The sequence below is a fragment of the Burkholderia sp. S171 genome (assembly GCF_009766085.1).
Lineage (GTDB): Bacteria > Pseudomonadota > Gammaproteobacteria > Burkholderiales > Burkholderiaceae > Caballeronia.
Genome location: NZ_LMUF01000006.1, coordinates 1 through 56443, shown reverse-complemented (window position 1 = coordinate 56443; position 56443 = coordinate 1). Strand labels below are relative to the sequence as shown.

Sequence of the window (56443 nt, the reverse complement as noted above, 5' to 3'; positions counted from 1 at the left end):
CTCGCGATGGGACTCTATGTCGGCGGCACGGCAATCGGCGGAATGGCCGGGCGAGTGATCAGCGGGATTCTCGCGGACTTCTTCTCGTGGCGCGTGGCTATCGGCGGGATCGGGGTGCTTGGGCTGCTCGCCACGCTGGCGTTTCGTGCGCTCCTGCCACCGTCGCAGCGTTTCGTGCCACGCATCGGGATGGGATTTGGCCATCATCGGACGGCGTTGGCCGGGCATCTGAAAAATCGCGGCCTGCGATGCGTGATCCTGATGGGCTTCGTGCTCATGGGCAGTTTCGTGACGCTTTATAACTACGTTGGGTATCGGTTGATCGCGGCGCCGTTCAACCTGAGCCAGACGGAAATTGGTGCAATCTTCGTGGTGTATTTGACGGGCGTGGTGGCATCGCCCTGGTCCGGAAAAATGGCCGATATATTCGGCCGTGGCCGCGTCCTGATTGCCGCGCTCCTGCTCATGATCTTTGGCGTGGCGTTGACGTTGTCGAGTTCGCTACCCGTGGTGATTGCCGGGATTGCGTGCATGACGTTTGGATTTTTCGCCGGCCATTCGGTCGCAAGCGGCTGGATCGGCTTGTTGGCAAAAGGCCCGAAAGGTCAGGCGGCCGCGCTTTATCTACTGGCGTATTACATCGGCTCCAGCGTGCTGGGTTCGTGGGGCGGGCACTTCTGGACGGTTGCCGGCTGGCCGGGCGTCAGTGGCTTCGTATTTGTGCTGTTGTTAATCGGCTTGGGCGGCGCGGAATACTTGCGTCGAAGAGAACGGCATATGAACGTTTGATCGTTTAGATGCACGCGCGAACGTAATGAAAGTTAATCGTAAATTCCGGTGAACAAGGGTTTTTCCGTATCCGCTTAAAACATCTGGCCCGAAAGTCCCGTCCCGTAAGGCGTTTCGTTAATTGTTCGCTAACGTTTGCGGAAAGCGGCACAAATAAAGCTCAAACAACGGCCTATACTCAAATCGACAGTGCGACGTCTCACGCAGCCAGGTGGACGCTGAGCACGAATGATGGGAGACGTTTATGACCACCTACTTCACGATCGGTGACTTCATCCTGATTATCCCGATGGCGCTTGCAGGCATTCTGTTCCTAGGCGCCGTCCCGTGCGCCACGCAATTCCGCAAAAACACACTACGCGTATTTGGCGCGCTGCTGGGCGTGCTGATTGCGTTCTTGTTGGTGGAAGGATTGCCGGCGCTGGTTTAGCAGTCCGATGGGCTGATTGGCGCGGCGGTTAATAAGTAAAGTCGAGGCTTCGGCTTTTACGCTCACGCCTGATGATCGGGAACAGGGCGTCGAAAGACGCACCGTTCCTGCGTTCCCGTTTATCGGCGGGAATATCTTATGCTCGCGTTCGTTCTGAACGTCGACGCTTGTTTTGCTTCCACACTCGCTTGGTTACTCGCCTCGGCGCATCCGCCGGCGGACAACGTGCGTAATTACTCCAAGTCGTAGTTGCAATCGCTCTCCAGTCGATGCCATCTATATCTAACGAACAAAAAATCGACATCGAGGACTTTATGCCGCCGCTCACCGTTGCCGTTATTGCTTTTATCGCGCTCATCGTTGTTTTCACCGCGGTTTGGGCGTGGCAGCTTAAATCGAAGAATGCCGGGATGGTCGATCCGATCTGGGCAATGTCGCTCGGCGTGGTCGCCGTGCTGGTCGCCGTACTCGCCGAGGGTGATCTGCACACGCGGGTTGTCGTTGGAATAGGCGGGTTCGTCTGGGGCATTCGCCTGGGTTTGCATTTGTGGAAGCGCAATGCCGGTCACGCCGAAGATCCGCGTTACCACAAGTTCCGCGAGCAATGGGGCGCCGACGCGAACAAGAAAATGTTCTGGTTCTTCCAGATGCAAGTCGTGATTTCGATGCTGCTCTCGCTCGCGTTTTTCATACCGGCCTATCGCGCAACGCCACCGGGCGCTGCCTGGGTCGCGCTGGCGGCGGTGATCTGGATAATCTCGATTGCGGGCGAAGCGCTCGCCGACCATCAATTGCACGTATTCAAAGCGGACCCGTCGAATCACGGCAATGTATGCCGCGCGGGATTGTGGCGTTATTCACGACACCCGAATTACTTCTTCGAGTGCGTGCATTGGGTCGCGTACATCCCGCTCGCAATCGGCGTTGGCGCGTGGATTTTCGCGATGCTGTTGCCGCCCGTGCTGATGGCGTGGCTGCTGATGAAAGTCTCGGGCGTACCCATGATTGAAGCGGAATCGGCTAAAAAGCGCGCGGGATATGCCGACTATATGCGTACGACCAGTGCACTGATTCCATGGCCGCCGCGTCATCCTTAAATAATAATAGCGAGGAGTTTCCACATGAGCGACCTGCCAGCGCGAGCGGTTATGTCACAACCACAAGAAAAAGAAGTGCCGTCGGAGGGCTGGCTGATCGATTGGTGCGAGCGCGGCCGGCTTCCGGATTCGTTCGTGCGCCTGGGAATGCGCCGCCTGATGAAACAGCGCCTGCGCGATGAAGGCATCGACGATGGCGAAGCGCGTTCGAAGCGTTTTAATCGCTTGGTCGATGAACTGCGTGCAAGCCCCATCGCGATCGAAACGCAAGCCGCGAACACGCAGCATTACGAGGTGCCGGCGGCGTTTTTCCATGGCCATTTGGGCGAGCACTTGAAGTACTCGTGCTGCTTGTATCGGACGGGGAAGGAAACGCTCGATCAAGCCGAGCGCGCGATGCTCGAAGAATATGCCGTCCGTGCGCAACTCACCGACGGCCAGCGCATCCTCGATCTCGGTTGCGGCTGGGGTTCGCTCTCGTTGTGGCTGGCGGAAACTTATCCGCGCTCGCAGATCGTGGCGTTATCGAATTCGCAGGGGCAGCGCGAGTTTATCGAGGGCGAAGCGGCCGAGCGCGGCATAACCAACCTGAGCGTGGTGACGGGGAATATTGTCGATCATCAGTTCGATCCGGCATTACTCGTCGATGGCTTCGACCGCGTTTTATCGATCGAAATGTTCGAGCACATGAAGAATTATCGACTGCTGTTGAACAAGATCTCTGGCTGGATGCGCGAGGACGGCAAGCTTTTTGTGCATGTGTTCGCGCATCGCACGCTGGCTTATCACTTCGAGGTGAAAGACGGCAGCGACTGGATGTCGAAGTATTTTTTCACGGGCGGGACCATGCCGTCCGAGGCGCTGCTGCTGCATTTCCAGGACGATCTCACCATTGACCGTCAATGGTGGGTGAGCGGCGCGCATTATGAAAAGACAGCCAATCATTGGCTCGCGAATCTGGACGCGGCGCGCAGCGAGTTGATGCCACTCATGGTCCAGACGTATGGCGAGGCTAACGCCGGTATCTGGTTTCAGCGCTGGCGCATGTTTTATATGGCGGTGGCCGAGTTGTTCGGATACGCCGGCGGCAACGAATGGGGCGTCGCGCATTACCGCTTTTCCAAGCGCTCAGGCTAGATGTTCATCGCTTGGGTCGGGCAAACCCAAGCGTTCACCTCGCCGTCATCAACGCTGGGCGGCGCGCGAACCATGGTCTCGCTGCCTCTAGCTGCGCCGCAAGCCGGAACAACGTGGCATCGTCGTTGATTCGTCCCGCGAACTGCACGCCAATCGGCATGCCGCGCGCATTCCAGTAGAGCGGCACGGACATGGCTGGCTGACCGGTAAAGTTGAAAAGCTCCGTGCAACCGGCCCAGTCAAACGCCTTCTTCGCCGACACTGACAACATCCGCTGCAACAACGGTTCAATAGGAACCGCCGAGAGCACGTGCATCTGGAAACGCTCGAATTGGCTCGGCTGCTTGGCGCCGATCTTGAACGGCGCGGCAGCCAGCGTGGGCGTCAACAACACGTCATATCGCGTCATCAACGTGGCCATCTTCGCCTTGAACTGACGTTGAGTTTCCAGCGCCGCCGGCAGATCGCGCTCGCCAATCTTCCGGCCGATATGCGCCATCGCCCACGATGCAATTTCGAAATCAGCGCGCTTCGGCTTCTGACCGCTGATGCGGTCGGCGTGCAGCACGATCTCTTTGGCCAGCACCGACCACATCACCAGAAAGCCATACGCGAGGTCGCGGAAGTCGAGCCCGAAAGACGCCGGCTCCACATGATGACCCAGCGATTCAGCGAGCCGGGCGGCATCGTCGAGCGCGGCTTTTACATCCGCCGATAACGCCCCCGCCAGCTGCGGCTCTTCCATATAGCCGATGCGCAACGGCCCGCACGGCTCGCCCATGGCCCGGAAGAAAGCGCCGGATTGCCCAGACGATGTGAGATCGAGCAGCAGGGCGCTGTCGCGGACACTGCGCGACACAGCGTGATCTACCGCTAAATCGCCGGGTGCGGGCAGCGGTTGCGGCTGGACCTCGTTCGATGGCTTGAAGCCGAACAGTCCGCAGCACGACGCCGGGATGCGGATCGACCCGCCGCCATCCGCAGCGTGCGCGAGCGGAACGACGCCGCCCGCGACCGCTGCTGCTGCGCCTCCGCTTGAACCGCCCGTGGTGTAGTCGAGTCCCCACGGGTTGCGCGCCGGGCCGAACAACTCGGGTTCGGTGTACGGCATCTGGCCGATTTCCGGCGTGTTGGTCTTGCCGAAAATGTTGAGCCCCGCCTGCCGTGAGCGCGCAACGATCGGCGAGTCTTCAGTGGGGATGAAATGCTGGAAATGGCGGCAGCCCATCGACATCCGCAAACCCGCGACCGGCGCACCCAGGTCCTTGATGAGGTAGGGAACACCCGCGAGCGGACCTTGGCCCAAGGTGCCGGCGCCGTCGTGTCCGCCACGGCTCGCGCGGTTGCGAGCCGCCTGATAATCCTTCAGGACGATAGCGTTAAGCGCCGGATTGACGGCTTCGGCGCGCGTGATTGCCGTATCGATTAATTCCCGCGCGCTGACCTGGCCGCTGCGCACGAGCTCGGCCAAGCCGATCGCGTCATAGTCGAGATACTCGGACTGCACGCTTCCCCCTACTTGAATGCGGTTGTGTACCGTCTTCTCAGGCGGCCAACCGTGCAGTCCGCGGAAGCAGTCCGCCGAGTCAGGAATGCTCGCCGAGGAACGTGAGTGTGCGGCCGTGCGCCAGTGCCGACGCCGCTTGATTGTACGATGCGCGGTCCGTGCAATTGAAGCCGTGATCGGCGCCTGGGTATACGTGGACTTGCGCGTCCTTGCCCGCGAAGCGCTGCTTCACCGAGTCGACCGCGTCGGACGGGATGTGGGCGTCGAGTGCGCCGTAGTGGAATTGCATCGGCACCTTGACCTTGTCGGCCTGGTCGAGCTCGTTCTGGATGCCGCCGCCGTAGTAGGCCACGGCGATATCGAACGCACCTTGCGCCGCCGACAAATACGCCAGCCGGCCGCCAAGGCAATAACCGACAGCCGCGACCTTGCCCGTGACTTCCGGCAGTGCGCGCAGCGCGGCGGCGGTGGCGGTGACATCGGCGACTGCATGCGCCACGTCGAGCTTGCCGTAGATTTCCATTGCCTTCTCGCGATCTGCGCCGTCATAGCCGAGTTCCACGCGCGGCTGGACGCGCCAGAAAATGTCCGGTGCGAGCGCGACGTAACCATCGGCCGCGTACTGGTCGGCCACGGCACGGATATGCGAATTCACGCCGAATATTTCCTGGATGATGACGACGCCCGGGCCTTTGCCACCTTTGGGCAACGCAAGATAGCCCTGGAATGTGTCGCCGTTTGCAGGAATGTCGATCCAGCGGGATGTTACGGTCATGATGAAGCTCCTGGCTGACGCCTGAATTAAGTGAGGCGAAATGAGTGGGGACGATAGGGGTCGAACCGCAACCGGGAAGTGTGCCACCATTCGATGCGCCTTGCTGGCAAGGGCGCGGGCTGTAAAGCGGCTGCAGGCGTTGCACGCGGCGGCACGTTTTTATCGATGCTTCTGCAACTTTCCGTTGTTGTTATCGAGCGCGATGTGAGGCTTTAAGCGGCGACTAGTTAATAGTGCTAACCCCAATGTGTATCTCAGTTCTCAACCGAGTTCTTATCCCGTGCAATTGACCTGCGCAATTGACCTGAAACAAGCGGACCGGATAATAACGGCGTGGCTGGATAAAACTAAAGCGTTACCTCTAGAATGCCGTGAACGCTCACTCGGGAAAACCTGACAATCTGCTGAAGAACCGCATGAACAGGACCTTTCCGCACTGCACCAGCACACTTTCAACAGCTTCTCAACACATCTCTTATTAGTAGTCGCACCACTATCCTAAAAAACTTCCCCAAATTAATTTGACAACCCTACACTTGCGCGCAGTACGGATGCTGGTTGTCATAAACGGCCTGCGGAAGTACAAGCCAAGTGCATGACGATGCATCCGGCGTGGTCGTCCACGGGGCTGAGCAAAACGTGACGAAGACGGAGCACAGGGCGACACCGTTGTTTTTGGGACCGAAACTGGAGACTTACATGAACACCAAGCTTCACAAATTGTTGCCTATCAGCGCTGCAGCGCTAATGTTCGCCTCGATGGCAACAACCGCTACGGCCGACGAGGTCGTCAAGATCGGTCACGTTGCACCGTTGACCGGCGGTATTGCCCACTTGGGCAAGGACAACGAAAACGGCGCGCGCCTCGCAGTTGAAGAAATCAATGCCAAGGGTCTGACGATCGGCGGCCAGAAGATCACGCTTCAACTCGATCCGCAAGATGACGCAGCTGACCCGCGTACGGCTACTCAAGTGGCGCAGAAGCTCGTCGACGATAAGGTCGTCGCCGTGGTCGGTCACTTGAATTCGGGCACCTCGATCCCGGCTTCGAAGATCTACAGCGATGCAGGCATCGTGCAGATTTCGCCGTCGGCAACGAACCCGGTGTACACGCAGCAAGGCTTCAAGACGACGTATCGCGTTGTGGCAACCGATGCACAACAAGGTCCGGCACTCGCAAACTATGCCTCCAAGGACTTGAAGCTGAAGAGCGTCGCGATTGTCGACGACTCGACCGCTTACGGCCAGGGTCTCGCGAACGAGTTCGAAAAGACTGCCAAGTCGCTCGGCATGAACGTGATGTCGCATGACGCGACCAACGACAAGGCTGTCGACTTCCGCGCAATTCTGACGAAGATCAAGGGCGAAAATCCTGACGCTGTGATGTTCGGCGGCATGGACGCAACCGGCGGCCCGTTCGCCAAGCAAGCCAAGCAACTTGGCCTGCGCGCCAAGGTATTGGCAGGCGACGGTGTGTGTACCGACCAGTTGTCGACCCTGGCTGGCGATGCAACCGACAACATCGTTTGCTCGGAAGCCGGTATGGCGCTTGAGAAGATGGCTGGCGGTGCAGAATTCGCAGCCAAGTTCCAGAAGCGTTTCGGCGCGCCGATCCAGATCTACGCTCCGTTCACGTATGACGCGGTGTACATCATTGTCGATGCTATGAAGCGCGCCAATTCCACCGATCCGGCGAAGATCCTGGCAGCAATGCCGAATACGGATTACAAGGGTGTGATCGGCGAAACGACCTTCGACTCGAAGGGCGACCTGAAGCACGGCGTGATCTCGCTGTACGACTACAAGGGCGGCAAGAAGACGCTGCTGGACGTGGTCAAGATGTAATTATCGCGGGCGGTCAGGGGCTTGATGTTTCGACCCGGACCGCCTTCGACGATTTTCATTTTTAAAAAAACGCGCTGATTTCGGTCAGCGCGTTTTTTTTGCTTGGTGGCTTGGCTAATATTGGCCAATGCAGATGACACGGTTGGCGCTCGTGGCTGATTAGCGTTTTGCAGTCCGGCTAACGCGACGGTGTGCGTTCACAGCTTTAACTGCTTCATGATCCTCGGTCCCACAAGCGCAATCAGCGCTGCGCACGCCGCGACCACCGACAATCCGATCGGCAACGTGCTGAACTGCGCCACACCGCCTATCAGCACCGGCCCGAACAGCAAGCCGAAGTAAGCCAGCCCCGCGACCTGCGCCAGTCCTTCCGCCGGACTCACGCCCTCCACACGCGCCGCCGCGGCGAACAGCACCGGCATCATGTTCGCGAGTCCGAGCCCCATCAGCGTGAAGCCTGCAAGCGTGACGACGGCGTCAGGCACCAGCAGCGCCGCCACCATGCCGATAAACGCCAGCGCCGCGCTCGCGAAGATGAGTTGAGGCGCGCCGAAGCGGGCACGCACAGCGTCGCCGCCGAAACGTCCTGCCGCCATGCCGCCGGTGAAGGCTGCGTACGCTGCACTGGACAGGGCAGGCGTGGCAAGCACCACGTCGCGCATGTAGACCGTTGCCCAGTCGTACATGGCGCCTTCGGCGATCAATGCGACCAACGCCATGCCGCCGAGCGCCCACAAGGCCCTGGAGCGCCATCGATTCGACGATGACTGCCCGCCATGCACATGGTCTGCGTGGGGGACGTGCGGCAGCACGGCGGGCATGGACACCAGCAGCACGATCAAGCTCACAACCGACGCGAGCGCCAGATGCGCGGCCGGCGGCATGCCGTGCGCGAGCAACGCGCCGCCGGCGGCCGCGCCGGCCATCCCGCCGACGCTGAACATGCCGTGCAGCGACGACATGATGGGCCGCTCCAGCGCTTCTTCAACGGCGCTGGCTTCCGCGTTCATCGCGACGTCGAGGGTGGCCATGCTGAAGCCGAATAGCGCCAGCACGACCAGCAGCAGCCAGTAGAACGGTGCGACCAGGATCAGCGCCCCGCAAATCGACATGCCGATACCGCCGGCAAGGCACGCGCGGCGAGTGCCGACGCGCGCGATCCACGGCGCATTGGTGAGCATTGCGACAATCGAGCCGACGGCCACCGCCAGGAGCGCAATGGACAGCGATCCGGCGCTCAGGTGAAATTTGTCGCGCACCGTAGGTACGTGCACGCCCCAGGAGGCGTACAGCATTCCGGCGATAAAAAACACGGCCATGGTCGCGTAGCGCGCACGCTCGCGTTTTGCCGCGGGCAACCGCCGATGCACGGCGTTCGGGGTGTCGTGCCCGACGGCACGGGCACTTGATACAGATTCGGACACGGGAATTGCTCTCTTTGCTTTCTTGTTTTTAACAGCCGGCCCTTGGGTTGGCCTGCGAACCTTTCAATTCTATCGGGTTGCGGACGTACCTGGTTTTAGTGCTTTAAGATCGCAAAGGCCGCTCGCTCATCATATTTAGTTCGCTTGCATGGCCGTTGGTGAGTTCTTTCGTGAGGTCCCGCTTTGAATATCCCGTTGCATGCTCCGTTGCATCTGTTGCATCAAGTGCCGCACGGCACGCTTGCGACGCATTCACGCGAACCGCGCGGTTTTCCCTACCCGACCGCATTACCGTTCGCGCCGACTTCCCGTCACGTGCCCATGGTGCTGATTAGCCATCTGGCCGAACACACGCGCAATCTGCAACTGGACGCGCGTGCGGGTTTCCTGATTACCCAAACGGCTAGCGATGCCATTCTCGAAGGCCAGCGTCTTACCATGCTCGGTTCGTTTTCTCCGGCGCCGCCTGAATCCGTCGATGAACTGGCGCGCCGTTATCTCAGATATCACCCGGATGCCGCACGTTATCTCGAATTAGGCGACTTCACGTTCTGGATCATGTCGCTCGAACGTATGAGGTATATAGGCGGCTTTGGCGCAATGGGCTGGCTGGATGCAACGGCGCTGGATCCACTCGAACCGTTATCCGAGCAGAATGAACTTCGGCTTCTGGAATTATTTGCCGATTCTCCTGAGCGGCCGGCAGAACTCGAACTAATGGGTATCGACAAATATGGTTGCGATTTGCGAACTCCCCGAGCGCGCAATCGTTTCACCTTCGATAAACCGAAACAAACTCGCGCAGAACTGAATGCTGCGTTGATCGATTGTATTGAACGGCATAGGTGATTGTCTGAACTTGTGATCGGCCGATACGTGTCCTTATGTCGCTAAATTACGAGATGGTGTTACGGCGATGAGAGGATTTGAGCAAACTCGCACGAGATGGAAGGTTTAGCCGATATGTATCGGGTTATTTTCATTTGATGAAAGACTTTGTGGGTTAATTTAACGATGTAAGTAAGATGAATGCGTAGTTTCGGTAGTGTTAACCGGATATCACAAATTGTTACGGACGCTCGTTCGACTGAATCGATTTAAATCGACAGCGTAGAAACGCGCGCAGAATCCTAGTTGTGTTAATCTGCGATTCATTGAGAGGCTTAACGTTATAACCGGAACGAGCGACGACTCGTACACTGCAAACCACAAGGAACAGATCATGCCGTCTTACAAGGAACTTCTCGCGCAGCGCGAAAATCTCGAGCGACAGATTGAAGAAGCGAAGTCGCGGGAATATGCCGAAGTTCTCAATGAAATCAAGCAGAAAATGGCTGACTATGGGATCACGCTTGCTGAATTGGCAGGTGGCCGTGGTGGCAAGAATTTGAAAAACGCCGCACGTCCGCGTGCGGGCGTTGCGCCGAAGTATCGCGATCCGGACAGCGGCAGCACGTGGTCGGGCCGCGGCAAGCCGCCAAAGTGGATAGCAGGTCAGGAGCGCGACAACTTCCTGATCCAGAAGTAAGACGTGGATTGTTTAAAAAGCCGCACCGTTAAAAGGTGCGGCTTTTTTTTTGCGCCTGCAAGGAGGGCTGCCGATAGACGAGACGGTTGAAATCGACCGACTGCCCGGAATTGCGACGAAATACGAGGTACGACTGAGAACACGTCGCGTTTAACATAAATAGATGATTTTTATAGGGTTTTCCAATTTTTAAGCGAATGCATCGAAGCGCGGCTTGGTAAAATTCGTCAAACGATAACTTCGAGTGATGACATGTCGCAATCAACCGCGCGCGCCGCAGAAAAACAGGACGTAGCCCGCAAAACGACCTTCGCGAGTATCGCGGTGAATTCCGTGCTGATGGTGGCGCAGATTGTCGTAGGCGTGTTTGCGCATTCCCAAGCCTTGATTGCCGACGGTATTCATTCACTGTCCGACCTGGTGTCGGACTTCATCGTGCTCCTGGCAAATCGGCATAGCACCGCTGCTCCTGACGACGATCACAATTACGGCCACAATCGTTATGAAACAGTTGCTTCATTATTTCTCGGCGCGCTTTTAATTGCTGTCGGCGTGGGGATGTTATGGCGAGCAGGTGAGCGTATTACCAATCTTGACGCTATCCCGGAGGTTCACGCAAGCGCACTGATTGTCGCGGTGATCGTTCTGATTTCTAAGGAGTTATTGTTCCGCTATATGCTGCGCGCGGCCGAACGCGTCAGATCCGCACTCCTGATCGCCAATGCGTGGCACGCTCGTTCGGATGCGGCGTCGTCGCTGGTTGTTGCTATAGGCATTATTGGGAGTATGGCCGGATGGCGTTTGCTCGATCCAATCGCGGCCGCAATCGTCGGTTTTATGGTTGCTCGGATGGGATGGACTTTTGGATGGGACGCTCTGCAGGATTTGTCTGATCGCGCGCTCAATCACGCTGAAACCGAGAAGTTACGCATGTTGCTCCGCAGCACACCGGGTGTTCGCGGGGTGCATGAATTGCGCACGCGAAAAATGGGCGATCTCGCGATTGTCGATGCGCATATTCTCGTTGATCCCCTCATTTCAGTTTCAGAGGGGCACTACATTGCAGAATTGGCGCGAGCGCGTTTGCTGACGAATACTTACATTTTGGATGCATTGATTCACGTCGATCCGGAAAATGATGAAATCAATCCGCTGCCGGGCAGAATGCCGACGCGTTCGGCCGTCAGCGATGCCATAAGTGCTGAATTGAGAGCTCATGGTGCTGCCTACAGCGCGCTAAACCTGCATTATCTGAGTAGCGGCTTCGATATCGATGTGACGCTTCCCGCAGATCTAAACGACGATCATTTGGCGAGCCTGGAGACCAGCGATTTTGACGCGCTCAAGCGAAAACTGGGCGCACGCGAGATTCGGTTTACCCGAACTGTAAGAAATACGCCGGGCGTTGTCATTATTGAATCTAATGCCGTTTCACGCCCTGATTAGAGCGTCGGCATTGATGTAATCGAAAGATATCTTAAAGCGGCAATTGTGTATCAAATTTGATTTCCCGCAGGACTACGCTGGTCCGGACTTGCGCGACGGCCGGAATCTTGAAGATGCGGTCGTGGAGAAAAGCGTCGTACGACTTGATATCCGGCGCGACAATTTTCAGAATATAGTCGGCCTCGCCCGTGGTGCTGTAGCACTCGGTGACTTCCGGGCACGTGGTGATCTCACGTTCGAATTGCTCTACACCGCCTTCGGTGTGACGTGTGAGATGGATATGAGCGAGCGCGCAGACATGCAAGCCCAGCTTTTCGCGATCGAGCAACGCGGTGTACCGCTGGATTACCCCCGATTGCTCCATGTCCTTGATACGCCGCCAGCACGGCGTGCTCGAAAGCCCGACCTGGTCGGATATCTCCTGAACCGAACGACGAGCATCCAGCTGCAGAAGTCGCAGGATTTTTTGTGAAAACGTGTCGAGAGTCAACTGCGCCTCCTGTCGGTCGCTACCAAGTCCAATAGTAGAGGCGGCAGAAAGGAAGCGCAATGTCAAACGCCCAACCTGAGCAATATTGCCTAACTCAACGCCCAGACTGCGCGTTTTGTCCTTCGATATCAGTGTCGTCTGGCGTTTCGCCTGTCGCTTTCAGCGACGCCAGCAGCGTCCGTTGAGTCCGCAACTCGGCGAGCATGTTGCAGAAAAGAGCGCCTTGTTCAACGGCGTCATCCAGCGCGACGTGAGTGTGCGGGAGTTCATCGAACCAATGTTTCGGCAAACGCGGTTTGATCGCCTTCCGATATGGCAGATCGGTCAGCGCGAACGCTAGGGTCTTGATGTCGAGCGCGGACCATGAGAACGGACAGCGTTCAGCGAAACGCATCATGTACCAGAACATATAGGTGAAGTCGAAACCCGCCGGATACGCAACGAACACCGGCTTGCCGGGCAACGCCTCGACCCATTCCACATAGGCCCGCAATGCAGTGAGCGGTTGCTGCAGGTCGGTCCGGCAGGCGGCCCATGCCTCGGGCTGGGTTTTCCACCAAGCGGCTTGAACCGGGTGAGGCGCTGCGCCCTCCAGCGTTTCGAGATTCGCCGAAAACGTGCCGATCAGCTCCTTGTGTTCCGTGTAGGCCGCGGACGCGAAACTCAACATGGAGTGCGGTCCGGGGATGGGGCCATCAGCTTCGACGTCCGTACTGACGTAGATTTCAGGAATAGCGGTGCTCATGCGGTCATCCGGTCGGCGACAAACGGGTTGGTGAGGCGTTCATGCCCAAACGTGGACGTGGGACCGTGCCCCGGTACGAACGTGACGTCATCGCCCAATGGCCAAAGCTTTTCCCGCACGGAGCGAACCAGGTCCGAATGGTCGCCACGCGGAAAATCCGTACGGCCGATTGAGCCCGCGAACAGCACGTCGCCGACCAACGCCACGCGATTCACGCGGCTGAAGAAGATCACATGGCCCGGCGTATGTCCGGGGCAGTGATAGACCTCCATGGTTTCGTCGCCAAACTGAACCGAGTCACCATCTTGCAGCCACCGGTCAGGCGTGAAGGCCTGCGCGTCGCCGAAGCCGAAGCGTTTGCTTTGCGCCGGCAACTGTTCGATCCAGAAAGCGTCTTCGGTGTGCGGTCCATGGATCTCTACGCCGTAGTGATCCGCGATCGCCCTTGCTCCGCCGCAGTGATCCAGATGCCCGTGCGTGAGCAGCACCTTGTCGACGGTCACATCGAGTTGTCCGACTGCGCTAATGATCTGATCGACGTCGCCGCCTGGATCGACGACGACCGCACGGCCCGTTGTCTCGCACACAACGATCGAACAATTTTGCTGAAACGGTGTCACGGGAATAAGGGTGACCTTCATGGTGGGCGACTGGGACGTGTAAAAACGTCCATTGTAACGGGCGAAAACCAGCGTTGCCGCCGTGCGCCCGGCGTTAGCCAAACGGTCGACCTGTGCTCAAAAAACAGGCAAAAGTCGCAATTTTTACACCGGTAGAGAAAATGAGTAACATTTTGTTCTTCTCCGGGCGGTCCGACTCGGTGTTTGGGTATAATCCGGCCAGTTGTGCATGGTATGACCATGCCATCAATGGGCATTGAGAAACACGAGTAGCGCGTTTTTACAATTGTCATCAAGTACGCAATTCGGAGCGAAAACGCTTCGCAATCGCAATCAAGCATCGGTTTCAACCGATGTACACGTCTTGTCCAGCCAGGTGCGATGCACCTGCCAACGGCCTTAGCTGCCGTTACGTTGGATGGGGCCTACGCCGCCGTTCCTGCGCAGTTGAGCGCGCAAGAATGTGTGATCCACGTTCGATGGCGGCATGTGGGGTCTGGTCAGGCTGCCGGGGACAGGTTGCGCCAGACGTGAAAACTAACCGGGCATTTGCGGCGAGGTACGCCGCTCCCGAGCACTGGCTCGTCGTTCGATTATCGAGCGGCGCGCACTTTTGCGCGGAAAAAAGCCTTGAGCTGCCTGCGCACGTCCGCGTTTTGTCGGATGGTTAGGCGGCTCTAACCGTTGATTACACGTCTATGAATGTACGACTAACCCGACGTCTCGGGAGTCTTTTGGTCTTTGCAATCCTCACGGGTTGCGCCATGCCGCCAAGCGGCAGCGATCAGGCCAGCGCGCTGAAAACCGGCTCGCAGCTGACCACCGCAAGCAGCGTTGCGAACTCGGGCCGAGGTACGGCGCCGCTCGCCTATGACTCCCGGCTGAACACGTTGCCTCCGTCAGCCAGCAATTCGTCTGATACTTCCTCGCTCGCCAACGCAAAGCCCATTACTGCCGGACCCGATGTCAGCGATTTCGAGCAGCAGGGTCGCGCCTCCTGGTATGGCCGCGGTTTCCACGGTCGCAAGACGGCCAGCGGCGAACGTTACGACATGCACGCGCTTACGGCAGCGCATCGTACGTTACCGCTCGCGTCGTGGGTTCGTGTGACCAATGAGGCGAATCAGAAAACAGTGGTCGTCAAGATTAACGACCGCGGTCCGTATGCGCGTGGCCGCGTGATTGATCTGTCCTATGCGGCCGCTGCGGTACTGGGCATGCGTGGCGCGGGTGTTGGAAAGGTGAAGATCGAAGGCCTGACGCAGCAGGAAGCGCGGGCGGCAGCACGAGATCAATCGCTGGCATCACTCAACCCAACCGACTGATCATCGTCAACTTGTTGCGTAAAAAAACGGGCCGTTTCGACGGCCCGTTTTTTATTGCCCAGCGAGATTTACCCGCCTTATTCCCGCTCGTCATTCCTGCTCGGTTTCGCCCTGTTCTCCGCGTGCCTTATCCATTGCCAGCGCCCTCGTGTAAAGCGCGTTGCGCGATGCGCCCGTCAGCGTTGCCGCCAGTCGTGCAGCGCTACTTACCGATAACTCCGCCAGCAAAGTCGCGAGCAATGCATCGTGAGCGTCGTCCGCGGCGTCCTTTTGCGGCGCGCCTTCTACTACGAGAACGAACTCGCCGCGTTGCCGGTTTGCATCGCCGGAAAGCCACGTTGGCCCTTCGGCCAGGGTGCATCGATGGATGCTCTCATGTAACTTGGTCAGCTCACGAGCAATCAGCAATTGCCGATCGCCACCGAACGCGCGCTCGAGCGCCTGCACCGTTTCCACAATCCGGTGCGGTGCTTCGTAGAACACGAGTGCCGGCGTGTGCGTGAGCAGCGACTGCAATTGCGTGTCGCGCTGCTTCGGTTTGGTGGCAAGAAAGCCGATGAACGAAAACGTGTGAACCCATGCGCCGGCTACGCTGAGCGCGGTGGTGAGGGCGCTTGCGCCCGGCAAAGGAATAACGGGAAAGCCAGCTTCGCGCACGGCATCGACCAGTCGCGCGCCGGGGTCGGAAATACCCGGGGTGCCCGCGTCGGACACGCACGCAATGCGCTCGCCATTGCGCAGATGTGCGATCACGTTCTCGGCAGCGCTGCGCTCGTTGTGCTCGTGTACGGCGATGGTCGGCTTCGAAATGCCGTAGCGCGACAGCAGTTGCGACGTGTTCCGTGTGTCCTCGGCAGCCACACGGTCGACGAGTCCTAGCACATGCAGCGCGCGCACCGTGATGTCCGCGACATTGCCGATCGGCGTCGCGACTATATAGAGCGCGCCAGCCGGAAACTGCTGGCCGTTGGCAAGTTCGGAGAGTGGAGTCATGAGGGCGGGTGGCATACGGAGGACGTCATTGTGCCATGCGGTGAGGGACAACTTTTTGGGGAACGGGGTGTCGAAAACAATCGGAAGCGCGTTCGAGCAACGCGCGCTTGAATATCTGCAGCGGCAGCGCCTGCGTTTTGTCGCCCGCAATTTCGCCTGTCGCGGCGGCGAAATCGATCTCGTGATGCGTGAGATCGGCAGCCAGCGTGCACTCGTATTCGTGGAGGTACGCGCGCGCCGCAGCCGACAGTTCGCGGCAGCGGCGGTGAGTATCGGCGCGCATAAGCAGCGGCGGCTGGTGCTCGCGGCGCAGCATTACCTGATGACGTGGCGCGGTGCGTTGCCCGTGTGCCGCTTTGACGTGATCGCGTTCGATGCAGGCCGTATCGTGTGGTTACGCGATGCTTTTCGCGCCGATACGTCGTGAAAACGGCCTTATCTTAAGTGATGCGGACAGCGAGTGCGGTAAACTGCGCGGAGCCTGCGCGCCGGGTTGATCCGGGTCTTATGGTCTTATGGTTTTATGTTGAACCGCTGCGCGAGAGCGCGTTGCAAAGAACCATGGATCGCGCGGCGCCGGCGCTTAAGTATTGAAGTGGGTGAAGCATCGGCTTCGGAGACCTTGGCAGCAAGCCGTCGAAGCCAGCCGTTGAAGCAACTCATCGAAGCAGTCCGTCAATGAACTACCGCGCATGGCGCGGCCGATAACCGAGAGTCGATGTCCGTCGAACGTATCCAGCAACATTTCCGCGAAAACGCGGCAGTCCATCGTGAAGCACTCGACACGCTTGCTTTCCCCATCGCCGCAGCCATCGACGTGCTGTTCGGCGCGCTCGCCAACGGCTCGCGAATCCTCACGTGCGGCAACGGCGGATCGGCAGCTAACTCACAGAGGCTTGCGTCTGCGCTGGTGGGGCACTTCGAGCGCGAGCGGCCTGGCTTGCCGGCCATTGCGCTGGACGCGAATGCCCTGACGCTCACGGGCATTGGCAACAACTCGGCGTTCGAAGAGATCTATTCGAAGCAGATCCGCTCACTCGGGCAGGCCGGCGACGTGTTGGTCGTCATCTCAACGTCGGGCAACTCGGTCAACCTGCTCTCCGCGATCCAGGCCGCGCATGAGCGCGAAATGTTCGTGATCGCGATGACCGGTGCGGGCGGCGGCGTGATCAGCGAAGTGCTCGCCGATACCGACATCCATATCTGCGTGCCGTCCGAACGGCCGGCACGAATCCAGGAAGTCCATCTGCTAACCATTCACTGTCTGTGCGATGGCATCGACGCGATGCTGCTGGGCGACGAATGATTCTTAAGGGGAACGAGTTGATGAAAAAGACACGCGTCAGGTCGACGCTAGCCAGAGCCACGATGCTGGCGAGCCTGTTGTCAGGCGTTGTGCTGACGCTGCAAGGCTGCCCGCTTGTGGTTATCGGTGCAATGGGTGGTGCGGTGGGCGGCGGTACGCTCGTGGCCACGGACCGGCGCACGCTCGGCGCGCAGACCGAGGACCGCGAGATCCAGGTGAAAGCCAAGTCGCGTATCGGTGAAAGCCTGCCTGATCAGGCGCACGTCAGCGTGACCGTGTTTAACCGGCGTGTGCTGTTGACCGGCGAAGTACCGAGTGATCAATGGAAACAAAAGGCCGAAGAGGTGGTGCGCGGCATCAACAATGTGAACAGCATTGTGAATGAGCTCGCTATCCAGGGCGCGAGTTCGCTGTCATCGCGTACAAACGACGCCTATCTCGAGAGCCGCGTGAAGGGTGCGATGGTCGGTGAGAAAGATATGCGGGCGAACTTCTACAAGGTGGTGTGCGAGCGCGACACGGTGTACCTGATGGGCCTCGTCACGCGTGACGAAGGCACCGCCGGCGCGAATGTGGCGGCGCAGGTCCCGGGTGTTGCGCAGGTGGTCAAGGTGTTCCAGTACATCAAGCCGGAAGATGCTCAGGCGTTGTCGGCCGCGGCTGCATCGGGCGCGAGTGCGCCGGTGGTAACGCCTATCGACAGCGATAATCCGACCGTCGGTGCAGTACCGGATTCCTCGGTCAGTTCAAAGCCGCTCGATGGACAGTCGGCCGCCCCCGTCGTGAATTCTCCTGTGCATCCGGGTAATCCTGCGCCCGCAGCGAAATGAAGCGGTGGCTTTCCATGACCGTGCTCGCCATCGCGATCACGGCCGCGACTGGCGAGGGTGCGCTCGCGGCCGACGCACCCGCCGCTTTTTCTCCCGCCGATGCCATGAACATCGCGGGCAAGAATGCCTGCATGGGATGTCACGCGGTGGATCGCAAGATTGTGGGGCCGTCGTTCCAGCAGATCTCCGCGAAGTACAAGGGCGACACGCAGGCGCAAGCGCGGCTTGAAACCAAGGTGAGGGACGGCGGTAGTGGCGTCTGGGGCGTCTTGCCCATGCCATCGCATCGAACGATGAACGGGGCGGATATCAAGACGGTTGTTGGCTGGATTCTGGCGGGTGCACCGTCGAAATAAGGCGGCCCGCCGGCGGCTTTTGGGCCTTGTCAGACGGTCTTAAGGCTGTGCTATTATCGAGATACGTTGGGGGGGTAGCTCAGCTGGGAGAGCGTCGCGTTCGCAATGCGAAGGTCGGGAGTTCGATCCTCCTCCTCTCCACCATGGTTAAGTTTCACGGTATATGACGACGTGATGTTAAGAAGCCCGCACGGCGCAAGCTGTGCGGGCTTTTTTTGTCTCGCGGCGCATGAGCTGGACCACCGAAATTGGTCGTGCGCGGCCGTGACATTTCTCGATCCGACACATCGGCGCGACTCGATAGTCGGCGAACACATTCCCTCGAAAAACTTAAGCCCGCTTTGAACAGGAGCAACGGCAGCGTCGAATCAGGACGACGTAAGTTCAAGCCTGAACTCGTTCGTTATCCAGAAAAAAACCGCAAAAAAACCCTAAAAAAAACCGCCCAGAGCCGGAGGCTGTGAGCGGACAAGATCGGAGAGTTACAACGACATCATGCACACTCATGGATTGCGCATGAGATGAAGTATGCGGCGGTGGGCGCCTGCGGCGAATACGAAAACTCTTAAAAATTCAGTCGATTGATTCGTTCACGCACATTGTGTCCAAGCCAAGCAGCGGCACGCGGTGGCTCCCGATGCGACAGATCGCACGAAGCAACGAACAGGAAACGTCGACTACGCCGTGCTGCCTTTCTTGCGATTCACGATCGCCGTCTCCGACAAATCGATTTCCCGCATCAGCTTGTTCAAGGTTTCATCGTTGATCGCCTGCCGCGTGCGCATCTTGAGCAACTCCGAGCGCTCCGCCCTCAACGCGGCCATTTTCAGCTTCGTTTCCACCATCTCGCTTTGACGCGCGGCCCGGCGCGGTTCTTCATCTTCGCCGAGCCCTTCAAGACGCCGCCGATACAAACTCATCACGCGCGCGGCCGTATCCGTGCAGCGTGCCGATGCCGCTTCATCCATCTGCTCGCTGAGATTTTCCTGCGCGGTATCGATAGCGCGGATCGCGGCCTGCGCCGCATGCCGGCGCGCGATGCGTTCCTCGGCGGCGTGCGGATCGCCGCGTTTTTTCAGGCCGTTCAGCAGCAAGGGCAAACCGACCACGCCAATCAGCAGCGACATCAGGATAGTCGCCGATGCAATGAAAATCGCGAGATCGCGTCCAGGCAGTACCGACCCATTCGGCAGCACTTCGGGCAACGACAGCACGCCCGCAAGCGTGATTGCGCCGCGCACGCCGCCGATAGTCGTCATCGCGACAGTACGCACGCCCGGCACCGCGTTCGCTACGCCGTGTTTCGCAGCGCCCCGGCTCGAGACCCAGCGCAGTACCCATACCCACGCAAAACGCAGCCCGTACAACCCAATGACCACCGCAGCCACATAAGCGAGCAGCAAGCCGACCTGCTGAAGGCCGTCGTGATGCGCTTCGATCAACGCGCGTCCAATGATGTGCGGAAACTGCAGCCCGAGCAGAATGAACACCATGCCGTTGAACACGAATTCGATCATCGTCCACGTGCTGGTCATCCGGATTCGCGCTGCCGTGGGTATGCCCTCGCGCAGGCTCTGGAAGTTCATCATCATCCCGGCTGACACGGCCGCGAGAATGCCCGAGCAACCGAACCGTTCGGCAATGAGATAGGCCGCGAATGGAATCAGCAGGGTAAGGATGACGCCGGCGGCGGGATCGTCGTCTTCGGACAATTTCGCGACCCGCCCCGGAATGGATGTCACGAGCCAACTGATTGCCGCGCCGATCACCAGACCGCCCGCCGCTATCAGCACGAAACTGATCGCGGCCGCCCGCAACGAAAACACGCCCGTGAGTGCCGCCGCGATAGCGAATTTCAGCGCAACCAGGCCGGACGCGTCGTTCATCAGCGCTTCGCCTTCCAGGATGTGCATCAGGTTCGCCGGAATGCGGCCCTTGCCGGCGATACCGCTGAGCGCAACGGCGTCCGTCGGCGATAACACCGCGGCCAGCGCGAAGGCGACGGGCAGCGGCATCGCGGGGATCATGAAATGCAGAAACCAGCCGAGTGCGCCCACGGTCATGAATACGAGACCGAGCGCGAGCAGCAGGATCGCGCGGCGCTGCATGAAAAATTCGCGTTTCGGGATGCGCCAGCCGTCGGCGAACAAAAGCGGCGGGATGAAGAGCATCATGAATAGCTCAGGATCGAACGTGACGTGCAGGCCGAATCCCGGCCACGCGAGACACGCGCCTATCGCTATCTGGATAAGAGGCAGCGGCAGCGTGAAGGGCAACGCGTTGGGCAACAGGCTGGTGGCGAACCCGGACAGGGCGACCGCCAGCATCAGGATCAAGACAGTGAAAACAATTTCCATAATTTATGCGATCGGGCAGGAGCGCGGCGAGTCGCCAGCGACGCTCCCTTTTAACGAGGAAGGGGCAAAGTTTAGCTTGGACATGCTTAATAGGTCGCCGAAGGGCTGGTTAAAAGGCGCGGACGGCAAATGGAGACCGCACTGCCTTGGTGCATTCGCACGCTGCGCTGCGAACCCGGCGGCCCGTGGCGGTGCACATGCGGGCAGGCACTCAGGAAACGCTAGGACTTGCGTTAGCACGGAGCTTGCTTTATCGAAGGGCGACGGGACGGGTAGATTCCGCTTGAAGATAAACGAGGGCAGTGTATGAAATCAGGATTGAGGGCTTCGGTTGCGCAATGTGGAGCGCAATCGATTGCGTTGATCGACCATGACCGCGACTGTGACCGGTTGCATGAACAAGGATCAAATGCGGGCATCCGGACGGGGAAGGCAAGATGGCAATAGCGAATCCTGACAAGGTGAAGCCAGTCTCGCCGCGAACATTCGAACTGAGCGTGACGTCGGGGTTCGACCGGTATTCGGTCGAACACGGCGGCTGGACTTTGTCGAGTGTGTTTCAGCCGGTGTTCAGCCTGTCGCATATGCGGGCGGTCGGTTACGAAGGTTTGCTGCGAGCGCACGATGCGCTTGATCGCGTGGTGTCGCCGCTCGATGTATTCGGCCAAGCCGCGCGCGTGGGCGAGGCGATGCAGGTTGACCGGTTGTCGCAGGCGCTGCATCTCGAGAATTTCAATGTGCTCGGCACCGGGAACGAGTGGCTGTTTCTCAACGTGCATCCGGCGGCGTTGACCGAGCCGTATCACATGGCCGCGCTGCTGGCGAATCTCAAGCGCTTGCAGATCGAACCGCGCCGCGTGGTGCTGGAGGTGCTGGAGCAACGCGCCGATGACATCGAAAAGCTCGCGGACGCCGTGCAGCATTTTCGCGAGCACGGCTTCCTGATCGCGCTCGATGATTTCGGCGCGGGGCATTCCAATATCGAACGGATTTGGCAACTCGATCCGGATATCGTCAAGCTGGATCGCGTGATGTTGTCGCATGCCGCGCACTCGGCGCATTCGGTCCATGGGACGAGCCACTTGAAGCATCGGCGCAACATGGAAGCAATTCTGTGTGGCGTCGTGTCGCTGCTGCACGAGGCGGGCAAGCTGGTGCTGATCGAAGGAGTGGAGACCGAGCACGAGGCGCAACTGGCGCTCTCGAGCGGTGCGGATTTCGTGCAAGGATTCTTCTTTGGACGGCCAAATCCCGGTCTCGCCGATGCCGCGCAGGCGCACACCTTGATGAGCGAGTTGACCGAGCGTTTCCGGTTGCAGACGGAGGCGAAGGAACGACGCGTGGCGACGCGGCTGCAGCCGTACGTGCGAGCATTCGAGCGCGCGGCAGAACGGCTGGCGGCGGGGGAGCCGCTGGAGGAAGTGTGCTGGAATTTCCTCGCGCTGGATAACGCAGCGCGGTGTTTTCTCCTCGATGCCAATGGACGGCAGGCTGGGCGCAATGTCGTGCTGAGGGCCGATCGCGCGGCGCATGAGGCGCGGCTGCTGCCGCTTATCGATGCGCAGGGGGCGAACTGGTTAAGGCGACCGTATTTTCGGGCGGCGCTGGGCGACCCGGATAGAGTGCATGTGACGAAGCCGTATTTATCGATTAACGAAGCGTTGCCGTGCGTCACGCTGTCGGTCGAGACGCGCATGGGCGGGCAACGGTGCGTGCTGTGCGGGGATATTGACTGGATGGCGGAGGAGGAAGAGTAAAGGGCTTGGTTTCACGACATAACGAAAAAGCCCGCGAATCGCTCTTACCCGTACCACACAGGTGTTGGTAAACGGGCAGGCCTGGTGATTACTGCGAGCCTGTTCGGAGGCTCGCTCTTTACGGGCATTGAACGCCCGTACGAGCCCAGGCCAAGTGGTGCCGAGCGCTGCTGCGCTGGCGATGGCTGAGCTGCGCGGCGTCGACGAAAGAACGGTCGTGCAGGGCTGTACACGCAACAACGCAAAGCTCTTTGTGCCTGTCATAAATGGCTCGACGTCCTTCTTGTCCGTGCGACGGCTAAGAAGTACTCCGCACGAAGACTAAGAGCAAACTGTAGTCACCTTTGTCGGCCGCACGCAAGGCGGTCAAGTAATCCGACCGGGCGTTATCCGCTTCAACCAGTGTCCCGCCGCCTCCCCACGAAAACGGTTCTTGTTTCATGCTGCGCAAGAGCGCGTCAGCCATCATTCGTGAGTGTCGACCATTGCCGTTTGGAAAGGGATGAGTCCACACCAGCTCGTGGTGAAATCGTGCGGCAATCTCATCGGGCGGGAATGTGCCGTTGTCGCCCCACCACCGCGTGTTATCGAAAAGGTTTCTCAGTTTGACGCTGACCTGCGTCCATTCACATCCGATGTTTTTGTCGGACTTGCGGAACGTGCCTGCCCACAACCAGGTCTGATCGAACATTTTCTTGTGAAGGTTGCGACAGAACTCTTCACTGAGGACATCGACCTTGCGTTGACGGCGAGCCCATTGCACGGCTTGCAGGATGTTCTCCTGTTCCCAGTCATTCAGGTCGCCCTTGGTGGCCAGGTGCGTCGGTATCAGCCCTGCAAGCTCGTCAGGGTCGAGCGGTGTCTGGCCGTCCTGTTCGTCTAAAACTATCGCCATAGGTCGGACCAGCGGCCTCGGAGTAGTTCTGCCGTTCGATGCTCAACCTGTTTGCGAAGTCGGTCGGTTGTCGGACGTTGGTCTTCCAGACTCATAGTGTGCGCAACTCCACTCACTTCCTGCAGCGCGATTGAGCGTGCCCGGTCTTCGACCACTTGAGTCAGTGGCTTTCTGGGCATCAGAGCGTAGACCAGCTCGCAGTCCAGCCCGTTAGCCAACTTACGCAGTTGTCCGAGCGTGATTCTCTCCTCAGCTTCCGCCGACTCCGACTTGTGCAGGGTCGAACCGGTAATGCCTAGTCTGTCGGCTTGCTGTCGCTCGGTGAGCCCTAACGACTCTCGGATGACCTTCAGCCATCCACGCGGCGGCGGCCGACGGTTGATCATATCCGAGTACGCTGCGACCGACGCCTGAACCTGCTCAAGCCGGAGCTGCCTCATTCTGGAATCCATTTTACTGCCCTATAGGCTATCAAAGATGAAATAAATGATAGCCCATAGGGCAGTGATTGTGCAGTTTTTGCTTCTCATAAGAGAAGCTAATAAAATCGCATTGCATCATCATAGAGACGCAAAATAGAATAACTTGCTTCATTTTGTAGAAGCAAGCGTCTCTGATTTGCCTGTACTGCAATCCAGCGGTTGCGAGGCAGTTTGCTTCGAACATCGGTCGCACGGCCCGATAAAAGAACGCCGAACATTGACGCTTTGCGCATGTAGCACCTGATCGTGGCCCTGTATTTCCGCAAATTCTTTCAGTCCCGCCGGTTTGCCTGGTATTTCGGAAGTGGGCCTCTGAAGCTGGTCTCGAAGGTCTTTTTTCCGGTTTCTGCTCGCCATGGTCGGACTCGACGTCGAGAAATCGCGCCCGTCAGCTCCCGGAAATGTTTCCGGCAAGAAAAAGACCCGCAATCCCCTTTGGGACGCGGGTCTCAGCGCTAAGTAGCTCAAAAACCAACACCTTTGAGGTTCCGGTAGGAATCGATCGCGGGCCTTTTCGTTTGTGCGGGATATGGCCTATGGTGCGGCTATCCAACTGTTTAGGGCACGGTCTTCACTTCGCCACCACGACCGGAATCCCTCTCAACGCTCCAGCACCTTTGACCTCATCGAGTGATGCCTTTACATACTGTCCCGTCTTCACCTCGATTCCCAACTTCACTCCAAGATCCCGCTCCCGCCGCTTCACCATCGACAGATTCGCCAGCTTCACGTGTCCATAACCGCGAATGCGTTCGTGCAGCAGCGCGAGGGCTTCAACATCTTTCGCGTTGTCCGGCGTCATTGCTTCAAGCGCTTGTTGAATGGTGATTTCATAGTCTCCGGGAAGCTCGCGTTCCATTTTCCGTTCGAGCGATTTACCGAACGGATCGATGACCGTTCCCCGCAATCCGCGCACCTTCGACATCATCCCCAGCACTGGCCAGAGCCATTGCCCAAACGTCATTTTCCTCGGTTGGCCACCGTTTTTGGCCTTCGATAAAACCGGCGGAGCCATATTAAATTTCACCGCGAAATCCTGACCCGCCGTGCCTTCGAACTGCGCTTCCAGCGCTGCCCGGAATGCAGGATCGGTGTGAAGCCGCGCGACTTCGTATTCGTCCTTCACAGCGAGCAGCCGATAAAACGTCGAAGCTACCGCTCGCGTCACGGCATCGTTGCGATGCGCCGCCGCAGCCGAAACCAACGCCCGATATCGCGTCACGTAACTCGAACCGCCATAAGCCAGCAACCGTGCTTCTCTATCCGCGATCAACACATCCAACGGCATCGCAGCCATCTCGACACGCGGCGTAACAGCCGCTTTGCGCAGCGCTTCCAGCGCATCCAAATCCGCCGCAGCCAGCCGGCCGATCGCAAACGCCAGCTTGTTCATCGGCACGGCGACATTGTTCAACTCGATCGCGCGCATCAACGCGGCATGCGACACCGGCACCAGTCCAAGCTGCCACGCATAACCCAGCATCAAAATATTCGCGCCGATGGTGTCGCCGAGAAAACGCGTCGCCAAAGCTTGCGCGTCGCACGTGTTCATGCGCTCGGCGCCCGCCGCGTGCTGCATCTTTTCCAGCAGCGACCCGGCGTGAAGGTTCGCATCAGGATTCTGCACGAACGTCGCGTTCGGTATCGCGTGCGTGTTCACGACAATCCGCGTACGCCCATGACGCACCGTTTGCAGCGCGTCAGCGCTCGCGCCAACGACCATGTCGCAGGCGAGCAGCACATCGGCTTGCTGGGTATCAATGCGCACCTGGTTCAGCAACGCATCGGTGGAAGCGAAGCGCACGAACGACAGCACCGCGCCGCCTTTCTGCGCGAAGCCCATGAAGTCGAGCACCGACGCGCTCTTGCCCTCCAGATGTGCAGCCATGCTGATCAGCGCGCCAACCGTTACCACGCCCGTGCCGCCGACGCCGGTAATCAAAATGTCGTAAGGCGCGTTATCGAGTTCGAGCCTGGGTTCCTGCAACGCATCGACACGTGCCGCGAGCGCTTCAGGATCGAAGACATTGCCTGCGGCTTTCTTGAGCTTCGCGCCTTCGAGCGTGACGAAGCTCGGGCAGAAACCATTCACGCACGAGTAGTCCTTGTTGCACGACGATTGGTCGATGCGGCGCTTGCGTCCGAGTTCGGTTTCAACCGGTTCCACCGATAAACAATTGCTCTGCACGCCGCAATCGCCACAGCCTTCGCACACGGCTTCGTTGATAAACAAGCGTTTATCCGGATCGGGGAACTCGCCTTTTTTCCGGCGACGCCGTTTTTCCGCTGCGCAGGTTTGATCGTAGATAAGGACGGTAACGCCCTTGATATCACGTAACCGCCGCTGGACTTCATCGAGTTCGCGCCGATGATGGAACGTCGTGCCCTTCGGAAACTGATCGTGATGGCCGTCGTATTTCTCGGGTTCATCGCTGACTACAACGAGCGTCGCAATACCTTCCGCTTCAACTTGCCGCGCGATTTGCGGCACGGAAATGCTGCCGTCGACGGGCTGGCCGCCGGTCATCGCGACGGCGTCGTTGTACAGGATCTTGTAGGTGATGTTGGTCTTCGCCGCGGCCGCCTGGCGAATAGCGAGGATTCCTGAGTGAAAGTAGGTGCCATCGCCGAGATTCTGGAACACGTGCGGCGTTTTCGTGAACATGGAATGCGACGCCCAATCCACGCCTTCTCCGCCCATTTGAATCAGACCAGTTGTATCGCGCTCCATCCACGACGCCATGAAGTGGCAGCCGATCCCGGCCTGCGCGATGGACCCTTCAGGCACTTTCGTCGATGTATTGTGCGGACAGCCCGAGCAAAAATACGGCGTGCGTTTGACGGCATCAGCGGCATTCGACAGGATTTGCGGCGCGACGAGATCCACGACTTTATCGCGACGATCCAACGCCGGCTTGTGCCGCGCGAGCCAGTCCGCGAACACGGGTAATACACGCGATGGGCGCAGTTCGCCGAGCGCGCTCAGCAGCATTGCACCGTCCTGCGCGTTCTTGCCGACCACGATCGGTCGCGCGCCTTGTGTCCGGTTATACAAATGGTCCTTGATCTGCTGCTCGATCACCGGGCCCTTTTCTTCGATGACCAAGACCTCGGAAAGACCTTCCACGAAGGTATCGAGACGCGTGGTTTCCAGCGGAAACGACAGGCCCACTTTATAGATGCGCACGCCGGCGTGATCGAGGTCATCGACGGTGAGATCCAGGCGGCGCAACGTTTCCATCAGGTCGAGATGCGCCTTGCCGCACGTGACGATGCCGACGTTCGCATGCCCGCTCGGTGCGATCCATTTATCGATGGAATGCGTTTTGGAAAAATACCGCACGGCGTCGAGTTTGGCGGCCAATCGCGCTTCAATCGTCAGGCTCGGCAAGTCGGGCCAGCGATTGTGCAGGCCGCCTTCGGGCGTGACGAAACCCTGCGGCGCGGGCCACACGGTCTGGAACGCATCGAGGTCCACAGTCGACCCAGATTCCACCGTCTCCGATATCGCCTTGTACCCCACCCACGCGCCCGAAAAGCGCGACAACGCCCAGCCGTAAAGACCGAACTCGAGCATATCGGCAATATTCGACGGGTTCACGACCGGCATGTGCCAGCCGATCAGCGCCTGATCCGACTGATGCGGCATGGACGACGACACGCAGCCGTGATCGTCGCCCGCCACGACCAGCACGCCACCGTGCGGCGACGAACCGTACGCATTGCCGTGCTTGAGCGCATCGCCGGCTCTATCCACGCCCGGGCCCTTGCCGTACCACATTGCAAAGACACCTTCCACGGTCCGCTCGGGATCCGATTCCACCCGCTGCGTGCCCAGCACAGCCGTGCCGCCGAGCTCCTCGTTGATCGCGGGCAGAAAACGCACGTCATGCGACGCGAGGAGTTTTTTTGCTTTCCACAATTGCTGATCGACCATGCCAAGCGGGGAACCCCGATAACCGCTGACAAAACCTGCTGTATTCAGCCCGGCGGCGCGATCGAGCTGGCGCTGCATCAGCACCAGCCGAACCAATGCCTGCGTGCCGGTGAGAAAGATCCGGCCGTGCGCGGCATTGAGGTTATCGGTAAGTTGGTAGTTGGCTAGCGGAGGGTTATCTGAAAAAGGCACACGCGCGTTCATGGATGAGGCTCCGGCGTTTTATCGATGAATTGAGAGGATGTCGCCATTCTTCCTCGACATAACCGGAAGGTTTTTGCGTTCTTGGCGATCGAACGCCCGTACCAGAAACAAAATCGATCTTTATTGAGATGAATGAGCGGAAATCACCTGCCGGATGGCTAACGTGTGGTTAACCCGCGCCTCGAAACGCTCAGGAGCGGGTAATCTGGACGCTCCCTGACAATGCCGCGCCACAAGAAAGGAATCCGCCCATGAAGCTCTACTACTGGCCGAAGACGCGTGCGTTTCGCGCGTTATGGATGCTTGAGGAACTGCGCGTGCCGTACGAGTTTGCCTACGTGAACATTCGGGCAGGAGAGCAGAATGCGCCTGCGTTTTGCTCGGTGAACCCCATGTCGAAGTTGCCCGCGCTGGATGACGACGGTGTGTGCGTCGCGGAATCGGGTGCGGTGCTGCTCTATCTCGCCGATAAATACCCGCAAGCCGGGCTGGGCGTCCCGCTTGACGATCCGTTGCGAGGCCGTTTTCTCCAATGGATGTTTTTCACGGGCGCTTGTCTTGAGCCTGCAATGGCCGAAAAAATGACGGGCGCACCGGGCAACAGCGTGAGTTTCGGCTGGGGCGATCTGAGCCGCGTGGAAAAGGCGATTGAATCGGCGCTGGACGACGGTCCGTGGCTGCTTGGCGAGCGCTTTACAGCAGCCGATATCCTTGTATCGAGCACGCTGCAGATCGCCTATATGGCGAAGCTGATCGCGCCGGGAGGGGCGTTGTCGGAGTATGTCGCGCGGGCGACGTCACGGGACGCACACGAACGCGCGGCACTAATCGATAAAGAGGAAGCGCAGAAGGTGCCGTCAGCCGCCTCGCAGCAGCAGACGGGCACGGTGAGTCTGAAGCCCTGAAGTCCGTCTGGATCAAGGTTTAGGGAAAGGTCTTCGGCTTGGGAATGCCCGCGCCGGCTTCAATGTCGGCGACGGCTTGCACGTGCGCGGCACCAATGGCGTCGGTGGGGCTCGACAAGCCGTTATCGCCGCCAATGGTTTTCCACGGCTGCACCGCTTTGTCGAGATGGCGGATTTCGTATTCCGCGTCCCAGCGCGTCCCTTGCAGTTCGATGGGCCGAACGTGGATGGAATAGACGCCGTAGAGGAAGAGTTGTTCAGGCATTTTGGTTCTCCCGTTCAAGCGAAGTGGCAACGGCGGCGAGCAATCCCCCCGTTGCCGGCTTCTCAGAGTTCGAGCTCGCCGAGGATCCGGTGAGCGAGCGCTCGGGCTTCTTCCAGCGCTTCTTCTTCGGACAGCGACGTGGCGGCGACATCGTACTGTTTCGGCTCGGAATCCTCGCCGTCTTCGCCATCGTCCCGAACCAGCGTGACAACGCCTCGAAACTCGCCGCCGTCTACGGCATGCGCGCCGATGGTCGCGGTGTAAATGCCTTTCGTGTAGATCGTATCTTCCATGATGTACCTCCGGCAAAGGTTGAATCGATGCTAGCACGCGCATTTATCGCGCGTGTGACCGTCTCGCATTGCCGGGCTAGCGGTATGGGTGGGACCCCGCCGTCAGACCCCGCCGTCAGGCCAGCAAATTCTCCACTTCTTCCAGCGACGGTGAGTGCGCCCCCGACCTCCGGCACGCTGCCGCGCCTGCCGCAAGCGCGAAACGCAGATGATCAGGCCAGCCGCCGGCGCGTGTCATCAAGCTGTAGAGCAAGCCCGCAATGGACGCATCGCCGGCGCCGACCGTATCGGCGACATCGACTTTGGGCGGGCTCGCCTGCCAGGTTTCGCTTCCGACGTGCAGCGTGGCTTCGGCCGATCCTCGTGTAACAAGCACGGTGGCTTGCGGGTTCATCGCACGGATTTCGGCGAGGGCGTCGGCTTCATTCGGGATCGATGGGAAGAGCTTGTGCAGGTCTTCATCGGAAACTTTGATCAGGTCGGCAAGCGCGGCCATTTTGCGCAAGGTTGGCTCGTAGCCATGCGCCATCAGGTTTCGATAGTTTGGGTCGAAGCTGATCTTCACGCCGTGCTCGCGCAACTGCGCGGCAAGACGGGCGAGCGTGTCGCCGAGCGGCTGGCGCACGAGGCTGATACAGCCGAAGTGCGCCCATTTCACCGAGTCCATCCAGCCGGACGGCAGAAGGGTGGGATCGAAGGCGAGATCTGCGCCGTTTTCACCCATGAAGTAATAGGTCGGCGGCTGCGTTTTATGGACGATCGCCAGCAGCGGCGGCCGCTCGACGCGCTGCATGAAGCGCATGTCGAGGCCGGCCGCGACGCTCGCATCCCAGAGTTCATCGGAGAAATTGTCCGTACCGAGCGAACCGGCACATGCCGTCGGCAAACCGAGATGCGCGACGGCGCGTGCGACGTTCCAGCCGGCGCCGCCCGGTCGCGACAGCCAGTCTGACGGCCCGGTGCGGATCAGGTCGGTCAGGATGTCGCCGGCCGAGACGAATTGGGGGAAGGTTGAGTTGGAAGTTGAGTTGGAGGTCATCGTGCTCACCGTTTAGCTTGTCGCTTTCGCTGTCTCGCGGCTTTGTTGGGGTGCGTCCGCTGCGCTTATCGCGTTCAGCACTTCGTAGCACGCGCCCATCGTGTGGTAATCGGTCTTGCCGGCGGGACTCTTTTCGTCGCCGTACTTGCGGTTGTCGCAGGTCAGGATGCGGAACCACGCGCCATATTCGTGATCGACGAAATGTGCCCAGCTATACCGCCAGAGCTCGTCGTAGCAATCCCAGAATCGCTCCAGACCTGTCCGCTTGCCGAGCAACGCTGCGGTGGCGAAGGTCTCGGCCTGCACCCAGAAGTATTTGTCGTGGTCGCAGATGGAATTGTCCGGGCCGAAGCCGTAGTACAGGCCGCCGTGCTGGTCGTCCCACGCGCGGTTGAAGCCGGCATCGAATAGTTCGATAGCGCGCGGCGCGAGCCATGGCAACGCGCGATGCCGCTCCAGGATCAGCAGCAGCTTCGCCCACTCGGTCTGATGGCCGGGCTGAAAACCCCACGGACGGAAGATGTTGGAACTGTCGGATTCGTTGTAATGCCAGTCGATTGACCAGTCGGTGTTGAAGTGCTCCCAGACGAGCCCGTTGCTCAATCGCGCCTGGCGCAACGTGATGTTGCCGGCGATTTTCTCCGCGCGATCCAGATACAGCACATGGCCGGTCGCTTCGTACGCGGCCAGCAACGCTTCGGTCGCGTGCATGTTGGCGTTCTGCCCGCGATACGGCGACAGCTGCCAGTCGGGCGTGGCTTCATCGGCGTATAGACCGGCGTCCGTGTCCCAGAAATGCTTGTCCATCAGCTGGAAGGTTTCATCGATCAAAGGCTTGGCTTCATCGATACCCGCCATTGCCGCGTGCGCGCACGCCAGCAAAACGAACGCGTGGCCGTAGCAATGCCGCGTGCCGTCGAGCGTGCGTTTCGCGCCGTCGCGCCATTCGATTTCCCAGTCATAGCCTTCATTCACCGCGTCCCAATGCGCGTTGCGCAAGAACGCGAACGCGTGACGGGCGTTGTCCTGATGCTCCTGACCGCCGAACTGACGGAACGCCATCGCGTGGTTGAAGACGAAGCGCGTGCTGCTGACAAGGTGACGCGTGGTGTGGTCGTAGACCGTGCCGTCGTCCTTGAAAAAATGAAAAAAACCGCCCGAGTCGTCGCGGGCGGTTCGTGCGTAGAACGCAAGTGTGTGGCGAACGTGGTCGAGGAGGAAATCGCGGCTGCGAAAGTCCGGTTCTGCCGAACCCGCCACGTGCAGAGCGGTTGAGTTCATACCGATGTCTGTGTCCGTGTTATGGCCGAGCTCGCGCGGGGAATCAGATGCACGGGCACGAGCGTGTCGGTGGTATTCGCGTCGTCGTGGTTCTGCGCGGTTTCCAGCAGCAATTCCACGCCGCGCCGTCCCAGCGCTTCCTTGTCGACCGTGACCGTGGTGAGCGGCGGCGTGTTTTGGGCTGCGGCGGGAATATCGTCGAAACCGACAAACGCAATGTCTTCCGGCACCCGCAAACCGTGCGCGAGACAGACGCGCATGGCAGCGAGGGCCGCAGCATCGTTATAGGCGAAAACGGCGTCGGGGAGCGGTGCGGATTGCGCGCGCGCCTGCGCGATCAGGCGCTCCATGGCGTCGGCGGCGGCCAGGTCGGCATCGATAGCGGGCTGCGTGGTGACTTCGAGCGTCGGGTTAAAGAGTAATCCTGCTTCGAAATACGCCAGCCGGTATCCCATTGCACGCTGGGAGATGCTGTAGTGCGCCAGCGATCCGCCAATGAACGCAATCCGCTTGCGTCCGAGTGCGAACAAGTGCTGCATGGCGAGCGCGGCGCCCCGGGCGTTATCGACGTTGACCGAGCGAAAACCCGGTGCGCGCAAATCGATCAGTACGACTGGCCGGTTCATGGAGCGCAGATGCGTAAGCAGCTCCGGCTCGATAAATCCCGCAACCGCGACGGCGTCCGGCGCGTGCAGGCGCATTTGCTGGGCGAGATCATGTGTTGGACCCGCTGTCAGTACTGACGGCACCAGCCGCCGCTCGCGGCAGGCTTCTTCGAAACCGTGCAACACATGGGAAAAGAACGGGCTGACCGCGAAATTATTGTGCTGGCGATGAAGCAGGAACGTGACGCGCCGGATTCGAGTACGAAGCTGGGCGGCGTCGTAGCCAAGCTGCCGCGCCGCTTCCACCACGCGTTCACGCGTTGTTTCGGACAAGCCCGGCTGGTTTTTAAGCGCTCGCGATACCGTGCCGATCGACACACTGGCTGCGCGCGCGACATCGCGAATGGTGGTGGCCATCGGGTCTCTCGTCTCTGCGTTGCGTGGATTTGTTTTTATCGGCGCTGAGGCGTTGTACGCACGTCTTGTGTTTACTAACGACGCCCGGTTCGCACGAGTTTGGCGATTGTATAGTAAACCATCGCGAAAACTGACCCGCAGATTCTAAGAGAAAACCCGTAAGCTGTTTGCTGATATGGCTTTCAGTTGCCTTTATTGTTTAGTCAATGCGATGAGAAAATTCCACTAAACACGCGTTGGCGAGCATTGGAGCACCTAGCCGCAGGGCGCTTACCATTAGCGCGCTTCCCGCTGATGGACGGATTTCTCATTCGATGACCATACGTCGAGCACCATGTCGTCGTCCTGATAGCGGGACAATCGCGGTAGCGCGAGATTTGCGCAAAGCACTTGATGTACATGATCACCTGAATGCGGCCATCCCTCGATTGACCGCCGCCAATGGCAGGCGAGCAGCGTTCCGCCCGGGGCAAGCGAAACGCTCAGCTTCGTGATGAGGCTGGCGAGTTGCGCCTCAGTCAGGTAATACGCCACCTCGCTGATTACGATCAGGTCGAACTCGCCATCCGGCCAGTCGTCAGGCATGACGCGCTGCTCGACCTGAACGTGCTGAAGATGCGCGACTCGCTGGCGCGCAAGGTCGACTGCGGCCGGATTCAAATCTGCCGCGAGCAGCGTTTCGCATCGAGCGGCAAGTTCGACGGTCAGTTCGCCGCTCGCGCAACCGGGTTCATATGCGCGACGGTAACGTTCGTCAGGGAGGGCGGCTAGCGTTAACGCGCGCTTGCGCCGCTCGTACCAGCGGTCGCGAAGTAACCACGGGTCGTCGCTGCGTTGATAAAGACCGGCGAAATAGTCTTGTGCGTTCGGCCCCTGCGTGCTCGGGTCCTGTGTCATATCAGCACGACCTCATAGGGCCGGGTGAGACGTTCGAGTACATGGTCGGGCAGGATGGGTGCGCGGCCCGTGGAGTCGTCGGCTTCGATCTGGCTCCGAAACGCCTGGACCGCGTGAACCTTGCGGGCAAGCGTGGCCGCATCCAGCACGATGCGGCGCGCTCGGCTCCACGGCACGCGGGAATCCTCCGGCGTCGCCCAATGCCAGGTCCACACGGGGACTTCAACAAACGGCAGGTCGAGCGCATCAGCCACCGTGGTCACCGCCCGCCCGACTGACTCGTGGTCGGGATGACCATCGAAACGCCAGGTTCCAAACACGATGTCGCCCGGTTCGAGAAGCGTTTCCAGCGCTTCCGTCAGTTCCGACTCGAACGTTTCTCCGCCGCCGTCCGGAAGATGCAGTCGCATCAGCGCGACATGTCTCATGCGCAGACGTTGTAGCGCGTCGTGCGTTTCTTGCGGACGGGTTTCGGCGAGCCTCGCCGTGGGCCATTCCGGCGAATCAGGATGGCTCGCAGTGCCGTCCGTCACGGCGATGATCAGCACCTTGCGGCCCAGATCGGACAGTTGCGCCAGCAGGCCGCCCGTGCCCAGAACCTCGTCGTCCGGATGCGGCGAAACAATCACGGCGCGCGCGCCGGGCGGCACGAGGATCGCCGGATCGACTTCAGGCAGGCTCGAGAGCAGCCCGGACTTTTGCCAAGTTGCTTCCGGCGTGCCATTCCCCTCGATGGCGCGATCGTTTGCCGGGTGAGTTACTACAGGTTCCATGTGCCGCATTCCCCATTGATAAGTCGTTCGGCAAGCGCGGCTTCATCGCGTTCGGCATGGCTCTGACGGATAAAGACGGGTAGGTCGGCCATCAGGCTGGCGAAATGGCGGTTGCGGCAGAGCGGTCCGGCGCCCAGCGCACGGCCGGCGCGCTCGACGACATCAATCGCCGCCCGTTCCGCGGCCAGGCGGACTCGAAAGGCGTCAGGCATTGCGTCGGCTTGCGGCTCGCGGTCAATCCGTGCGGCCGCTTCGCGCAGCAGGCTGGCTGTGCCGCAGAGCGCCGTGTCAATAGCCCCCAGATGGGCAAGCTTGTAGGGGTCGGCTCGGCGCGCGGCATCCTGTTTGACGAATTCTCCGATTGCCGCCGCCGCCCCGAACCAGCATGCCGCGATCCCGCCGCCGCCGTGCCAGAAGCCTGCTCGTTCCAGATAGGCGCGCGGTGCGCCGATGCGGGTGGCTTCAACGTGATCGAAATGGACGTCCACGCTCGCGCTCGCTGACATACCGACAGCCATCCAGCCATCACGCGTGACGCGCACGCCCGGCTGACGGAGATCGACTGCGGCGAGGATCGGTTGGTCCCGTTCGTTCCAAGCTGTGACAAGGGCATGGGTTATTGAGGCTGCTCCGGAACACCAGGCCTTCGTACCGTGCAACGTGACATTGGGCGTGTCAGACGCCGCGGTCGCGGCGAGGCGTGCCGAGGGCGGTTCTGCTGCCCAAACGCCCCACGCCTGACCGCTTTCAGGGACATCTGCTTCTCCTAGTTCAGCCATGATGGCGAGTGCGTCCGTATGGCCTTCGAACAGCTTGACCAGCGCGAGATCGCACGCCGCGACCGCCGCCAGCGTTCGCCAGCGCTCGATCGTTGCGCCATGCCCGGGGAGTGGCAGCCGGTCAAAGCCGGCATCGATCATGGAGTGAAGCGCCCGAGCAGTATCCGTGTCCGAGCCGCGCTCGAAGCGGAGTTCGTGCAAAAACGAACCGAGAAGGGATTGACTCGCGGCTCCGTCAGTCATTGCTTGCATGGTGGTCATTCCTAACCGCTTGAGTGGATGAAGTCACGCATGTCGTTGTTCGTTGCCTGGTGCCATCAACAGCTTATGGACACAAGTGTGGCAAGGCACATGCCCGATCACCAGTCCGCCAGACGGCATAGGAGGTGTGAGGAGACGAAACGCGTTTGCTGCCGGCTCCCAACGAGCTGCCGGTGGGCTCCCAATATCAAGTCATAGGCCATCGGGCCGAATCGACTGATCGCCTGAATGGGTTCCAAATAGCAAAAAAGCCGCACAGGGCGGCTTCATGCTTGGTTAAGTTGGGACGGGAGAGTCAGTCATGCAACGTGTTTTCGCACTATTGCCAGTGGCGGCAGCGGCGCGGCGCTTACTAGCGGCGCTAATGAGGCTAATAGAGCGAATAGAACTAACGGACTTGCGCGCGGGCGCCTTCTTCTGCCTGTGGCGCTTGCTCGCCGGACGTGTCGCGGGCTCCCCAGCGTTGCGCCAGCACAGCGCACGTCATCAACTGGATCTGGTGAAAAAGCATCAACGGCAGCACGACCGCGCCCACTGCATGCGAGGCAAAAATCACCTTCGCCATGGGAATCCCCGAGGCGAGGCTCTTCTTCGAACCGCAAAAAATGATTGTGATCTGATCTGCCCGGTTAAAGCCCAACCGCTTGCTGGCAAACGCCGTCACACCGAGCGCGAGTGCGAGCAGCACCACGTTCACTACAACCAGTCCACCGAGCGTTTGCAGGGAAATGGTGTGCCAGATGCCCTCGTTCACCGCTTCACTGAACGCGACGTACACAACCAGCAGGATCGAACCCTGATCGACGAAACGCAGGACGCTGCGATTCTTGTCGAGCCATTTGCTGATCACTGGCCGCAGCAATTGCCCGGCAATAAACGGCACGAGCAGTTGCAGCACGATATTGCCGACCGTATGCCAGGCGGAGCCGGCATGGCCGCTGCCGTCCGTCACAACGAGACCAACCAGCGCGGGCGTGATGAAAATGCCAAGCAGGCTCGACGCCGAGGCGGCACAAACCGCAGCCGGCACATTGCCCTTGGCAATGGATGTGAAGGCAATAGACGACTGCACGGTGGACGGCAGCGTGCACAGGAACAGGATGCCCATATACAGCGCGGGCGTGACGAGCGGCGTGAGTACGGGTTTCAGCGCCAGGCCCAGCAGCGGAAACAGCGCGAACGTGCTGAGCAGTACAACGATGTGCAGACGCCAGTGCGTCATGCCTGACACGATCGCTTCGCGGGAGAGCTTCGCGCCGTGCAGGAAAAACAGCAGTCCGACGGCTATGTTGGTCAGCCAGTTGAAGCCAACCGCCGCAGCGCCACGGCAGGGCAGCAGGCTGGCAAGGATCACCGTGCCTACGAGTGCGAGAGTGAAGTTATCGGGGAGAAACTTGGGGCGGGTCATCGGGGATTCGCATGTTCATGAAAGTGCATGACGACTTCCGGCGATCACATTTCGTGCCTTCAAAAAGGCGAACGGATACGCGCGAAATCATCGCGACCGCTATTTTGAGCGCATACCGATTCAAGATGCAAATTCATTTAAGTGATCTATTAATTCTGTAAGCGCATGAATGACCTGTTTTGAGCACGTGACGCGGGCGCATATAGCGCTGCTGCGAACCAGTTGCGGACCACTGGCTAGCAACCGGAATCAGGCCGATTTGATAAGAAGGAAGTACCACAATCCATCTCGAAAAGAGCCAAAAAACAGTGAAGTAACATGGTGTTACAACCCTCAGGAAGGCCTAACACTTTTTGGCTCGACTCCAGTCGCGCAGCACAATAAATTGAATGACAGACCGGTCGGCAGGCGCGTTAGGAAACGCGGGCCTGATGTTCCGACAATTGACCGGTCGGCGATGCTGGCGGATCTCCATTTTCTGCTAGCGCGCTCGAACAGAGTCGGACATCTTGCAGTATCGACATGTTGCTCACCCGATTTCGACCTATCGCTCGCTTGATCCTCGCCGCTGCTGCCGGTTTGGTTGCGGCGTCGACATTGTGTGCGTCGCTCGCTTTCGCTGGCGGTAACAACGGCGGGATGTTCAACCACGGCGACCACGGCGGCATGTTCAACCGCAACGGCGGTCAGGTTCAAGAGCCGTGGAGGGCCGCGAACCGGCATGCGATGCGAGTGGATGACGTCGAGCGTGGTGCCCAGTCATTCCGCTACCAACGCGTCGCGGCCGGCTCTGGCCTGACGCCGATTAGCGCGGAAGTGCGTGGTGGGCCGCGCGCTGATCAGGCTGCGCAATTGCGCACCGGCGGATCGATCCGCGCCGACATCGCACGTTATAACGAGGAGCGCAGCGGCCCGCGTCCATCAGGCCGTCAGGCCGATGACCCGCGCTCGCCCGCGAACGCCGCGTACCGGAATTGATCGCTGAAGCGAAGGGGCGCGTGGGATAGGCCGTGATCCGGGGGGGCGCGGCCGACCGAGGTCGTGGGCGATCTTACGACGTCTAGTCTTATTGCGAACCGAACCGCCCCGCCTGCAGAGCGTCGCGAGCCAGCACTCGTTTAGGTCTTACGCGAACCAAATCGCGCTGCCTGCGACGCTGAACGAACGAGCGCCCGGTTAACTTGCTCCTTACATAACAAAGCAACGCTGCACACCTTCCATCTCCGCCGCGCATTGCTCGCACGCCAGTCCCAAAGCGAATCCCCAACTCAATTCCAAAGCGCAAGGTCAAAACCGTAAGTTCGAAAGCGGGCTGACCCGTCGCAGTTGACGCGCCCCAGTTGACGCGTCAAATCCGACTCGCCACAACTTGCTTGCGAGTGCAAAACAAAAAACAATTCCCCCGTCTATGGCAAGCGTCGCAATGACGTAATCCCGCCACAGTCTGATCGCCAGAAGCCCTTCTTCATTCCTCTCAAAATTAGTCGCATTAACAATGCGTCCGACTGACGTTTCTGATCGCATTTTTATTGTTGCCGGAATGCAGATTGCCCGGGTGCACCGTGGCATATAGCATCGCGGGCTATCCACTTGCATGCCGGCTCCTCCTTCAAGCGTCCTTTTCGCATCGCGTTACATCGGCCGATAAAAGTTCGTCGCGCGCAATGTATTGAAACCGCTATAGACAGCATAAGGAAAGTTATTTTTGTCCAGAAAAATGATCCGTAAAGATGGTCCCGCCCTAAGCCATCTACATGCATAGCGGACATTTATAAGAACAGTCCGATAAAGCGAGGCGATACCCCTCGCCGAATCCCGTTTTAACGTTAATACGACAGGAGAGTCCATGAAGCCACCCGTGAACCGCGTGCTTAAGGCCGCGGCCAAGGCTACCGTTACTGCCGGCATGTTCGGCTTGCTTGCCGCCAGTTCCGCTCAAGCGCAATCGAGCGTCCAGTTGTACGGACAGGTCGACGAATGGGTGGGAGCCACTAAATTCCCGGGCAGCCCTACGGCCTGGAACGTGGGCGGCGGCGGTATGTCGACGTCATACTGGGGCATGAAAGGCAGCGAAGATCTGGGCGGCGGTTATAAGGCGATCTTCACGTTGGAAAGTTTCTTTCGCGCGCAGAACGGTAATTACGGCCGCTTCCAGGGTGATACATTTTTCGCGCGCAATTCGTATGTGGGTATCGAGTCGCCGTACGGTACGGTCACTGCCGGCCGGCTGACCACGCAGCTTTTTGTATCGACGATTCTGTTTAACCCGTTTATCGATTCGTACACGTTCTCGCCGATGGTTTATCACGTGTTCCTCGGGCAGAGCACGTTCCCGACGTACACGACGGACCAGGGTGTTGTCGGCGATTCGGGTTGGGACAATTCCGTTCAGTACACCACACCTGATTTCAGCGGTTTGTCGGGTAGCGCGATGTACAGCTTCGGCAATCAGGCCGGACAAAACGGCGCCAAGAAATACAGCGCGCAATTCCTGTATTTCCATGGCCCGTTTGCGGCGACGGGCGTGTATCAGTACGTGAATTTCAGCTCAACGCCGGGTGACCTGACGTCGTTCGTGGCCGGTTACAAGAGCCAGAGCGTTGGCCAGTTGGGCGCGTCGTATGACATGAAATTTGTGAAGTTCTTTGCGCAGTACATGTACACGCACAATGACATCGATCCAGGTTCGTTCCACGTGAACACGGGTCAGGGCGGCGTGACCATTCCGGTCGGCGTGGGTTCTGTGATGGCGTCGTATGCGTATTCGCGCAGCAATGGCGGGCTCGACCAGACGCACAAGAGCTGGGCGCTCGGATACGACTATCCGCTGTCGAAGCGCACCGACGTCTACGCTGCGTACCTGAACGACAAGTACACGAGCATGTCGAGCGGCGATACGTACGGCGTAGGCATTCGCACGAAGTTCTGAGCGAAGCCACCGGGCGTTATGCGCTGGCGCCCGGCAACGCAAAACGCCGCCCCTGAAGCCAAGGGCGGCGTTTTTGTTGACAGGCGCGCAAGTGATTTAAAGAGATTCGCGAGCCAGCCGCTTATTGGACTGTTTGCGAAGCGAGTGCTTTATCGCGAAATACCCAAGCGCGTTTTTGCATCGTTGTATTCGTGCTTGAGCCGCGACACGAGTTCCGCCACCGTCGGGACGTCGTCCATTAGGCCGACGCCTTGTCCCGCGCCCCAGATTTCTTTCCACGCTTTGGCTTTGATCGCGGAGTCGCCGAAATTCATCGCTGCTTTATCCGATGCCGGCAGCGCGTCCGGATCGAGTCCCGCATTGAGAATGCTCTGACGAATGTAGTTGCCGTGCACGCCGGTGAAGAGGTTCGTATAAATGATGTCGGCAGCCTTCGACCCCACGATCGCAGTCTTGTAGTCTTCCAGCGCATGCGCCTCGCGCGTGGCAATAAAACGTGTGCCGATATACGCGAAATCCGCCCCCATGGCTTGCGCGGCGAGAATCGAGCCGCCGTTGGCAATGGCCCCCGACAACGCGATCGGGCCATCGAAAATACGCCGTACTTCACCCACCAGTGCAAAAGGCGAAGTCATACCCGCGTGTCCGCCGGCGCCGGCTGCAACCAGGATCAGGCCATCGACGCCCGCTTCCAGCGCCTTCTCGGCGTGCCGCAGGTTGATCACATCGTGCAATACGATGCCGCCGTAGCTGTGCACGGCGTCGATCATCTCCTTGACCGGCGCGCGCAGGCTGGTAATGAAGATGGGCACGCGATGTTCCACGCACACTCGCACGTCCGCCTCAAGCCGCGCGTTCGAGTGATGCACGATCTGGTTCACGGCAATCGGACCAACCGGTGCGCCCGGATTCGCCGCCTTATGCGCCTCGATTCCTTCGCCGATCTGCGTGAGCCATTCGTTGAGCAGCTCGGCCGGTCGCGCGTTCAGCGCAGGAAACGAGCCGACGATCCCCGCCTTGCATTGCGCGAGCACGAGCTCCGGATAGCTGACGATAAACATGGGTGAAGCGATGACGGGCAGCGCGAGGTGTTGCAGAGCGGCGGGGAGTGCCATGACACGAGTCTCCTGATTGAATGTGAAAGCCGGCGATGCGCGCATCCATCTGACGTGGGATCACAATAACTGCGCATGGCGATTGCTGCCGGACCTGGGCGTTGGGCAAAGCTCAAGCGCATGCGCTACAAACATGCGAACGACCGTTCGATTATAGGCGAATCTTCCGATGCGCGATCATCAGGAACATTGGAAGAAGTCTTCAGCTTCTACGAAAGCGGCTGCCAGCAAGCAGTTTAGTATCGTCGAGGACGCCTACAATGCTTTTCCCGTCACGCTGAATATTCACGCCATGCCGTTCGAAGACTACGAGCCGTTCACCTTCGATGCCGCGGGCGTCGAACTCTTCGGCATGAAGGGCGGTAATGGGCCGCCGCTTCTGCTGCTTCACGGCCACCCGCAGACACATGAAATCTGGCATCGGCTGGCGGGCCTCCTGGCGCAGCATTTCACCGTGATCGCGACCGATCTGCGCGGTTACGGCGCATCGGCGAAACCGCCCAGCGACGCGCAGCACACAACCTATTCGAAACGCGCAATGGCCGCCGATCAGGTCGCGGTCATGCGGCATTTCGGCTTTGAGCACTTCATGGTCTGCGCGCATGATCGCGGCGCGCGGGTGGCGCATCGGATGGCGCTGGATTTTCCGCAGGCGGTCGATCGCCTGATGCTGCTCGACATCGCGCCGACGCTCGCCATGTATGAGGCCACCGATCGCGCCTTCGCGACCGCTTATTTTCATTGGTTCTTCCTGATCCAGCCCGAGCCGCTGCCGGAATTGCTGATTGGTGCCAATCCGGACGCGTATGTCGAGCGTGTGATGGGCAGCCGTCACGCGGGTCTCGCGCCGTTTGCACCGCATGCGTTACAGGCATATCGCGACGCGTTGCGTCAGCCGGGCGCGGTGCATGCAATGTGCGAGGATTACCGGGCGTCGGCGAGCATCGATCTCGAGCATGATCGCGCGGATATTGAATGCGGCAACAGGCTCGCGTGTCCGCTGCGGGTGCTGTGGGGGCAGGAGGGCGTGATCGAACAGTGCTTCGAGCCGTTGACCGAATGGCGTCGTGTCGCGCGCGATGTCAGTGGCCGGGCGTTGCCTTCGGGCCACTATATTCCGGAGGAAGTCCCCGACGAATTGCTGGCAGAAATGCTCGCGTTTTTTGAGGCGACCGAGGCCGCATAAGGGCGCGCCGCGTGCGCGTCATGGCGCGTTTAGCCGCCTGTTATAAGTTTGTAGGGAAAGCACCGATGCATCTCAAAAACAGGCGCGCTACGATGCAGTCGGCGCTGATCACGTCAACAAAATTCCGCCGCTTGGGCTTGGCCGTTCGACGATAAATCGATAGCTGACAAGCGGCTTTCTTTTTGGCCGTTTGGTGTCATGCCTCTGCGTTCAGACAACGCTCACTGTCTCGCCTTCCATCCTCAGCACGCCGCTTGCCGCCAGTTCGGCGAGATACTTGTGCACTAATCCCGGTCGATCATCGGAGAGCAGAGCCGCGGCGGCGCGCATGGCCCCGGCTTTCTCTACGAGTGGCAATAACTCGCTGACCGGCATCGAGCGCAACTCCATCAGCTTGAACACGATCAGCACCTTCAGCGCATTCTTCGCGTTGCGCACGGGATCGGCACGCAGATAATCGATTCGTGAGAACGCTATATCCAATGCCTTCGATACATCGGTGAACGGCGCGCCATGGCCGGGAATCACCGCCCGCACGTCCAGCGTGGCGATCAGGTCGAGCACCGCGCGTTGTTCCGCGAAACCGCTCTCGCCTTCCAGTTCGGGAAAGATCACGCCAAAGCCGTTTTCCCATAGCGCGTCGGCGCTGATCAGCAGCCGTTCTTCGGCGCAATACAACATCAGCGAATGCGGATCGTGTCCGGGCGCGCCGAGCACCGACCAGTCGAGGCCGCCGAGTTCGAGCGTCGCTCCCGGCGCGATCGTGCCGGTGAAACCGAAACGATCGCAGGTCTGCCCGGTCGCGCGGAACGTGAGCCGGTCTTCGTCCCATTCACGCACGGCATCGGCTTCCGTTTGTGGAATCAGCGTCTCGCAGACGAAGTTGGATTGCAGCAGCGCATTGCCGCCGCAATGGTCCGAATGCAGATGCGTGTTCACAATCAGATCGAGCGTGCGTTCATTACGTTCACTAGCAAGCGCTTGCCGCACGAGTGCCAGCGTCTGCGGTGCGTGCGTGGCGTAGCCGGAATCGACTAGCGCGGTGCGGGCATCGTCTATAAAGAACACGTTATTCGACGACAGCCAGCCGCGCTCAAACACCCGCATCGATGCCGGTAACGTGATCATGCACTCGGTCCCTTCGGCATCACGACGATAGTCGCGCTCGCCTTGACCACGATCTCGCCGTGCTGGTTCAGCGCCAGGCCTTCCAGCTTCACGAGATCGCCGTTCAGGCTTGATTTCCAGTGCGCTTCGATGACTTGCCAGCTCATCGCGAGCACGTCGTTCGCCTTGACTGCCCGCACGAGCTTGATGCCGAATTTAAGGCCGAGCGGCTGGGCGTAGACGGAGAAATGCGTCGCGAGCATCGCCATCAAATGCGCCGTCGGTTGCGTGCCGGATGCGATCAGCGAACCGAAGCGGCTGGCTTCGGCGTAGGTATCGTCGTGATGCAGCGGGTTGTGATCGTTGACCAGCGTGGCGAACGACTTGATGGAATCGGGCGGCAACGCCAGCGTGGCCGTGAAGCGCTCGCCGATACGCACCACACGCGGCCCTTTTTTCCGCGCTTCCACCTGCGCCAGAATTACCGCCCGTTGCGGATCGTCAAACGAAGACCAGCCCGCAATTTCGTCGATCGTACGAAAACAGCCGTCGCAAAGTCCTGTGCATGGATTCATCCTGCATACATCGATACACGGCGATGCCACGGCCTCAGTCATCACGCCGTCTCGCGCAACGCGACATCGGCGACCGGCGCACCCGTCAGCGCGACCAGTTCCTGCGGCGTCAGGTTGAACACCGCGTGCGGATGACCGGCGGCGGCCCACAGGCTGTCGAGCGCGAGCAGGTCTTCATCGATCAGCGTCAGCGGCGTGGTTGCATGGCCGATCGGACATACACCGCCGATTGCGTAGCCAGTTTTCTCGCGGACGAATTTGGCGTCGGCGCGGGCGAGTTCGCCGACCCGTTCAGCCACTTTCTTCTCGTCCACACGGTTCACGCCGCTGGCAATCACGAGCACCGGCGCGTCGTCTTTCTTGCGGCGGAACAGAATCGATTTGGCGATTTGCGCGACCGAACAACCAAGCCCGGCCGCCGCTTCAGCCGATGTCTTGCCGGTTTCGGCAAGCATCACGACGGGGCTGGCGTGCCCGCGCTCCTGCAGCAGCAGCGCTACGCGGCGAGCGGATTCGGGCAGGGCGTCGAGTGTTTCGTTCATCGTGTTTTTATCCAAAAAATATGCCGATCATCAAACGCAGGCCGCTACGCCGTCGCGCTTTTTCGCGAGCAACGCGCGTCCCACTCGCGACGCGCTCGGCTTGCCGATCGCCCGCGAAATGAAATCGCCGATCTCCACGAGCTGATCGAGATCGATGCCCGTATCAATACCGAGTCCGTTCAGCAGGAAGATCACGTCCTCGGTCGCGACGTTGCCGGTCGCCCCTTTCGCGTACGGACAACCGCCGAGGCCCGCCACGGAGGCGTGGAAAATCTCGATGCCTTCCTGCAGCGACGCGTAGATATTCGCGACCGCCTGACCATAGGTATCGTGGAAATGGCCGGAGAGCCGTTCGCGTGGAAATACCTTCGATACCGCCGCCATCACCTCGCGCGTGCGGCCCGCGGTGCCGACGCCGATCGTGTCGGCGATATCGATTTCATCGCAGCCGAGCGCCTTCATGCGCTGCACGACATCGACGACAGCATCGACCGGCACGTCGCCTTGATACGGACAACCCAGCGCGCACGAAATGCTGCCGCGCACGCGCAAGCCCGCTTCTTTCGCCGCCTTCGCGACGGGTTCGAAGCGCGCGATGCTTTCCGCGATGCTGCAATTGATGTTCTTCTGCGAGAACGCTTCGCTGGCCGCGCCGAAGATCACGATCTCATCGACTTTCGCGTCCAGCGCGGCTTCGAAGCCACGCAGATTCGGCGTGAGCGCCGAGTAAATAGTGCCCGGACGCCGCTCGATGCCGGCCATCACGGCGGCGCCGTCGGCCATTTGCGGCACCCATTTGGGCGAGACGAACGACGCCGATTCGACGTTCTGCAAACCGGCGTTTGCCAGCCGGTTCACCAGTTCGATCTTGATGTCGCTCGCGACGAATTCCTTCTCGTTCTGCAGGCCGTCACGCGGCCCCACTTCGACAATTTTTACCTTGGCGGGTAGCATGCCTGTCTCCTTTGAATACGTGTCTGTCTTCGTCTGCGTTGGCGGTTTTAGTACCCGCGTTTCACATCGACTATGCCGGATATCGGCTCGCCGCGCGTGAGCGCCTTGATCTTGTTCACGATCTGCTCCGTGCTTTCCTCGCGCAGCGTTTCGGCGGCAATATGCGGCGTGATCGTGAGGCGCGGCGTGGTCCAGAACGGATGATGGTCCGGCAGCGGTTCGGTGTGGAATACATCGAGTGTTGCGGCGGCGATCTGACCGGTTTGCATGGCGTGAAGCAGGTCGTCGTCGACCAGATGCCCACCGCGCGCGATGTTGACGAGATACGCGCCCGGTGCAAGCCGTTCGAACGTGCGCCGGTTCAAGATGCCTTCGGTATCCGGCGTATGGGGCAGCAGGTTGATGAGTACTCTCGTGCCATCGAGGAACGCGTCGAATTGATCGTCGCCAGCGAACGTCTTGACGCCTTCGACTTCCCGCTTGGTGCGGCTGAAACCGCGTATCGGCATGCCGAACGGCACCAGCGCCTGCGCAACTCGTGCGCCGAGAACGCCCATGCCCAGCACGCCGACCGTAAAGTCCTTGAGCGCAAAGGGCGGTAGTTTTTGCCAGCGATGCTCGCGCTGAAGCGCATCGTATTCGTCCAGGCGACGCAGATAACGCAGCACCGAGTGTGCTGCGTATTCGACCATCTGATGGCCCATGCCGCTGTCTTCCAGGCGCACGAGCAGCGCGTTTGGAGGCAGCGTGCCGGGAAGCTTCCGCTCGATATCGAGAATTGCATCGACACCCGCGCCCAGATTGAACACCGCCTTCAGATCCGGCCGGTTCGCGAACAACTCCGGCGGCGCGCGCCAGACGATTGCATAGTCGGCGGGAGCGTTGTCGCCGGGTTGCCACAGGCGTACATCGGCGCCGGGAAGCGCGCGGGCCAGATCGTCGAGCCAGAGCGAGGCCTCGGTGTGGTGCTCGTAGAGGATGATCTTCATCGAAGGTTCGTATTCACGGGGGAAGGGCGCGCGGATTGAGCGTTGAATTGTTTCCGAAATTAAGCCTATTTTACGGATTTGCCGTGATTTCGCCGTGGTTTCGCCGATTCGCACGCGTAGCGCCGTGCACCACGCCACTTATTTCGCCCGATCGCCGCCGATAACCAAATGACGAAAACTTGGTTCGCGCCGATGCGCTTACACAGCAGAATTGTTCCTCACCATGCTGGCTACAAGCTGGCAGCGAGGTTCACATGAGTTCATGCAGCACATCCGCCTGGCCGCCGCGGCTCGTTACCGTACCGGGTTTGCACGGCAGCGAGGGCACGCATTGGCAAACGTGGCTGGAGCGGCAATTGCCGAAATCACGACGCGTTGAGCAGGACGACTGGGACGCGCCTCAACTCGATGCGTGGGCGCAATCCGTCGCGGATACGGTGGCGAGCGTTCGCGGCCCCGTCATTCTTGCCGCGCATAGTTTCGGTTGCCTCGCGGCCGCGCACGCGATCGCACAAGGGCTGACCGGCGACGCCGTCGCCGGCGTGCTGTTTGTCGCGCCCGCCAGCCCGGACAAGTTCCGGTTCGCCGGCGCGTTCGAGCCGCGTCGTCTCGGCGTGCCATCGGTGCTGATTGCGAGCATGACTGATCCGTGGATGCCCTTCGACCAGGCGATGCGCCTCGCGAGCCAGCTTGGCAGTGCGTTCGTGAATCTCGGTGATGCCGGGCACATCAACACCGCGGCGGGTTTCGGTCCGTGGCCGCGCGCAAAATATTTCGTCGATACCCTGATTCATTGCGCGGCCCCGGCGCATTTCGCGGAGCAACCTGATGTGTTCGACCGCTTGGAGCACATTGAACAGGTGGCCTATGGATGAGGTGTCCGATGCATTCCAGCCCCGGCTTTTCGATAGAATCGCCGCTTCGCAGCGGTTTTCACTATTCGAATAATCGGGGGATGTATGGCGGGTTTGAAGCATTGGGCAGCAATCGCGGGGCTGAGTTTCGCTGCGTTCACACCGTTCGCGCACGCCGATACGGCGTTGCTCAACGTCTCTTATGACGTCACGCGCGAGTTGTACAAGGACATCGATACCGCGTTTATCGCTGACTATAAGCAGAAGACCGGCCAGACGCTTTCCGTGCGTCAGTCGCATGGGGCGTCGAGTGCGCAGGCTTTGTCGGTGATGCAGGGTCTGCAGGCTGACGTGGTGACGATGAACCAGCCGAACGACATCGACTTGCTGGTCGAGCGCGGCGGCCTTGTGCCAGCCAACTGGCGCACGCTTTTGCCGAATAACGCGGTGCCGTACACCACCACCATGGTGTTTCTGGTGCGCCATGGGAACCCGAAAAACATCAAGGACTGGAGCGATCTCGCGCGTCCCGGCGTGCAGGTCGTGATTGCGAATCCGAAGACATCGGGCAACGGGCGTTACGCGTATCTGGCGGCGTGGGGTTACAAGAAGCAGCAGGGCGCCACCGATGAACAGGCGCAAGCGTTCGAGAAAGCCATCTTCAAGAACGTGCCGGTGCTGGATACGGGCGGTCGCGGCGCAACGACGACGTTCACGCAACGTGGTATTGGCGACGTGCTCGTGACGTTTGAAAACGAAGTCGCGTTGATGAACGCGGGCGCATCGGCAAAGGATTTCGATGCGGTGTATCCATCGGTGAGTTTGCTAGCCGAACCGCCGGTCGCGGTGGTTGCGAAGGTTGTGGACAAGCGCGGGACGCGCAAGGAGGCGCAGGCGTACCTGGATTATTTGTGGACGCCGGCGGCGCAGGAAATCATCGCGCAACATCATCTGCGGCCGCGTAACGCCGAGGTGCTGGCCAAGCACGCAAGCGAATTCAAGCCGATCAAGACGTTCACGGTGGAGCAGGTCTTCGGTAACTGGCAGAAAGCGCAGCAAACCCATTTCTCCGATGGCGGCACGTTCGATCAGGTGATTGTGGATAAGAACTGAGGGAGCGTGCGCCGGGTGATACCAATAAGGTATTGCCCTCTTTCTTCAGCTGCTGGCACTCGGACGTAGTCACGTTTGCGGCTAGCACCATCAGACGATAGGCGTAGGCAATACATTCATCTCGCTGGATCAGCCGTCGCGGCAACAAGCACAATTGATTCTTTCGATGCTACGCGACAAAACAGTCGGTTTTGGAGGCGCTACGCGACATTTTTCCCGATTGTTGGACTTCTTCTTCGCTGGAAAGCGACATTTCTTTGTTGACGTAAGAAATACGTAGACCGCTATTTTTCGCTGCTACGCGACAAATAAGCCAGTTTCGGAGACGCTACGCGACAAAATGAAACGTTTGGTCTGTAAGATGTGACGTTAAACGACAAACCGTTCCGCTCCCATGTCCGCCACGATCACCAACAAGACCGCTACCGTCATATCTGCGACAGAGGACATTATTTTCCTGTCGCGCCTTACCCCCGCTGCGCGGCGCAAGGTGCAACGCAGCGCATCTGCTGGAGAGCTGACCCGCGTGTTTAAAGGCGTGTATGTCAGCAATGAGGGCGGCCAGGTCGAAGTAGAGCGGCGAGTGCGTGCGCAATGGGTGAATATCGGCGGCATGCTTATTCCAGGGGGTGTTGTCTCGCATATCAGTGCCTTCCACGGCCAGCCGCAAGATCATGTCTGGACGGTCTCGCATCCAAGCCTCGTGCGTAAAAGACTCGAATTGCCCGGACTCACTTTCCAGCTCATCGAGGGGCCCGGGCCGTTGCCAGGAGATATGCCTCTCAGTCAGAGCGGACTCCACTGGGCGAGCCAGCCGCGGATGCTGCTTGAAAACCTTGGACGCAAGGCGCCGCGTCGCGTGGGTCAGGTGCAGGTAGAGAAGTGGCTAGTTGAGCGCTTGAACGCATCAGGAGAGAGGTTTCTCAACGAGTTGCGTGACAAGGCTGCGTCGCTGGCGGAGCCACTTGGCATGAACGAGGCACTTGCAACGTTGCGCAGCATGATTGGCGAACTTATGGGGACACACGAGAAGGGCGAACTGAAGACGACTGACGGAATTCTCGTGTCGAAAGGCAAACCGGTCGACCGGGAGCGTATGGAGCGCTTCAACTTGCTCGCCGCTTACCTGCGTGGGGCTGCTCTGCCCCGCATCGAAGACGCTGTCCCGGCTGGCGTCGCACGGCATAACCGGGCATTCATCGAGTCGTATTTTTCGAACTACGTAGAAGGCACGAAATTCTCTATTGAGGAAGCGCGCGACATTGTCATTAACAACAAGGTCGTGACGACGCGGCCAAAGGACTCGCACGACGTTCTCGGTGTATATCAGTTGGCGGTCGAAGCGCCGTACCGGCACAACCCTCCGGTATCAGGAGAAGAGTTTCTGCCCGCGTTACTGGAGTGGCACGCAAAAATGCTGCATGCGCGCCCTGAAGCCAGCCCTGGAAATATTAAGACGCAGACGAACTACGCCGGTACAACGCAGTTCGTGCACCCTGCGCAGGTACGGGGAACCTTCGAAGAAGGTTCGCGCATCGCTCTCAGCGTTCCGGAGGGACTAGCTCGTGCTGTTTTCTACATGTTTCTGGTTGCGGAAATTCATCCGTTCGTCGACGGCAATGGGCGGATCTCGCGTCTCGTGATGAATGCCGAACTCTCGCGCACAGGCTTGCACCGAATCATCGTGCCCACTCTGTTCCATCCGCAATTCGTCGATTGTCTGCGCAAGCTCACTCAAGAAAATGAGCCCATCGACTTTGTCCGGAGCCTGGCCAAAATGGCGCGCTGGTGTGCGCAGTTTGACTATAGCGACCTGGACATGGTCATTGAGAATCTGAAGAAGACCCATGCGATGGAGGAATCTCCGGCGCGTTTTCAACTGCATAACATTGACGGAACTCGTACGCTTGCGGAGTGACTTTGTCAGCGGCTGACTGTGCATGTAAGCGCCGGTGAACCGGAGGCCAATAGTGCTTGACTGGTGAGCCTAAGGGCGGCTCCAGTTAGGTAGTGTTATGACGAGCACAAGCGGGCGCAATCAAAAAATCCCCCAGGATCTAACGATCGTGGGGGATTCTGAACATCAACAGCGTTTCACCGTGCCATCACGGCAAAACGACCTGCCGATCACTGCACCTGCGCGTGCCCGCACTTCACGTCACAAGCCTCGGCCGCTTGCATCTGCTGCGACGCTTCCGCGCGCATCCCCAAACGCTCCAGCAATTTCCGGTCGGCTTCAGCTTGCGGATTGCTCGTCGTCAGCAACTGGTCGCCGTAGAAAATCGAGTTCGCGCCAGCGAGGAAACACAGCGCCTGCAGCGCTTCATCCATCTGCTCGCGTCCCGCCGATAACCGCACCATCGCCTTCGGCATCGTGATCCGCGCAACCGCGATCGTGCGCACGAATTCAAACGGATCGAGCGGAGCGGTGCCCGTCAGCGGCGTGCCTTCCACCTGCACCAAATTGTTGATAGGCACTGATTCCGGATACGGCTCCATGTTCGCCAGTTGCGTGATCAGCCCAGCCCGTTCACGCCGCGTTTCGCCCATGCCGACAATCCCGCCGCAACACACGTTGATGCCGGCATCGCGGACGTGTTCGAGCGTATCCAGACGATCCTGATACGTGCGCGTCGAGATGATCTGGCCGTAGAACTCCGGCGATGTATCGAGGTTATGGTTGTAGTAATCCAGGCCCGCGTCGCGCAGACGCGTTGCCTGATGCGCTTCCAGCATGCCGAGCGTCACGCAGGTTTCGAGGCCCATGGCCTTCACGCCGCGAATCATGTCGGCGATCGGCTCAAGATGCTGGTCCTTCGGATTGCGCCACGCCGCGCCCATGCAAAAACGCGTCGCGCCGTTTGACTTGGCGATTTCAGCGGCCTTGAGGACTTCATCGACGGCCATCAGTTTGTCGGCCTTCAACCCCGTATCGTGATGCGATGACTGCGGGCAATAGGCGCAATCTTCAGGGCAACCGCCGGTCTTGATCGACAACAGCGTGGAGAGCTGAACCGTGTTGGCATCGAAGTGTTCGCGATGCACAGCCTGCGCGCGAAACATCAAGTCGTTGAACGGCAGGTCGTAAAGCGCGACGATATCCGCCACGCGCCAGCGAGCCAGCGATTGCGGAGCAGCGGGTTGAGCGGCGGGTTGAGTCGTCTTGTCGGTGGATTGCGCTTGCGTCATGGGAGGATCCTTTTCGTTTTGCAGATAACGATGAATTACTGGCCCGCGCCGGCTGAACGAAGCGTGTCCAGCAGCAGGGAGGTATCTATATAAGTCGTAGCCGCGCGAGCGTCCGGCGGCGTGAGGCGGGGAATCGTGCCGAGCAGCGGGGCGTTGTATTGACTGTCCAGCCGCAGCCGGATCGCTTCGATATTTTCAGCAGGAAACAGCATGGCGGGATCGATCTGGTTAGCCACCCAGCCCACCAGATACAGCCCCCGCGCCGCTATAGCCTCAGCGCTCAGCAACGCGTGGCTGATGCACCCAAGCCGCATGCCGACCACCAGCACGACTGGCAGGTTCAACGCGAACGCGAGGTCGGCGGTATCGTGGACATCGGTGAGCGGCACGCGGAATCCGCCCACGCCTTCCACCACGACCACGTCCGCTTGCTGCACGGCGAACTGGTGCGCTTCCACGATCCGCGCAATATCCAGCGACACGTTTTCGCGCGCTGCCGCGATGTGCGGCGCGGCGGCTTCTTTCAGCAGGAACGGCGTGCGTATCGATGGCGGCAGCGCGACGTTCGCGGCGGCATCGAGTTGATCGGCGTCTTCGTTGTGCCATTCGCCGTCGCGTTCGAACGCGCCCGCCGCGATGGGTTTCATCGCGGCGGCGCGCAAGCCGAGTGCGGCGAAGCCATGCAGCAAAGCAGCCGATACCAGCGTCTTGCCGATCTCGGTATCGGTGCCGGTGACGAAGAGTGAGAGTGGCGCGGTCATGATCGATTGCTCAAGGTTTGCAGTGCATCGTCGAGCTTCGCGAGGTCGTCGTGACTATGCGCGGCTGAAAGCGAAATGCGCAAGCGCGATGTCCCCGCCGGAACCGTTGGCGGCCGGATCGCGGGCACCCACATGCGGTATTCATCGAGTGCAGCGGCGAGCGTCAGCGTCTCTTCATTGCCGCCGATAATCAACGGTTGAACCGCTGTATGAGAGTCTACGGGTGACCATCGCGTGCGCTTCAGGATGGCGCGCGTACTGTCGATCAGCGTAGCGAGATGCGCACGTCTTGCGTCGCCTTCCTGTCCGCCGATAATCTTCAAACTCGCCGATACCGCATGCGCCACGGCCGGCGCCGATGCCGTCGTAAAGATGTACGGCCGCGCGCGCTGCACGAACCATTCGATCACCGTCTCGTGCGCGATCACGAACGCGCCGGACACACCCGCTGCCTTGCCCAACGTGCCAACGTACACGAGATGCGGCGAGCGCAACGCGGCCTCAGCCAGCGCGCCGCGGCCTTGCGGACCGAGCACGCCGAAGCCGTGCGCATCGTCGACAACGAGCCACGCGCCGTGACGCTCCGCCAGTTCGAGCAACGCGCCAAGCGGGGCGATATCGCCGTCCATGCTGAACACGGAATCCGTCACGATGATCTTGGTGCCGCCTTGATTCGCCGACGCTTCAAGCATGGCGTCGAGCGCTTGTGCGTCGGCGTGAGGATAGATGCGAATTTCCGCACGCGACAAGCGCGCGCCATCGATCAACGATGCATGGTTCAACGCATCGCAGAACATCAGCGTGTCGCGACCGCCTGACGTACCAACAGCACTTAGCGTAGTCAGTGTCGCCAGATTCGCCATATATCCCGTGCTGAAGTACAGCGCGCGTGCCTGGTCGACGAAACCACCTGAGAACGCCGCGAGGTCATCTTCAAGCTTCGCATGCGCGCGCGAATGGCCGCCGAGCAGATGCGATCCGCCGCTGCCCGCGCCGTACTTTCGTGCGCCTTCCGCCAGTGCTTCGCGCAAGGTTTCATGCGCTGCGAGCCCGAGATAATCGTTGCTTGCAAAGCCGATGATTTCGCGCCCGTCCACCGTCATGTGAGCGGCACAGGCGCTGTCGGCGATACGTCGGCGACGACGCAATCCGTTGCGCTCGATATCGGCGAGCCCTTGTTTCAGCGACTCGAAAAGTGCAGGCGATGTGTTGCTCATGCGGCCTCCGATAACGTGGCGTCGAAGACAGTGCGCGTGCGTTCGGCGAGCAGCGCGAGTTCGTCGTCGCTGAGAATATACGGCGGCATCAGATAGACGGTCTTGCCAATCGGTCGCAATAATAGCTCGTGTTTCAAGGCATGTTCGAAGAAACGCCGCGAGAATGAGCGTGCTTGAGCGGGGTCTTCAATGATCGCATCGAAGGCGAAGATCGTGCCGCGCTCGCGCAGATTGCTGACGTCTGGATGATCCGCAAGCGGGCTCAGCGCAGCGCGCAACACGGACGATTTGCGTCGATTCTCTTCAAGCACATTCGCGCTTTCGAATAGATCAAGCGTTGCCAGCGCGGCGCGACAAGCAAGCGGATTGCCCGTGTACGAATGCGAGTGCAGGAAGCCGCGTGTCATGTCGTCATCGTAGAACGCGGCGTAGATTTCATCGCGTGTCAGCACGATGGATAGCGGCAGATACCCGCCGCTGATTCCCTTCGATAAACACAAGAAATCCGGCCAGATCGCAGCCTGTTCGCATGCGAAGAACGTGCCGCTACGACCACACCCGACAGCAATTTCATCGGCGATGAGATGGACGCCGTAGTCATCGCAAAGCGTACGCAGGCCCTTCAAATACGAAGGATCGTGCATCGCCATGCCGGCGGCGCACTGCACGAGCGGCTCCACGATCACGGCTGCGAGCTGCGAGGCCTTCGCGTCGAACAGCGTTTTCATATCGGCGAGCGCGCGTTGGGCGACATCGCGCGCTGTCTCGCCTTCGCCAGCCTGGCGAGCATCCGGCGATGTCACCACATGCGCATGGCGAATCAGCGGATCGTAGGCGTCCTTGAACAATGCGACATCGGTTACGCCGAGTGCGCCGATGGTCTCGCCGTGATAGCTGTTCGCGAGGCACACGAATTCGCGCTTATCCGCGCGGCCGCTGTTGCGCCAGAAGTGGAAGCTCATCTTCAACGCGATTTCGACTGCCGACGCGCCGTCAGAAGCGAAGAACGCATGGCCCAGCGTCTGCTGCGTCAGCGCGTGCAGACGCTCGGCGAGCAGGACGGCGGGCTCGTGCGTGCAACCGGCGAGCATCGCGTGTTCGAGCGTGTCGAGCTGGTCTTTCAGCGCTGCATTGATGTGAGGATTCGCGTGACCAAAGAGGTTGACCCACCACGAGCTGATGGCATCGAGATAGCGATGGCCGTCGTGGTCGTAGAGCCACGCGCCCTTGCCGCGAGCGATGGGCACGAGCGGCGTGCGCTCGTGATGTTTCATTTGCGTACACGGATGCCATACGGCGCGTAGCGAGCGTGCGACCCAGTCATCGGGTGCAGGCTTTGGCTGGTTGTTCAGGTTCAAAACGACTCCAGGGGAGCGGCCAATCATGGGCTCGGTCGAGCACTCAGGCAGCGCTCCCGATTACATTCAGGCAAGCCACGACGGCTTGCTCTTTTCCAGAAAACTGCGCACGCCTTCGCGCCCTTCTTCCGAGGCGCGAATGCGTGCGATACGGTCGGCGGTGTCCGAGATCAGCGTTTCATTGATCTCTTTGTCCGCCAGATCGACCACGAGTTGTTTGCACTCGCGCACGGCGTTCGGGCTATTGGCGACGATCGCGGCTGCGACTGCATCGACGGTGGCTTCCAGCGCGTCTGCTGCAACGACCTGATGCACGAGGCCGATGCGCAGTGCTTCGGCGGCATCGAAGCGTTCGGCGGTCACGAAGTATCGATGCGATGCGCGCGCGCCGATTGCCCGGATCACGTACGGCGCGATGGTGGCGGGCATCAGCCCGAGCTTCGCTTCAGACAAGCAGAAGTGCGCTGATTCCGCGCAGATTGCTATGTCCGCGACGGCCACAAGGCCCATGCCGCCTGCATACGCGTCGCCTTGGACCTGGGCGATCACGGGTTTGTTGCAGGCGTAAATGGTGTTGAGCATGGTGGCGAGGCCGAGAGCATCGGCGCGATTTTCTGCGTCCGAGTACGTAGCCATGCGTTTCATCCAGTTGAGGTCGGCGCCTGCGCAGAATGCGGGGCCGTTTGCGGCGAGGACGATGACGCGAATGGCGGAGTCGTCGGCGAGCGCACGGAAAGCTGCGGTCAGTTCGACGATAGTGGCTTCGTCGAAGGCGTTGCGGACCTCGGGGCGATCGAGCGTGACGTGTGCTACGAAGCCGTCGACGGAGACTTTCAGGCGCTGCAGGTTCATTGCATCGGTCATGGGGGTTTCTCGATGTGCGCGACTGGGTGTTTCGCTGAGCACCAATTATCTCTAAATTCGTCGCGGGATTCGATTCTGGGATGCCGGAGAACCTAAAGCGGCGCGTGGGGTGCCAGGGTCGATTGCGTGGCGACGTTGCTAACTTCGCTTATCGTGGAGAGTCTTGGAGGGGTATGGCGGCTATTTCGCGCAAAAGCGGGGCCAAAGGTTTTTTGTTTGCGTGCAGGGGGCGGGGCGTGATGGCGCAACGGTACGTGATTGGAGATTGGTTGTCCGCGGATAGCGCGGGGTGAACCGTAGCCAGGTTCAATCACTGGTGGCGAAGCGTGTCAGAACCCGGGTTCGGAGAAAGAGGGTTTCACACATCCGTGGCTCTGGCGAGCACCGTGCTTTTGGGGCACCTATGAATGGGAACTGCACGCTGTGGACACTTAGGGTAGTGCGGTTAAAAGCGTTTTCTTTGCTTCGTTTCTTTGTCGCTTTGGACAAAGA

General features: G+C 59.8%; 51 protein-coding genes, 1 tRNA gene and 1 pseudogene (1 of these 53 cut by a window edge). 22 read left to right on the top strand and 31 right to left on the bottom strand.

Annotated features, from left to right (window positions below):
• The 4 genes from GSQ93_RS01915 to GSQ93_RS01900 all read left to right on the top strand — a co-directional run.
• Nucleotides 1-789, top strand: the 3' portion of a protein-coding gene (locus GSQ93_RS01915) for an MFS transporter (protein ID WP_158934002.1). 495 nt of this gene lie to the left of the window's left edge; only the last 789 of its 1284 coding nucleotides appear in the window; its start codon lies off the left edge, out of view; its stop codon occupies nucleotides 787-789.
• A gap of 244 nt (nucleotides 790-1033) precedes the next feature.
• Nucleotides 1034-1219 (top strand): hypothetical protein, encoded by a 186-nt coding sequence (locus tag GSQ93_RS01910; protein WP_031357016.1) that lies wholly within the window; start codon nucleotides 1034-1036, stop codon nucleotides 1217-1219.
• 314 nt (nucleotides 1220-1533) lie between these two features.
• Entirely contained in the window at nucleotides 1534-2316 is a 783-nt protein-coding gene (locus GSQ93_RS01905; protein WP_158934001.1) for a DUF1295 domain-containing protein, read from the top strand.
• Between the two features lie 24 nt (nucleotides 2317-2340).
• Nucleotides 2341-3453, top strand: a complete 1113-nt coding sequence (locus tag GSQ93_RS01900; RefSeq protein WP_254073712.1) for a cyclopropane-fatty-acyl-phospholipid synthase family protein — start codon at nucleotides 2341-2343, stop codon at nucleotides 3451-3453.
• Between the two features lie 34 nt (nucleotides 3454-3487).
• Here the strand turns inward: GSQ93_RS01900 and GSQ93_RS01895 are convergent, their stop codons facing one another.
• Nucleotides 3488-4960, bottom strand: coding sequence for an amidase (locus GSQ93_RS01895; RefSeq protein WP_158934000.1), 1473 nt, complete (start codon nucleotides 4958-4960; stop codon nucleotides 3488-3490).
• Between the two features lie 79 nt (nucleotides 4961-5039).
• Entirely contained in the window at nucleotides 5040-5735 is a 696-nt protein-coding gene (locus GSQ93_RS01890; RefSeq protein ID WP_158933999.1) for a dienelactone hydrolase family protein, read from the bottom strand.
• 699 nt (nucleotides 5736-6434) lie between these two features.
• Here GSQ93_RS01890 and GSQ93_RS01885 point away from each other — a divergent pair.
• Nucleotides 6435-7580 carry a branched-chain amino acid ABC transporter substrate-binding protein gene (locus tag GSQ93_RS01885; protein WP_158933998.1) on the top strand — a complete coding sequence of 382 codons (1146 nt, stop codon included), beginning with the start codon at nucleotides 6435-6437 and terminating at the stop codon, nucleotides 7578-7580.
• Between the two features lie 197 nt (nucleotides 7581-7777).
• Here the strand turns inward: GSQ93_RS01885 and GSQ93_RS01880 are convergent, their stop codons facing one another.
• On the bottom strand, nucleotides 7778-8950 hold the full coding sequence (locus GSQ93_RS01880) for an MFS transporter (protein ID WP_254073729.1): 1173 nt from the start codon (nucleotides 8948-8950) through the stop codon (nucleotides 7778-7780).
• A gap of 237 nt (nucleotides 8951-9187) precedes the next feature.
• Here GSQ93_RS01880 and GSQ93_RS01875 point away from each other — a divergent pair, with 237 nt between their 5' ends.
• From GSQ93_RS01875 to GSQ93_RS01865, 3 genes are all read left to right on the top strand, one after another.
• Nucleotides 9188-9853, top strand: a complete 666-nt coding sequence (locus tag GSQ93_RS01875; RefSeq protein WP_158933997.1) for a HugZ family protein — start codon at nucleotides 9188-9190, stop codon at nucleotides 9851-9853.
• 373 nt (nucleotides 9854-10226) lie between these two features.
• On the top strand, nucleotides 10227-10532 hold the full coding sequence (locus tag GSQ93_RS01870; RefSeq protein ID WP_158933996.1) for an H-NS family nucleoid-associated regulatory protein: 306 nt from the start codon (nucleotides 10227-10229) through the stop codon (nucleotides 10530-10532).
• Nucleotides 10533-10784: 252 nt separating this feature from the next.
• Nucleotides 10785-11978 carry a cation diffusion facilitator family transporter gene (locus tag GSQ93_RS01865; protein ID WP_158933995.1) on the top strand — a complete coding sequence of 398 codons (1194 nt, stop codon included), beginning with the start codon at nucleotides 10785-10787 and terminating at the stop codon, nucleotides 11976-11978.
• Between the two features lie 31 nt (nucleotides 11979-12009).
• On the opposite strand, the gene GSQ93_RS01860 is transcribed toward GSQ93_RS01865, so the two are convergent.
• The 3 genes from GSQ93_RS01860 to GSQ93_RS01850 form a co-directional block, all read right to left on the bottom strand.
• A complete protein-coding gene (locus GSQ93_RS01860; RefSeq protein WP_031357026.1) occupies nucleotides 12010-12468 on the bottom strand; it encodes an Lrp/AsnC family transcriptional regulator in 459 nt (152 codons plus the stop codon).
• A gap of 94 nt (nucleotides 12469-12562) precedes the next feature.
• On the bottom strand, nucleotides 12563-13213 hold the full coding sequence (locus GSQ93_RS01855) for an exonuclease (RefSeq protein WP_158933994.1): 651 nt from the start codon (nucleotides 13211-13213) through the stop codon (nucleotides 12563-12565).
• Nucleotides 13210-13854 (bottom strand): MBL fold metallo-hydrolase, encoded by a 645-nt coding sequence (locus tag GSQ93_RS01850; protein WP_158933993.1) that lies wholly within the window; start codon nucleotides 13852-13854, stop codon nucleotides 13210-13212. Before GSQ93_RS01850 ends, GSQ93_RS01855 begins: the two co-directional genes overlap by 4 nt.
• A 677-nt stretch (nucleotides 13855-14531) precedes the next feature.
• Here GSQ93_RS01850 and GSQ93_RS01845 point away from each other — a divergent pair.
• Nucleotides 14532-15158 (top strand): septal ring lytic transglycosylase RlpA family protein, encoded by a 627-nt coding sequence (locus GSQ93_RS01845; RefSeq protein ID WP_158933992.1) that lies wholly within the window; start codon nucleotides 14532-14534, stop codon nucleotides 15156-15158.
• A gap of 90 nt (nucleotides 15159-15248) precedes the next feature.
• Here GSQ93_RS01845 and rsmI read toward each other — a convergent pair whose 3' ends face one another.
• Nucleotides 15249-16151 (bottom strand): 16S rRNA (cytidine(1402)-2'-O)-methyltransferase, encoded by a 903-nt coding sequence (rsmI, locus tag GSQ93_RS01840; protein ID WP_158933991.1) that lies wholly within the window; start codon nucleotides 16149-16151, stop codon nucleotides 15249-15251.
• On the opposite strand from rsmI, the gene GSQ93_RS01835 reads away from it, so the two are divergent.
• The 5 genes from GSQ93_RS01835 (at nucleotide 16150) to GSQ93_RS01815 (ending at nucleotide 18787) form a co-directional block, all read left to right on the top strand.
• The gene (locus GSQ93_RS01835; protein ID WP_158933990.1) at nucleotides 16150-16578 is read left to right on the top strand and encodes a YraN family protein; all 429 of its coding nucleotides are present in this window, start codon (nucleotides 16150-16152) and stop codon (nucleotides 16576-16578) included. The two genes, rsmI and GSQ93_RS01835, sit on opposite strands and share 2 nt — an antisense overlap.
• A gap of 291 nt (nucleotides 16579-16869) precedes the next feature.
• On the top strand, nucleotides 16870-17457 hold the full coding sequence (locus GSQ93_RS01830) for an SIS domain-containing protein (protein ID WP_158933989.1): 588 nt from the start codon (nucleotides 16870-16872) through the stop codon (nucleotides 17455-17457).
• A gap of 20 nt (nucleotides 17458-17477) precedes the next feature.
• Complete coding sequence (locus tag GSQ93_RS01825) at nucleotides 17478-18287, top strand: BON domain-containing protein (RefSeq protein ID WP_158933988.1); 810 nt, start codon at nucleotides 17478-17480, stop codon at nucleotides 18285-18287.
• A complete protein-coding gene (locus GSQ93_RS01820) occupies nucleotides 18284-18643 on the top strand; it encodes a c-type cytochrome (protein ID WP_158933987.1) in 360 nt (119 codons plus the stop codon). The genes GSQ93_RS01825 and GSQ93_RS01820 overlap by 4 nt, the downstream gene beginning before the upstream one ends.
• Nucleotides 18644-18711: 68 nt before the next feature.
• Nucleotides 18712-18787 (top strand) — tRNA-Ala (locus tag GSQ93_RS01815).
• Nucleotides 18788-19320: 533 nt separating this feature from the next.
• Here GSQ93_RS01815 and GSQ93_RS01810 read toward each other — a convergent pair.
• Nucleotides 19321-21000 (bottom strand): Na+/H+ antiporter, encoded by a 1680-nt coding sequence (locus GSQ93_RS01810; RefSeq protein WP_158933986.1) that lies wholly within the window; start codon nucleotides 20998-21000, stop codon nucleotides 19321-19323.
• 437 nt (nucleotides 21001-21437) lie between these two features.
• Between GSQ93_RS01810 and GSQ93_RS01805 the strand changes: the two genes are divergently transcribed.
• Nucleotides 21438-22757 (top strand): EAL domain-containing protein, encoded by a 1320-nt coding sequence (locus tag GSQ93_RS01805; RefSeq protein ID WP_158933985.1) that lies wholly within the window; start codon nucleotides 21438-21440, stop codon nucleotides 22755-22757.
• A 298-nt stretch (nucleotides 22758-23055) separates the two neighbouring features.
• On the opposite strand, the gene GSQ93_RS01800 is transcribed toward GSQ93_RS01805, so the two are convergent.
• The 3 genes from GSQ93_RS01800 to GSQ93_RS01790 form a co-directional block, all read right to left on the bottom strand.
• Nucleotides 23056-23652: a mobile mystery protein B gene (locus GSQ93_RS01800; protein ID WP_158933984.1), complete on the bottom strand. Its 597-nt coding sequence runs from the start codon at nucleotides 23650-23652 to the stop codon at nucleotides 23056-23058.
• The gene (locus GSQ93_RS01795; RefSeq protein ID WP_254073728.1) at nucleotides 23643-24038 is read right to left on the bottom strand and encodes a mobile mystery protein A; all 396 of its coding nucleotides are present in this window, start codon (nucleotides 24036-24038) and stop codon (nucleotides 23643-23645) included. Before GSQ93_RS01795 ends, GSQ93_RS01800 begins: the two co-directional genes overlap by 10 nt.
• Before the next feature lie 667 nt (nucleotides 24039-24705).
• Nucleotides 24706-28275: an indolepyruvate ferredoxin oxidoreductase family protein gene (locus GSQ93_RS01790; protein ID WP_158933982.1), complete on the bottom strand. Its 3570-nt coding sequence runs from the start codon at nucleotides 28273-28275 to the stop codon at nucleotides 24706-24708.
• 251 nt (nucleotides 28276-28526) lie between these two features.
• Here GSQ93_RS01790 and GSQ93_RS01785 point away from each other — a divergent pair, with 251 nt between their 5' ends.
• Nucleotides 28527-29180, top strand: a complete 654-nt coding sequence (locus tag GSQ93_RS01785) for a glutathione S-transferase family protein (protein ID WP_158933981.1) — start codon at nucleotides 28527-28529, stop codon at nucleotides 29178-29180.
• Between the two features lie 19 nt (nucleotides 29181-29199).
• Here the strand turns inward: GSQ93_RS01785 and GSQ93_RS01780 are convergent, their stop codons facing one another.
• From GSQ93_RS01780 to GSQ93_RS01740, 9 genes are all read right to left on the bottom strand, one after another.
• Nucleotides 29200-29445 (bottom strand): hypothetical protein, encoded by a 246-nt coding sequence (locus GSQ93_RS01780; protein WP_158933980.1) that lies wholly within the window; start codon nucleotides 29443-29445, stop codon nucleotides 29200-29202.
• 62 nt (nucleotides 29446-29507) lie between these two features.
• Nucleotides 29508-29738, bottom strand: coding sequence for a hypothetical protein (locus GSQ93_RS01775; RefSeq protein WP_158933979.1), 231 nt, complete (start codon nucleotides 29736-29738; stop codon nucleotides 29508-29510).
• 115 nt (nucleotides 29739-29853) lie between these two features.
• Complete coding sequence (locus GSQ93_RS01770; RefSeq protein WP_158933978.1) at nucleotides 29854-30777, bottom strand: carbohydrate kinase; 924 nt, start codon at nucleotides 30775-30777, stop codon at nucleotides 29854-29856.
• Nucleotides 30778-30789: 12 nt separating this feature from the next.
• Nucleotides 30790-32058 (bottom strand): AGE family epimerase/isomerase, encoded by a 1269-nt coding sequence (locus tag GSQ93_RS01765; protein ID WP_158933977.1) that lies wholly within the window; start codon nucleotides 32056-32058, stop codon nucleotides 30790-30792.
• Nucleotides 32055-33080: a LacI family DNA-binding transcriptional regulator gene (locus GSQ93_RS01760; protein ID WP_158933976.1), complete on the bottom strand. Its 1026-nt coding sequence runs from the start codon at nucleotides 33078-33080 to the stop codon at nucleotides 32055-32057. Before GSQ93_RS01760 ends, GSQ93_RS01765 begins: the two co-directional genes overlap by 4 nt.
• Before the next feature lie 276 nt (nucleotides 33081-33356).
• Nucleotides 33357-33977, bottom strand: coding sequence for a class I SAM-dependent methyltransferase (locus GSQ93_RS01755; protein ID WP_158933975.1), 621 nt, complete (start codon nucleotides 33975-33977; stop codon nucleotides 33357-33359).
• Entirely contained in the window at nucleotides 33974-34750 is a 777-nt protein-coding gene (locus GSQ93_RS01750) for a PIG-L deacetylase family protein (RefSeq protein ID WP_174254568.1), read from the bottom strand. The genes GSQ93_RS01755 and GSQ93_RS01750 overlap by 4 nt, the downstream gene beginning before the upstream one ends.
• Nucleotides 34738-35781 (bottom strand): acyl-CoA dehydrogenase, encoded by a 1044-nt coding sequence (locus tag GSQ93_RS01745; protein ID WP_367889725.1) that lies wholly within the window; start codon nucleotides 35779-35781, stop codon nucleotides 34738-34740. Before GSQ93_RS01745 ends, GSQ93_RS01750 begins: the two co-directional genes overlap by 13 nt.
• A gap of 397 nt (nucleotides 35782-36178) precedes the next feature.
• Nucleotides 36179-37198, bottom strand: a complete 1020-nt coding sequence (locus tag GSQ93_RS01740) for a bile acid:sodium symporter family protein (protein WP_158933972.1) — start codon at nucleotides 37196-37198, stop codon at nucleotides 36179-36181.
• Nucleotides 37199-37720: 522 nt separating this feature from the next.
• Here GSQ93_RS01740 and GSQ93_RS37900 point away from each other — a divergent pair.
• Together GSQ93_RS37900 and GSQ93_RS01730 are read left to right on the top strand one after the other, a co-directional pair.
• The gene (locus GSQ93_RS37900; RefSeq protein WP_254073711.1) at nucleotides 37721-38176 is read left to right on the top strand and encodes a hypothetical protein; all 456 of its coding nucleotides are present in this window, start codon (nucleotides 37721-37723) and stop codon (nucleotides 38174-38176) included.
• 928 nt (nucleotides 38177-39104) lie between these two features.
• A complete protein-coding gene (locus GSQ93_RS01730) occupies nucleotides 39105-40127 on the top strand; it encodes a porin (RefSeq protein WP_254073727.1) in 1023 nt (340 codons plus the stop codon).
• A gap of 149 nt (nucleotides 40128-40276) precedes the next feature.
• Here GSQ93_RS01730 and GSQ93_RS01725 read toward each other — a convergent pair whose 3' ends face one another.
• On the bottom strand, nucleotides 40277-41242 hold the full coding sequence (locus GSQ93_RS01725; RefSeq protein WP_158933970.1) for a nitronate monooxygenase family protein: 966 nt from the start codon (nucleotides 41240-41242) through the stop codon (nucleotides 40277-40279).
• A gap of 292 nt (nucleotides 41243-41534) precedes the next feature.
• Here GSQ93_RS01725 and GSQ93_RS01720 point away from each other — a divergent pair, with 292 nt between their 5' ends.
• Nucleotides 41535-42428, top strand: coding sequence for an alpha/beta fold hydrolase (locus tag GSQ93_RS01720; protein WP_158934150.1), 894 nt, complete (start codon nucleotides 41535-41537; stop codon nucleotides 42426-42428).
• A gap of 210 nt (nucleotides 42429-42638) precedes the next feature.
• On the opposite strand, the gene GSQ93_RS01715 is transcribed toward GSQ93_RS01720, so the two are convergent.
• From GSQ93_RS01715 to GSQ93_RS01695, 5 genes are read right to left on the bottom strand one after another with little or no spacing between them, the layout of a single operon-like run.
• Nucleotides 42639-43556, bottom strand: a complete 918-nt coding sequence (locus tag GSQ93_RS01715) for an MBL fold metallo-hydrolase (protein WP_158933969.1) — start codon at nucleotides 43554-43556, stop codon at nucleotides 42639-42641.
• Nucleotides 43553-44110 carry a DUF1289 domain-containing protein gene (locus GSQ93_RS01710; protein ID WP_158934149.1) on the bottom strand — a complete coding sequence of 186 codons (558 nt, stop codon included), beginning with the start codon at nucleotides 44108-44110 and terminating at the stop codon, nucleotides 43553-43555. The genes GSQ93_RS01715 and GSQ93_RS01710 overlap by 4 nt, the downstream gene beginning before the upstream one ends.
• 41 nt (nucleotides 44111-44151) lie before the next feature.
• Nucleotides 44152-44652 (bottom strand): YbaK/EbsC family protein, encoded by a 501-nt coding sequence (locus tag GSQ93_RS01705; RefSeq protein WP_158933968.1) that lies wholly within the window; start codon nucleotides 44650-44652, stop codon nucleotides 44152-44154.
• A gap of 30 nt (nucleotides 44653-44682) precedes the next feature.
• A complete protein-coding gene (locus tag GSQ93_RS01700; protein ID WP_158933967.1) occupies nucleotides 44683-45606 on the bottom strand; it encodes a hydroxymethylglutaryl-CoA lyase in 924 nt (307 codons plus the stop codon).
• A 47-nt stretch (nucleotides 45607-45653) separates the two neighbouring features.
• Nucleotides 45654-46595, bottom strand: coding sequence for a glyoxylate/hydroxypyruvate reductase A (locus GSQ93_RS01695; RefSeq protein ID WP_158933966.1), 942 nt, complete (start codon nucleotides 46593-46595; stop codon nucleotides 45654-45656).
• 254 nt (nucleotides 46596-46849) lie between these two features.
• Here GSQ93_RS01695 and GSQ93_RS01690 point away from each other — a divergent pair, with 254 nt between their 5' ends.
• The 3 genes and pseudogenes from GSQ93_RS01690 to GSQ93_RS01680 all read left to right on the top strand — a co-directional run bounded on the left by GSQ93_RS01690 (nucleotide 46850) and on the right by GSQ93_RS01680 (nucleotide 50480).
• The gene (locus tag GSQ93_RS01690; RefSeq protein ID WP_158933965.1) at nucleotides 46850-47470 is read left to right on the top strand and encodes an alpha/beta hydrolase; all 621 of its coding nucleotides are present in this window, start codon (nucleotides 46850-46852) and stop codon (nucleotides 47468-47470) included.
• Between the two features lie 147 nt (nucleotides 47471-47617).
• A pseudogene (locus GSQ93_RS01685) lies at nucleotides 47618-48562 on the top strand (sulfate ABC transporter substrate-binding protein); the annotation flags it as partial.
• 394 nt (nucleotides 48563-48956) lie between these two features.
• Nucleotides 48957-50480: a Fic family protein gene (locus GSQ93_RS01680; RefSeq protein ID WP_158933963.1), complete on the top strand. Its 1524-nt coding sequence runs from the start codon at nucleotides 48957-48959 to the stop codon at nucleotides 50478-50480.
• A gap of 209 nt (nucleotides 50481-50689) precedes the next feature.
• Here GSQ93_RS01680 and bioB read toward each other — a convergent pair whose 3' ends face one another.
• From bioB to GSQ93_RS01655, 5 genes are all read right to left on the bottom strand, one after another.
• Nucleotides 50690-51751 (bottom strand): biotin synthase BioB, encoded by a 1062-nt coding sequence (gene bioB / locus GSQ93_RS01675; protein WP_158933962.1) that lies wholly within the window; start codon nucleotides 51749-51751, stop codon nucleotides 50690-50692.
• A 35-nt stretch (nucleotides 51752-51786) separates the two neighbouring features.
• Nucleotides 51787-52512: a dethiobiotin synthase gene (bioD, locus tag GSQ93_RS01670; protein WP_158933961.1), complete on the bottom strand. Its 726-nt coding sequence runs from the start codon at nucleotides 52510-52512 to the stop codon at nucleotides 51787-51789.
• Nucleotides 52509-53729, bottom strand: coding sequence for an 8-amino-7-oxononanoate synthase (gene bioF / locus GSQ93_RS01665; protein WP_158933960.1), 1221 nt, complete (start codon nucleotides 53727-53729; stop codon nucleotides 52509-52511). The genes bioD and bioF overlap by 4 nt, the downstream gene beginning before the upstream one ends.
• A complete protein-coding gene (gene bioA / locus GSQ93_RS01660) occupies nucleotides 53726-55087 on the bottom strand; it encodes an adenosylmethionine--8-amino-7-oxononanoate transaminase (protein WP_367889724.1) in 1362 nt (453 codons plus the stop codon). Before bioA ends, bioF begins: the two co-directional genes overlap by 4 nt.
• 66 nt (nucleotides 55088-55153) lie before the next feature.
• The gene (locus tag GSQ93_RS01655) at nucleotides 55154-55939 is read right to left on the bottom strand and encodes an enoyl-CoA hydratase/isomerase family protein (RefSeq protein ID WP_158934148.1); all 786 of its coding nucleotides are present in this window, start codon (nucleotides 55937-55939) and stop codon (nucleotides 55154-55156) included.
• Between the last annotated feature and the right edge of the window lie 504 nt (nucleotides 55940-56443).

Excerpts from the sequence above, each read along its gene's own strand:
- GSQ93_RS01910 (WP_031357016.1), top strand. The coding sequence starts at position 1,034 with ATGACCACCTACTTCACGATCGGTGACTTCATCCTGATTATCCCGATG.
- GSQ93_RS01905 (WP_158934001.1), top strand. The coding sequence starts at position 1,534 with ATGCCGCCGCTCACCGTTGCCGTTATTGCTTTTATCGCGCTCATCGTT.
- GSQ93_RS01900 (WP_254073712.1), top strand. The coding sequence starts at position 2,341 with ATGAGCGACCTGCCAGCGCGAGCGGTTATGTCACAACCACAAGAAAAA.
- GSQ93_RS01890 (WP_158933999.1), bottom strand. The coding sequence starts at position 5,735 with ATGACCGTAACATCCCGCTGGATCGACATTCCTGCAAACGGCGACACA.
- GSQ93_RS01885 (WP_158933998.1), top strand. The coding sequence starts at position 6,435 with ATGAACACCAAGCTTCACAAATTGTTGCCTATCAGCGCTGCAGCGCTA.
- GSQ93_RS01870 (WP_158933996.1), top strand. The coding sequence starts at position 10,227 with ATGCCGTCTTACAAGGAACTTCTCGCGCAGCGCGAAAATCTCGAGCGA.
- GSQ93_RS01865 (WP_158933995.1), top strand. The coding sequence starts at position 10,785 with ATGTCGCAATCAACCGCGCGCGCCGCAGAAAAACAGGACGTAGCCCGC.
- GSQ93_RS01855 (WP_158933994.1), bottom strand. The coding sequence starts at position 13,213 with ATGAGCACCGCTATTCCTGAAATCTACGTCAGTACGGACGTCGAAGCT.
- GSQ93_RS01850 (WP_158933993.1), bottom strand. The coding sequence starts at position 13,854 with ATGAAGGTCACCCTTATTCCCGTGACACCGTTTCAGCAAAATTGTTCG.
- GSQ93_RS01845 (WP_158933992.1), top strand. The coding sequence starts at position 14,532 with ATGAATGTACGACTAACCCGACGTCTCGGGAGTCTTTTGGTCTTTGCA.
- GSQ93_RS01835 (WP_158933990.1), top strand. The coding sequence starts at position 16,150 with ATGAGGGCGGGTGGCATACGGAGGACGTCATTGTGCCATGCGGTGAGG.
- rsmI (WP_158933991.1), bottom strand. The coding sequence starts at position 16,151 with ATGACTCCACTCTCCGAACTTGCCAACGGCCAGCAGTTTCCGGCTGGC.
- GSQ93_RS01830 (WP_158933989.1), top strand. The coding sequence starts at position 16,870 with ATGTCCGTCGAACGTATCCAGCAACATTTCCGCGAAAACGCGGCAGTC.
- GSQ93_RS01825 (WP_158933988.1), top strand. The coding sequence starts at position 17,478 with ATGAAAAAGACACGCGTCAGGTCGACGCTAGCCAGAGCCACGATGCTG.
- GSQ93_RS01820 (WP_158933987.1), top strand. The coding sequence starts at position 18,284 with ATGAAGCGGTGGCTTTCCATGACCGTGCTCGCCATCGCGATCACGGCC.
- GSQ93_RS01810 (WP_158933986.1), bottom strand. The coding sequence starts at position 21,000 with ATGGAAATTGTTTTCACTGTCTTGATCCTGATGCTGGCGGTCGCCCTG.
- GSQ93_RS01805 (WP_158933985.1), top strand. The coding sequence starts at position 21,438 with ATGGCAATAGCGAATCCTGACAAGGTGAAGCCAGTCTCGCCGCGAACA.
- GSQ93_RS01800 (WP_158933984.1), bottom strand. The coding sequence starts at position 23,652 with ATGGCGATAGTTTTAGACGAACAGGACGGCCAGACACCGCTCGACCCT.
- GSQ93_RS01795 (WP_254073728.1), bottom strand. The coding sequence starts at position 24,038 with ATGATCAACCGTCGGCCGCCGCCGCGTGGATGGCTGAAGGTCATCCGA.
- GSQ93_RS01790 (WP_158933982.1), bottom strand. The coding sequence starts at position 28,275 with ATGAACGCGCGTGTGCCTTTTTCAGATAACCCTCCGCTAGCCAACTAC.
- GSQ93_RS01785 (WP_158933981.1), top strand. The coding sequence starts at position 28,527 with ATGAAGCTCTACTACTGGCCGAAGACGCGTGCGTTTCGCGCGTTATGG.
- GSQ93_RS01780 (WP_158933980.1), bottom strand. The coding sequence starts at position 29,445 with ATGCCTGAACAACTCTTCCTCTACGGCGTCTATTCCATCCACGTTCGG.
- GSQ93_RS01775 (WP_158933979.1), bottom strand. The coding sequence starts at position 29,738 with ATGGAAGATACGATCTACACGAAAGGCATTTACACCGCGACCATCGGC.
- GSQ93_RS01770 (WP_158933978.1), bottom strand. The coding sequence starts at position 30,777 with ATGACCTCCAACTCAACTTCCAACTCAACCTTCCCCCAATTCGTCTCG.
- GSQ93_RS01765 (WP_158933977.1), bottom strand. The coding sequence starts at position 32,058 with ATGAACTCAACCGCTCTGCACGTGGCGGGTTCGGCAGAACCGGACTTT.
- GSQ93_RS01760 (WP_158933976.1), bottom strand. The coding sequence starts at position 33,080 with ATGGCCACCACCATTCGCGATGTCGCGCGCGCAGCCAGTGTGTCGATC.
- GSQ93_RS01755 (WP_158933975.1), bottom strand. The coding sequence starts at position 33,977 with ATGACACAGGACCCGAGCACGCAGGGGCCGAACGCACAAGACTATTTC.
- GSQ93_RS01750 (WP_174254568.1), bottom strand. The coding sequence starts at position 34,750 with ATGGAACCTGTAGTAACTCACCCGGCAAACGATCGCGCCATCGAGGGG.
- GSQ93_RS01745 (WP_367889725.1), bottom strand. The coding sequence starts at position 35,781 with ATGCAAGCAATGACTGACGGAGCCGCGAGTCAATCCCTTCTCGGTTCG.
- GSQ93_RS01740 (WP_158933972.1), bottom strand. The coding sequence starts at position 37,198 with ATGACCCGCCCCAAGTTTCTCCCCGATAACTTCACTCTCGCACTCGTA.
- GSQ93_RS37900 (WP_254073711.1), top strand. The coding sequence starts at position 37,721 with ATGTTGCTCACCCGATTTCGACCTATCGCTCGCTTGATCCTCGCCGCT.
- GSQ93_RS01730 (WP_254073727.1), top strand. The coding sequence starts at position 39,105 with ATGTTCGGCTTGCTTGCCGCCAGTTCCGCTCAAGCGCAATCGAGCGTC.
- GSQ93_RS01725 (WP_158933970.1), bottom strand. The coding sequence starts at position 41,242 with ATGGCACTCCCCGCCGCTCTGCAACACCTCGCGCTGCCCGTCATCGCT.
- GSQ93_RS01720 (WP_158934150.1), top strand. The coding sequence starts at position 41,535 with ATGCCGTTCGAAGACTACGAGCCGTTCACCTTCGATGCCGCGGGCGTC.
- GSQ93_RS01715 (WP_158933969.1), bottom strand. The coding sequence starts at position 43,556 with ATGATCACGTTACCGGCATCGATGCGGGTGTTTGAGCGCGGCTGGCTG.
- GSQ93_RS01710 (WP_158934149.1), bottom strand. The coding sequence starts at position 44,110 with ATGAATCCATGCACAGGACTTTGCGACGGCTGTTTTCGTACGATCGAC.
- GSQ93_RS01705 (WP_158933968.1), bottom strand. The coding sequence starts at position 44,652 with ATGAACGAAACACTCGACGCCCTGCCCGAATCCGCTCGCCGCGTAGCG.
- GSQ93_RS01700 (WP_158933967.1), bottom strand. The coding sequence starts at position 45,606 with ATGCTACCCGCCAAGGTAAAAATTGTCGAAGTGGGGCCGCGTGACGGC.
- GSQ93_RS01695 (WP_158933966.1), bottom strand. The coding sequence starts at position 46,595 with ATGAAGATCATCCTCTACGAGCACCACACCGAGGCCTCGCTCTGGCTC.
- GSQ93_RS01690 (WP_158933965.1), top strand. The coding sequence starts at position 46,850 with ATGAGTTCATGCAGCACATCCGCCTGGCCGCCGCGGCTCGTTACCGTA.
- GSQ93_RS01680 (WP_158933963.1), top strand. The coding sequence starts at position 48,957 with ATGTCCGCCACGATCACCAACAAGACCGCTACCGTCATATCTGCGACA.
- bioB (WP_158933962.1), bottom strand. The coding sequence starts at position 51,751 with ATGACGCAAGCGCAATCCACCGACAAGACGACTCAACCCGCCGCTCAA.
- bioD (WP_158933961.1), bottom strand. The coding sequence starts at position 52,512 with ATGACCGCGCCACTCTCACTCTTCGTCACCGGCACCGATACCGAGATC.
- bioF (WP_158933960.1), bottom strand. The coding sequence starts at position 53,729 with ATGAGCAACACATCGCCTGCACTTTTCGAGTCGCTGAAACAAGGGCTC.
- GSQ93_RS01655 (WP_158934148.1), bottom strand. The coding sequence starts at position 55,939 with ATGAACCTGCAGCGCCTGAAAGTCTCCGTCGACGGCTTCGTAGCACAC.